The 55,482-nt window shown below is 72.8% G+C and carries 53 protein-coding genes and 2 riboswitches (1 of these 55 only partly in view); of the genes, 22 read left to right on the top strand and 31 right to left on the bottom strand.

The genetic code is table 11. From position 1 onward, the window contains the following. Positions 1–327: 327 nt before the first annotated feature. Positions 328–957, top strand: a complete 630-nt coding sequence (locus ACFVHO_RS11280) for a DUF4126 domain-containing protein (RefSeq protein ID WP_385712434.1) — start codon at positions 328–330, stop codon at positions 955–957. A 48-nt stretch (positions 958–1,005) separates the two neighbouring features. Continuing rightward, a complete protein-coding gene (locus tag ACFVHO_RS11285) occupies positions 1,006–2,541 on the top strand; it encodes a phytoene desaturase family protein (protein ID WP_385712436.1) in 1,536 nt (511 codons plus the stop codon). A 40-nt stretch (positions 2,542–2,581) separates the two neighbouring features. On the opposite strand, the gene ACFVHO_RS11290 is transcribed toward ACFVHO_RS11285, so the two are convergent. The 5 genes from ACFVHO_RS11290 to ACFVHO_RS11310 all read right to left on the bottom strand — a co-directional run bounded on the left by ACFVHO_RS11290 (position 2,582) and on the right by ACFVHO_RS11310 (position 7,229). Beyond that, a complete protein-coding gene (locus ACFVHO_RS11290; RefSeq protein ID WP_385712438.1) occupies positions 2,582–3,499 on the bottom strand; it encodes a hypothetical protein in 918 nt (305 codons plus the stop codon). A gap of 46 nt (positions 3,500–3,545) precedes the next feature. Continuing rightward, positions 3,546–4,466 carry a methylenetetrahydrofolate reductase [NAD(P)H] gene (gene metF, locus ACFVHO_RS11295; RefSeq protein WP_385712440.1) on the bottom strand — a complete coding sequence of 307 codons (921 nt, stop codon included), beginning with the start codon at positions 4,464–4,466 and terminating at the stop codon, positions 3,546–3,548. A gap of 159 nt (positions 4,467–4,625) precedes the next feature. Next, positions 4,626–5,297, bottom strand: a complete 672-nt coding sequence (gene thiE, locus ACFVHO_RS11300; protein WP_385712442.1) for a thiamine phosphate synthase — start codon at positions 5,295–5,297, stop codon at positions 4,626–4,628. A gap of 70 nt (positions 5,298–5,367) precedes the next feature. After that, positions 5,368–5,733, bottom strand: a complete 366-nt coding sequence (locus tag ACFVHO_RS11305) for an Rv2175c family DNA-binding protein (protein WP_030363015.1) — start codon at positions 5,731–5,733, stop codon at positions 5,368–5,370. A 269-nt stretch (positions 5,734–6,002) separates the two neighbouring features. Next, on the bottom strand, positions 6,003–7,229 hold the full coding sequence (locus ACFVHO_RS11310) for an NAD(P)/FAD-dependent oxidoreductase (RefSeq protein WP_385712444.1): 1,227 nt from the start codon (positions 7,227–7,229) through the stop codon (positions 6,003–6,005). Between the two features lie 82 nt (positions 7,230–7,311). Next, a riboswitch (TPP riboswitch) is annotated at positions 7,312–7,425 on the top strand. Here ACFVHO_RS11310 and thiO point away from each other — a divergent pair. The 5 genes from thiO (at position 7,423) to ACFVHO_RS11335 (ending at position 13,439) form a co-directional block, all read left to right on the top strand. Further along, complete coding sequence (gene thiO, locus ACFVHO_RS11315) at positions 7,423–8,775, top strand: glycine oxidase ThiO (RefSeq protein ID WP_385712446.1); 1,353 nt, start codon at positions 7,423–7,425, stop codon at positions 8,773–8,775. It overlaps the preceding riboswitch by 3 nt. Then, positions 8,772–8,993, top strand: coding sequence for a sulfur carrier protein ThiS (gene thiS, locus ACFVHO_RS11320; RefSeq protein ID WP_385712448.1), 222 nt, complete (start codon positions 8,772–8,774; stop codon positions 8,991–8,993). Before thiO ends, thiS begins: the two co-directional genes overlap by 4 nt. 5 nt (positions 8,994–8,998) lie before the next feature. After that, positions 8,999–9,793, top strand: a complete 795-nt coding sequence (locus tag ACFVHO_RS11325) for a thiazole synthase (RefSeq protein ID WP_385712450.1) — start codon at positions 8,999–9,001, stop codon at positions 9,791–9,793. A gap of 508 nt (positions 9,794–10,301) precedes the next feature. After that, positions 10,302–12,335: a Stk1 family PASTA domain-containing Ser/Thr kinase gene (pknB, locus tag ACFVHO_RS11330; protein ID WP_385712452.1), complete on the top strand. Its 2,034-nt coding sequence runs from the start codon at positions 10,302–10,304 to the stop codon at positions 12,333–12,335. 198 nt (positions 12,336–12,533) lie between these two features. Then, complete coding sequence (locus tag ACFVHO_RS11335) at positions 12,534–13,439, top strand: deoxyribonuclease IV (RefSeq protein WP_385712704.1); 906 nt, start codon at positions 12,534–12,536, stop codon at positions 13,437–13,439. 52 nt (positions 13,440–13,491) lie between these two features. On the opposite strand, the gene ACFVHO_RS11340 is transcribed toward ACFVHO_RS11335, so the two are convergent. Further along, positions 13,492–14,124 carry a sulfite oxidase-like oxidoreductase gene (locus ACFVHO_RS11340; RefSeq protein ID WP_385712454.1) on the bottom strand — a complete coding sequence of 211 codons (633 nt, stop codon included), beginning with the start codon at positions 14,122–14,124 and terminating at the stop codon, positions 13,492–13,494. Positions 14,125–14,277: 153 nt separating this feature from the next. Between ACFVHO_RS11340 and bfr the strand changes: the two genes are divergently transcribed. Continuing rightward, complete coding sequence (gene bfr / locus ACFVHO_RS11345) at positions 14,278–14,757, top strand: bacterioferritin (RefSeq protein WP_385712456.1); 480 nt, start codon at positions 14,278–14,280, stop codon at positions 14,755–14,757. Here bfr and ACFVHO_RS11350 read toward each other — a convergent pair. The 3 genes from ACFVHO_RS11350 to ACFVHO_RS11360 form a co-directional block, all read right to left on the bottom strand. Then, the gene (locus tag ACFVHO_RS11350) at positions 14,754–15,068 is read right to left on the bottom strand and encodes a bacterioferritin-associated ferredoxin (RefSeq protein ID WP_385712458.1); all 315 of its coding nucleotides are present in this window, start codon (positions 15,066–15,068) and stop codon (positions 14,754–14,756) included. The genes bfr and ACFVHO_RS11350 overlap by 4 nt on opposite strands. A 171-nt stretch (positions 15,069–15,239) precedes the next feature. Continuing rightward, positions 15,240–16,592, bottom strand: coding sequence for a class II 3-deoxy-7-phosphoheptulonate synthase (locus tag ACFVHO_RS11355; RefSeq protein ID WP_385712460.1), 1,353 nt, complete (start codon positions 16,590–16,592; stop codon positions 15,240–15,242). 61 nt (positions 16,593–16,653) lie between these two features. Further along, the gene (locus tag ACFVHO_RS11360) at positions 16,654–17,547 is read right to left on the bottom strand and encodes a DUF2867 domain-containing protein (RefSeq protein WP_385712462.1); all 894 of its coding nucleotides are present in this window, start codon (positions 17,545–17,547) and stop codon (positions 16,654–16,656) included. A gap of 51 nt (positions 17,548–17,598) precedes the next feature. On the opposite strand from ACFVHO_RS11360, the gene ACFVHO_RS11365 reads away from it, so the two are divergent. From ACFVHO_RS11365 to ACFVHO_RS11375, 3 genes are all read left to right on the top strand, one after another. Further along, on the top strand, positions 17,599–18,210 hold the full coding sequence (locus ACFVHO_RS11365; RefSeq protein WP_385712464.1) for a TetR/AcrR family transcriptional regulator: 612 nt from the start codon (positions 17,599–17,601) through the stop codon (positions 18,208–18,210). 43 nt (positions 18,211–18,253) lie between these two features. Beyond that, positions 18,254–18,310, top strand: coding sequence for a trp operon leader peptide (locus ACFVHO_RS11370; RefSeq protein ID WP_107062014.1), 57 nt, complete (start codon positions 18,254–18,256; stop codon positions 18,308–18,310). A 110-nt stretch (positions 18,311–18,420) separates the two neighbouring features. Next, on the top strand, positions 18,421–20,343 hold the full coding sequence (locus ACFVHO_RS11375; RefSeq protein WP_385712466.1) for an anthranilate synthase family protein: 1,923 nt from the start codon (positions 18,421–18,423) through the stop codon (positions 20,341–20,343). On the opposite strand, the gene ACFVHO_RS11380 is transcribed toward ACFVHO_RS11375, so the two are convergent. The 5 genes from ACFVHO_RS11380 to ACFVHO_RS11400 all read right to left on the bottom strand — a co-directional run bounded on the left by ACFVHO_RS11380 (position 20,289) and on the right by ACFVHO_RS11400 (position 25,485). Continuing rightward, positions 20,289–21,293 carry a 2-hydroxyacid dehydrogenase gene (locus ACFVHO_RS11380; protein WP_385712468.1) on the bottom strand — a complete coding sequence of 335 codons (1,005 nt, stop codon included), beginning with the start codon at positions 21,291–21,293 and terminating at the stop codon, positions 20,289–20,291. The genes ACFVHO_RS11375 and ACFVHO_RS11380 overlap by 55 nt on opposite strands. 138 nt (positions 21,294–21,431) lie before the next feature. Beyond that, positions 21,432–22,460 carry a 6-phosphofructokinase gene (locus ACFVHO_RS11385; RefSeq protein ID WP_385712470.1) on the bottom strand — a complete coding sequence of 343 codons (1,029 nt, stop codon included), beginning with the start codon at positions 22,458–22,460 and terminating at the stop codon, positions 21,432–21,434. A 170-nt stretch (positions 22,461–22,630) separates the two neighbouring features. After that, positions 22,631–23,290, bottom strand: coding sequence for a response regulator (locus tag ACFVHO_RS11390; RefSeq protein WP_385712706.1), 660 nt, complete (start codon positions 23,288–23,290; stop codon positions 22,631–22,633). A 122-nt stretch (positions 23,291–23,412) separates the two neighbouring features. Beyond that, a complete protein-coding gene (gene macS, locus ACFVHO_RS11395; RefSeq protein WP_385712472.1) occupies positions 23,413–24,675 on the bottom strand; it encodes a MacS family sensor histidine kinase in 1,263 nt (420 codons plus the stop codon). Between the two features lie 54 nt (positions 24,676–24,729). Further along, on the bottom strand, positions 24,730–25,485 hold the full coding sequence (locus ACFVHO_RS11400) for a lysophospholipid acyltransferase family protein (RefSeq protein ID WP_385712708.1): 756 nt from the start codon (positions 25,483–25,485) through the stop codon (positions 24,730–24,732). 204 nt (positions 25,486–25,689) lie between these two features. Between ACFVHO_RS11400 and ACFVHO_RS11405 the strand changes: the two genes are divergently transcribed. Then, positions 25,690–26,469, top strand: coding sequence for an alpha/beta hydrolase (locus ACFVHO_RS11405; protein ID WP_385712474.1), 780 nt, complete (start codon positions 25,690–25,692; stop codon positions 26,467–26,469). Further along, a complete protein-coding gene (locus ACFVHO_RS11410; protein WP_385712476.1) occupies positions 26,462–27,088 on the top strand; it encodes a hypothetical protein in 627 nt (208 codons plus the stop codon). Before ACFVHO_RS11405 ends, ACFVHO_RS11410 begins: the two co-directional genes overlap by 8 nt. Before the next feature lie 17 nt (positions 27,089–27,105). Here the strand turns inward: ACFVHO_RS11410 and ACFVHO_RS11415 are convergent, their stop codons facing one another. The 6 genes from ACFVHO_RS11415 to ACFVHO_RS11440 all read right to left on the bottom strand — a co-directional run bounded on the left by ACFVHO_RS11415 (position 27,106) and on the right by ACFVHO_RS11440 (position 32,070). After that, positions 27,106–27,864, bottom strand: a complete 759-nt coding sequence (locus ACFVHO_RS11415) for an endonuclease/exonuclease/phosphatase family protein (protein WP_385712478.1) — start codon at positions 27,862–27,864, stop codon at positions 27,106–27,108. A gap of 85 nt (positions 27,865–27,949) precedes the next feature. After that, positions 27,950–28,903 carry an ROK family glucokinase gene (locus tag ACFVHO_RS11420; protein ID WP_385712480.1) on the bottom strand — a complete coding sequence of 318 codons (954 nt, stop codon included), beginning with the start codon at positions 28,901–28,903 and terminating at the stop codon, positions 27,950–27,952. Positions 28,904–28,955: 52 nt separating this feature from the next. Next, a complete protein-coding gene (locus ACFVHO_RS11425; RefSeq protein WP_385712482.1) occupies positions 28,956–29,462 on the bottom strand; it encodes a DUF5304 domain-containing protein in 507 nt (168 codons plus the stop codon). Between the two features lie 69 nt (positions 29,463–29,531). Next, complete coding sequence (locus tag ACFVHO_RS11430; protein WP_385712484.1) at positions 29,532–30,704, bottom strand: ArsA family ATPase; 1,173 nt, start codon at positions 30,702–30,704, stop codon at positions 29,532–29,534. A gap of 69 nt (positions 30,705–30,773) precedes the next feature. After that, on the bottom strand, positions 30,774–31,211 hold the full coding sequence (locus ACFVHO_RS11435; protein WP_385712486.1) for an SRPBCC family protein: 438 nt from the start codon (positions 31,209–31,211) through the stop codon (positions 30,774–30,776). A gap of 82 nt (positions 31,212–31,293) precedes the next feature. After that, entirely contained in the window at positions 31,294–32,070 is a 777-nt protein-coding gene (locus ACFVHO_RS11440) for a metallophosphoesterase (protein WP_385712488.1), read from the bottom strand. Between the two features lie 338 nt (positions 32,071–32,408). Between ACFVHO_RS11440 and ACFVHO_RS11445 the strand changes: the two genes are divergently transcribed. Continuing rightward, on the top strand, positions 32,409–34,205 hold the full coding sequence (locus tag ACFVHO_RS11445; protein WP_385712490.1) for an AMP-dependent synthetase/ligase: 1,797 nt from the start codon (positions 32,409–32,411) through the stop codon (positions 34,203–34,205). Positions 34,206–34,430: 225 nt separating this feature from the next. Here the strand turns inward: ACFVHO_RS11445 and ACFVHO_RS11450 are convergent, their stop codons facing one another. Next, positions 34,431–35,573 carry a glycosyltransferase family 4 protein gene (locus ACFVHO_RS11450; protein ID WP_385712492.1) on the bottom strand — a complete coding sequence of 381 codons (1,143 nt, stop codon included), beginning with the start codon at positions 35,571–35,573 and terminating at the stop codon, positions 34,431–34,433. Between the two features lie 129 nt (positions 35,574–35,702). On the opposite strand from ACFVHO_RS11450, the gene ACFVHO_RS11455 reads away from it, so the two are divergent. Continuing rightward, positions 35,703–37,091, top strand: coding sequence for a glycosyltransferase 87 family protein (locus tag ACFVHO_RS11455; RefSeq protein ID WP_385712494.1), 1,389 nt, complete (start codon positions 35,703–35,705; stop codon positions 37,089–37,091). 157 nt (positions 37,092–37,248) lie between these two features. On the opposite strand, the gene ACFVHO_RS11460 is transcribed toward ACFVHO_RS11455, so the two are convergent. The 5 genes from ACFVHO_RS11460 to ACFVHO_RS11480 all read right to left on the bottom strand — a co-directional run bounded on the left by ACFVHO_RS11460 (position 37,249) and on the right by ACFVHO_RS11480 (position 42,721). Beyond that, positions 37,249–38,406, bottom strand: coding sequence for a hypothetical protein (locus tag ACFVHO_RS11460; RefSeq protein WP_385712710.1), 1,158 nt, complete (start codon positions 38,404–38,406; stop codon positions 37,249–37,251). A 118-nt stretch (positions 38,407–38,524) separates the two neighbouring features. Further along, complete coding sequence (locus ACFVHO_RS11465) at positions 38,525–39,562, bottom strand: NlpC/P60 family protein (protein WP_385712496.1); 1,038 nt, start codon at positions 39,560–39,562, stop codon at positions 38,525–38,527. A gap of 265 nt (positions 39,563–39,827) precedes the next feature. Continuing rightward, positions 39,828–40,880, bottom strand: coding sequence for an NlpC/P60 family protein (locus ACFVHO_RS11470; protein WP_385712498.1), 1,053 nt, complete (start codon positions 40,878–40,880; stop codon positions 39,828–39,830). Between the two features lie 214 nt (positions 40,881–41,094). Beyond that, positions 41,095–42,444, bottom strand: a complete 1,350-nt coding sequence (locus ACFVHO_RS11475; protein ID WP_385712500.1) for an NYN domain-containing protein — start codon at positions 42,442–42,444, stop codon at positions 41,095–41,097. A gap of 37 nt (positions 42,445–42,481) precedes the next feature. Then, complete coding sequence (locus ACFVHO_RS11480) at positions 42,482–42,721, bottom strand: hypothetical protein (RefSeq protein WP_030360887.1); 240 nt, start codon at positions 42,719–42,721, stop codon at positions 42,482–42,484. 134 nt (positions 42,722–42,855) lie between these two features. Here ACFVHO_RS11480 and ACFVHO_RS11485 point away from each other — a divergent pair, with 134 nt between their 5' ends. The 7 genes from ACFVHO_RS11485 (at position 42,856) to ACFVHO_RS11515 (ending at position 49,323) form a co-directional block, all read left to right on the top strand. After that, positions 42,856–43,587 carry a rhomboid family intramembrane serine protease gene (locus tag ACFVHO_RS11485; protein ID WP_385712502.1) on the top strand — a complete coding sequence of 244 codons (732 nt, stop codon included), beginning with the start codon at positions 42,856–42,858 and terminating at the stop codon, positions 43,585–43,587. Then, complete coding sequence (locus ACFVHO_RS11490) at positions 43,584–43,865, top strand: Lrp/AsnC family transcriptional regulator (RefSeq protein ID WP_030679502.1); 282 nt, start codon at positions 43,584–43,586, stop codon at positions 43,863–43,865. The genes ACFVHO_RS11485 and ACFVHO_RS11490 overlap by 4 nt, the downstream gene beginning before the upstream one ends. A gap of 110 nt (positions 43,866–43,975) precedes the next feature. Further along, a complete protein-coding gene (locus ACFVHO_RS11495) occupies positions 43,976–44,329 on the top strand; it encodes a small secreted hydrophilic protein (RefSeq protein WP_385712504.1) in 354 nt (117 codons plus the stop codon). A 124-nt stretch (positions 44,330–44,453) separates the two neighbouring features. After that, on the top strand, positions 44,454–45,815 hold the full coding sequence (locus tag ACFVHO_RS11500; RefSeq protein ID WP_385712711.1) for a sensor histidine kinase: 1,362 nt from the start codon (positions 44,454–44,456) through the stop codon (positions 45,813–45,815). A 28-nt stretch (positions 45,816–45,843) separates the two neighbouring features. Then, positions 45,844–46,506 (top strand): response regulator transcription factor, encoded by a 663-nt coding sequence (locus ACFVHO_RS11505; RefSeq protein ID WP_385712506.1) that lies wholly within the window; start codon positions 45,844–45,846, stop codon positions 46,504–46,506. 88 nt (positions 46,507–46,594) lie between these two features. Next, positions 46,595–48,010, top strand: a complete 1,416-nt coding sequence (locus tag ACFVHO_RS11510) for an SLC13 family permease (protein WP_385712508.1) — start codon at positions 46,595–46,597, stop codon at positions 48,008–48,010. An 89-nt stretch (positions 48,011–48,099) separates the two neighbouring features. Next, positions 48,100–49,323 (top strand): glycerate kinase, encoded by a 1,224-nt coding sequence (locus ACFVHO_RS11515; RefSeq protein WP_385712510.1) that lies wholly within the window; start codon positions 48,100–48,102, stop codon positions 49,321–49,323. On the opposite strand, the gene ACFVHO_RS11520 is transcribed toward ACFVHO_RS11515, so the two are convergent. From ACFVHO_RS11520 to ACFVHO_RS11540, 5 genes are all read right to left on the bottom strand, one after another. Then, positions 49,251–50,645, bottom strand: coding sequence for an aminotransferase class V-fold PLP-dependent enzyme (locus ACFVHO_RS11520; RefSeq protein WP_385712512.1), 1,395 nt, complete (start codon positions 50,643–50,645; stop codon positions 49,251–49,253). The genes ACFVHO_RS11515 and ACFVHO_RS11520 overlap by 73 nt on opposite strands. A gap of 187 nt (positions 50,646–50,832) precedes the next feature. Next, positions 50,833–50,950, bottom strand: a riboswitch (SAM riboswitch). Between the two features lie 232 nt (positions 50,951–51,182). Then, positions 51,183–52,247 carry an anthranilate phosphoribosyltransferase gene (gene trpD / locus ACFVHO_RS11525; protein ID WP_385712514.1) on the bottom strand — a complete coding sequence of 355 codons (1,065 nt, stop codon included), beginning with the start codon at positions 52,245–52,247 and terminating at the stop codon, positions 51,183–51,185. A 154-nt stretch (positions 52,248–52,401) separates the two neighbouring features. After that, complete coding sequence (locus ACFVHO_RS11530; RefSeq protein ID WP_385712516.1) at positions 52,402–54,054, bottom strand: cytochrome bc complex cytochrome b subunit; 1,653 nt, start codon at positions 54,052–54,054, stop codon at positions 52,402–52,404. After that, the gene (locus ACFVHO_RS11535) at positions 54,051–55,112 is read right to left on the bottom strand and encodes a Rieske 2Fe-2S domain-containing protein (RefSeq protein ID WP_385712518.1); all 1,062 of its coding nucleotides are present in this window, start codon (positions 55,110–55,112) and stop codon (positions 54,051–54,053) included. The genes ACFVHO_RS11530 and ACFVHO_RS11535 overlap by 4 nt, the downstream gene beginning before the upstream one ends. Then, positions 55,109–55,482: the 3' portion of a c-type cytochrome gene (locus ACFVHO_RS11540; protein WP_385712520.1), read on the bottom strand. It continues 436 nt past the right edge of the window; 374 of the gene's 810 nt are visible here — the last part of the coding sequence; the start codon falls outside the window, past its right edge; the stop codon is at positions 55,109–55,111. Before ACFVHO_RS11540 ends, ACFVHO_RS11535 begins: the two co-directional genes overlap by 4 nt.

A 55,482-nucleotide genomic window follows, 5' to 3' on the forward strand; every position in this document is an offset into this window, starting at 1 on the left:
GATGTCCCAGGCTCCACCGGACCGGCGCTTGTCGCATTCCCCCGCGCGACCCCCGTGGTCGTCCCCCGGTCGCCCCCGTGCCTCGCTCCCGCCACGGGCGAGGCGGGAGGAGCGGCCAAGGGCGCCGCCCGATTCCGCCGCCCCGTGTCGGCGGTTCCGGTGCCGCGCCCTTCTCCGTGCCTTCACTCTCCCGTCCCCGCAGGTCGGGGCCCATCCGCGCGCGTACTCATCTCCGTGCCTAGGTACGGATACTCAGACGTGGGTGTCCGTGCCCACGCGGGCGTCCGTGGCCGGGCCGGATCGCGCCCCGCTGGTTACGATCACGCCGTGTCCGTACTCCCCCTGGTGTTCACCAGTGGCTGGGCCAGCGGGATCAACGCCTACGCGGTGGTCCTGCTCCTCGGCGTCTTCGGGGCCACGGGCCTGTCCGACGAGGTCCCGGAGTCGCTGCAGAGCCCCGGCGTCCTCATCACCGCGGGCGTGCTCTTCGCCTGCGAGGCCGTCGCCGACAAGATCCCTTACGTGGACTCGGTGTGGGACGCCGTGCACACCGTCATCCGGCCGGCGTCCGGGGCGGTGGTGGGCGCGCTGCTCGCCGGGCAGAGCGGTTCGCTCTCGGACGTGGCGGCGGGCGCGGTCGGCGGGTCGACGGCCCTCGCGAGCCACGCCGTCAAGGCCGGGACGCGGATGGCGGTCAACACCTCCCCCGAGCCGTTCAGCAACCTCGTCCTGAGCACCGCCGAGGACCTCGGGGTCGGCGGGCTCGTCAGCTTCGCGATGTTCCACCCCGAGGCCGCGGCCATCATCGCGGCCGTGCTGCTCGTCGCGGGGCTCGTGCTGCTGCTGTTCCTCGCGCACCGGATCCGGCGTTTCCTGCGGCGCAGGGCGCAGCGGCGGGAGGAGCGGAGGATGGCGGCGGGGCGGCCGCCGGACCGATCGGGGCGCCCACCGGGCTGAGCCGGGCACCCGGCGGTGCTGTCAGTGGGGGCCGATAAAGTCCCTGGCATGGCACGGATTGTGGTGATCGGCGCCGGGATGGGCGCCATGACGGCCGCCGCCCGGCTCGCCGTGGCGGGCCACCGGGTGGTGGTGCACGAGCGCGCGGGGACGTACGGCGGCGCGCTCGGCCGCGTGGAGCGCGACGGCTTCGGGTTCGACACGGGCCCGGCCCTGCTGCACCTGCCCGCGGTCTACCGCGACCTGTTCGTGAAGACCGGCAAGGAGCCCCTGGAGGACTGCGTCGAGCTGACCCAGGTCGAGCCCGCCGTCCGCCACGTCTTCGCCGACGGCACCACCGCCGACCTGCCGAACGTCTCCCGCGCGGGCGTCGGCGAGGCCCTGGACGACGCGTTCGGCGCGGGCGCGGGCTCCAGCTGGGCGGCGTTCATGAACCGCGCCCGGGAGGCCTGGGACCGCGCCCGCCGCCCCCTCCTGGAAGAGCCCCTGTGGCCGAACTGGCAGGTGCTCGCCGACCGCGAGCCCTACCCCTCGGTCGCCCAAAAGCGCCTGCTGCGCCGCGAGCGGCGCGCGGCCACACTCTCCCAGGTCGCCGAGTTCGAGCTGGGCGGCGAGCCCCGCCTGACCGCGCTCCTGGAGCACTTCGCGCTGGTACGCGGCCTGGATCCGCGCACGGCCCCGGCGAGCGCGGCCGTCCTGCCGTATCTGGAGCAGACCTTCGGCACCTGGTCCGCGCGCGGCGGCATGCGGGCCCTCGCGACCGCCGTGTACGAGCGGTGCCGCGCGCGCAGGGTCGAGTTCGCGTTCGGGTCGGACGTCGTGCGGATCGTGGAGAAGGACGGGCGCGCGACGGGCGTCGAGCTGGCGGACGGAACCGTCGTGGACGCGGACTTCGTGGTGGCCGGGGTGGCGCCCCGCGCGCTGGACGCGATGCTGTCGGGCACGGCCGCCCGCGCCTCCCGGGACGTGCCCCCGCAGTCCGGACTCCCCAGCCGCCTCACGGTCCTGCTCGCCCTGCGCGGCGCCCGCCCCGAGGGCACCCCGCACCGGACGGTGCTGCACACCACGGACCGCGCGGACGAACTGGACCGCGTCTTCGGCCCCCCCGCCGCTCCCGGGAACACCGACGCCTCCCGCCCCGCCACCGGCCTCCCCGCGGCCCCGACCCTCACGGTCCTGCGCCCGGACGACCCGACGGCCACGCCGGACGCGGAGCACGAAGCCGTGACGCTGACGGCCGTGGTCCCGGCGGGCGCCGAGGTCACCGACGCGGACGTGCGGCGGCTGATCGCCCGCGCGGCCGCGGTGGTCCCCGGTCTGGACGACCGCCTCCTGTGGCAGGAGGTCCGCACGCCCGCGCAGGTGGCCGAGGCGACGGGCGCCGACGGCGGCGCGGTCCCTGCCCCGGCCCTCGCCGCCGCGGCCGGACGGCATCTGCACCCGGCCAACGGCACGGCGGTGGCGGGGCTCTACGCGGTCGGCGGCTGGTCGCACCCCGGCGGCGGGCTGCCGCACGCGGGCATGTCGGGCACGCTGACCGCCGGACTCATCGTGGAGGGACCGGAGTTCCGCGGCTCACAATGAGCGAACGCCCGCCCCCGGGAGGGGGCGGGCGGACCCGGACTCAGTACCGGTACTGCTGCTCCCCGTTGACCCCGGGCTCGTAGCCGAACTGGCCCCCGGTCTCCGGCGGCAGTGGCTCGCCCTGGAACGGCGGATAGCCGGGCTGCTCGGGCGTGAGTTCCGCGCCGTAGGGCGGCGCGGGCTCGCTCGTGCGCTGGTGCGGGACCCAGACGCCGCCGGGCGGGGTGTCCTGGTAGCCGCCGCCGTAGGTGTCGCCCCCGTAGGGCGCGTACGGCTGCGGGTCCGCGTAGGTGTCGTAGCCCGGCTGCGCGCCGTAGGTCTGCGGGCCGATGTAGGGGTCGGAGTAGGCGGCGTAGTGCTGCTCGCCGGTCTCTCCGTAGGCGAAGTGCAGGGGGTCCTGCTGCTCGTGCTGGGCCTCGGCGCCCTGCGGGTCGTACGGCGGGTAGGCGTCGAAGGCGTAGCCGTCACCCGCGTTGGCCTGGGCGTACGCCGCGTCGCTGTAGACGCCGTACTGCCCGGTGTCGTCAGGCATGGGCTCGGGCTCGTACACACCGGGTCCGGAGGGCTGCTGCTCCAGGACGTCGGCGGCGGGCGGGCCGGACTCGGCGGCGGCAGCAGCGTCGTACTCGAGGTCGGAGACCTGGAGCGTCGGCTCCGCGGGGGCGCCCCGGGGCACCGTCTTGCGGCGCCTGCTCGCGCCCGGCTGGCCGCCGAGCGCCCAGCCGGTCGAGAAGCCGCGGCGGAACGACAGCGTCACATACGTCTGCCCGGTGGCGAACGCGATCGCGCCGATGGCGATGACCACCACCGACGGCATCAGGACGCCGAGGACGACGCCGAGGAAGCCGACGAACGCGAGCAGGCGCCAGCGCAGCCGCGCCTTGTACTGCAGCAGCACCTCGCCGAGCAGCCACAGCGCGACTCCGCCGAACGCGATGTAGAGGACCGTCCAGCCCATGTACGCCCCTCTCCCCTGGCGGCCGTGGCCCCAGGGGTACGACCGGTCAGGCCTGCTGGTGGTGCAGGCCCAGGTTTTCGTAGATCTCCAGCGTCGCCGTGGAGTTGTTCAAGGTGATGAAGTGCAGCCCCGGCACTCCCTCGGCCAGCAGCCGCGCGCAGAACTCCGTCGCGAACTCGATGCCAATGGAGCGTACAGCCGCGGGATCGTCTTGCGACCTGAGGATCCGCTCTTTCAGCTCCGGCGGGAAATCCGCATTGCTGAGCTGCGGCAATCGTTCCAGTTGGCGCACGTTCGTCACCGGCATGATCTCCGGAATGATCGGCGTCCCGCAGCCGGCCGCCTCGACGCGGTCGCGCAGGCGCAGGTATTCCTCCGGGTGGAAGAACATCTGGGTGATCGCGTAGTCGGCGCCCGCGCGGCACTTGTCGACGAAGTGCGCGACGTCCGTCTCCCAGGTGTCCGAGCGGGGGTGCATCGCGGGGAAGGCGGCGACGCCCACGCAGAAGTCGCCGGACTCCTTGATGAGGCGCACCAGCTCGGCGGCGTAGGTCAGCCCCTCGGGGTGCTTGACCCACTCGCCCATCGGGTCGCCGGGCGGGTCGCCGCGCAGCGCGAGCATGTTGCGGATCCCGGCGTCCGCGTACTGCCCGATGATGTTGCGCAGTTCGGCGACGGAGTGGTCGACGGCGGTGAGGTGGGCGACGGGCGTGAGCGTCGAGTCGGCGACGATCTGCTGGGTCTCGCGCACCGTGCCCGCGCGCGTGGAGCCGCCGGCGCCGTACGTCACGGAGACGAAGCTGGGCGCGACGGCCTCGACCCGGCGCAGCGAGTTCCAGAGGATCCGCTCGCCCTTGGGGGTCTTCGGCGCCGAGAACTCGAACGAGTACGTGGTCTTGCCGGTCGCGAGCATGTCGCGCACGGTGCGTGCGCGGTCAGTCCTGGTGGAAGCAGTACCTAGGGCCATACCGGCAGGTTAGCCAGGCTGGGGCGGTCACCCAACCGCACGTTGGTCATTTGTCCCGTTAGTCGGTTTGTTGTCCACGCATCGGACACCATGGGGGGGTTGCTCAAACAGGCGTACGCATACGAGGCGAGGCGCACAGGAGTGCGGTCCCGGTCGCCGTCAGACCGCACGCAGGCGCTTCGCGAAGTCCGCGGCGGCGGCGCCGGGGTCGTCCGCCTCCGTGATGGCGCGGACCACCACCACCCGGCGCGCGCCCGCCTCGACGACCTCGTCCAGATTGCCCGCGTCGATGCCGCCGATGGCGAACCAGGGGCGGTCGGTGCCGAGCGCGGCCGTGTACCGGACCAGGTCGAGGCCCGGCGCGTGGCGGCCCGGCTTCGTGGGCGTGGGCCAGCACGGGCCCGTGCAGAAGTAGTCCACGCCCTCCTGGACGGCGGCCGCCGCGGCCTCGTGCTCGGCGTGCGTGGAGCGGCCGATCAGGACGTCGTCGCCGGTCGCGCCGAGGATGGCGCGGGCCGCGGGCACGGGCAGGTCGCCCTGGCCCAGGTGCAGCACGTCGGCGCCGGCGGCGTGGGCGACGTCCGCGCGGTCGTTCACCGCGAGGAGCTTGCCGTGGCGGCGGCAGGCGTCCGCGAAGACCTGGAGGTGCTCCAGCTCCTCGGCGGCCTCCATGCCCTTGTCGCGCAGCTGCACGATGTCGACGCCGCCCGCGAGGACGGCGTCCAGGAACTCGGGGAGGTCCCCCTGGCGCTTGCGCGCGTCGACGCACAGGTAGAGCAGGGCGTCGGCGAGCCGGGCGCGCGCGGAGGCGCCCGCCGTGTCGGTGGCCATGAGGAGGTCCCCCCGTGTCGGTGGCGTACGGGCCGCGGCCACGGCCCGTACGCCGGACGGTTGTTTCAGGTCAGACGGCGAGCGCCTGCGCGCGGCGCTTCACCTCCGTCCCGCGATTCTCGCTCAGGGCCTGCGCGGGGGTGCCGGGCAGGGTCGGGTCGGGGGTGAAGAGCCACTCCAGTGCCTCTTCGTCGGTGAAGCCGTCGTCCCGCAGGAGCGTCAGGGTGCCTACGAGGCCCTTGACCACCTTGTCGCCGTCGATGAAGGCGGCGGGCACCTGCAGCGCGCGGTTCTCACCGCGGCGCACGGCGATCAGCTGGCCCTCCTTGACCAGCTGGCGCACGCGCGTCACCTCCACGTCGAGCATCTCTGCGATGTCGGGGAGGTGCAGCCAGGCGGGGACGAGAGCATCGGTCTTTGCGTCAATCTCGGTCACGGATCAAGCGTGCCATTTCTGGCCGGGGGCCGGTAGCGGGGGTGGGGTGCCCTTGCACCCCACAGTGCCCCATGGGGGTATTGAGGCCCGAGTGGCCCTCGAGGTGACCCGGAACCGGGGGCTGTGCCCACCCGTTCCGCCCTCTGGGCGGCCCGGCTGCCGACAGGGTGATGGCCCCCGGACGGGGGGATCCACCACCGAGCGGCGGGCCAGGGCAGGACCGTCAGCCGTTCGACGGCTGAACGAGGCGGTGGTGGGAGAGAGTCCGGTCAGGGGGCGGCGGCGCGCTTCAGGGGGGTCGCCGGGTCCGCCGCCAGGGTCGGGTCCAGGCGGGCGCCGGACTCGATCAGTTTTCGGCCCTGGGCCAGGTCGCGGGGGCGGCCCACCGCCAGGAGGGCGGCGAGGGCGCCGTCCCGGAGCCAGCAGACCGACCAGGCGGAGGTCGTGGGGTCGCCGCGCCAGATCAGCTCGTCGCCGGGGGCGTGCTGCCCCGCGTACTGGACGAAGCGGCCGAACTGCTCGGACCAGAAGTACGGGACGGGGTCGTACGCCGTCGGGCTCTCGCCCACGATGGCGGCGGCGACCGTGCGCGGGCCCTGGACGGCGTTGTCCCAGTGGTGCACGAGCAGCCGCTCGCCGTACCGCCGCGAGGGGAAGGACGCGCAGTCGCCGACCGCGTACACGTCGGGCGCGGACGTGCGCAGGTGGTCGTCGGCCAGCACCTCGTGGTGGGCGCCGAGCGCGATGCCGGAGCCCGCGAGCCACGCCGTCGCGGGCCGCGCGCCGATGCCCACGACGACGGCGCCCGCGGGCAGCCGCGTGCCGTCGTCGAGGAACACCGCGCCGGGCTCGACGCGCTCCACGCGCGCGTTGGTGCGCAGTTCGGCCCCGGCGTCGGCGTACCAGGCCGCCATCGGCGCCGCGACCTCGGCGGGCAGCGCGCCCGCGAGCGGCCGGTCGGCGGCCTCCACCACCGTCACCGAGCAGCCCGCCTCCCGCGCCGCCGTGGCGAACTCGGCGCCGATCCAGCCCGCGCCGACGACCACGACGTCGTGCTGCTCGGCGAGGACCGGCCGCAGCCGCTCGGCGTCGTCGAGGGTGCGCAGCAGATGCACACCGGGGACGCCCTCGGAGCCGGGCAGGCGGATCGGTTCGGCTCCGGTCGCGAGGACCAGGCTGTCGTACGCGACCGGGCCCGCCTCGGTGTCCAGTTCGTGGTCGGCGGGGCGGACGCCGGTGACGTCGACGCCGAGCCGCAGGTCGACGCCGAGGGCCTCGAAGTCGATGTCGAAGGCCGAGCCCTCCGCCTTGCCGAGCAGCACCGCCTTCGACAGCGGCGGCCGGTCGTACGGCTGATGGGGCTCCGCGCCGATCAGCGTGACCGTGCCCGCGAACCCCTGCTCGCGCAGCGCCACGGCGGACTGCACCCCGGCCATCCCGGCGCCGACGATCACCACGCGCCGCCCCGACTCCACCCTCTTCTGGTCCTCGCTCACCCGATCAACTGTAGGGCGGCGCCCCCGCCCACGGACACGACGGGCTTAACCGCCCCCGGGACGACGGGCTACGCTGGCCGTGCAGAGCACTCGCGGGAGCCCGGACGCACCGGGCTGAGAGGGAGGCTGGGACGGCCTCCGACCGTACGAACCTGATCCGGGTCATGCCGGCGAAGGGAGGGGCTGGACGCCCATGCGTTCCCGTACGAATCCAGATCCACGACCGGGCACGAGTCCGGACGCGAGCACACGCACCAGTACGCGGCCGAGCACGAGTCCGGACGCGAGCACACGCACCAGTACACGGTCGAGCACGAGGCCGCCCACGAGCGCGGCCACGAACACCGACGTCCTGGTCATCGGCGGCGGTGTCATCGGGCTCGTCACCGCCTGGCGGGCCGCGCAGCGCGGTCTCGCCGTCACCGTCGTCGACCCCGAGCCGGGCGGCGGCGCGGCGCAGGTCGCGGCGGGCATGCTGGCCGCCGTCACCGAACTCCACCACGGCGAGCAGACCCTGCTCGGCCTCAACCTCGCCTCCGCGCGCCGCTATCCGGACTTCGTGGCCGAGCTGACGGAGGCGACCGGACACGACGTCGGCTATCGCGCGTGCGGCACGCTCGCCGTCGCCCTCGACTCCGACGACCGCGCCCACCTGCGCGAACTGCACGCCCTCCAGCAGCGTTCGGGGCTCACACCGGAGTGGCTGAACGGCCGCGAGTGCCGGCGCCTGGAGCCGATGCTCGCTCCGGGGGTACGGGGCGGGCTGCGCGTCGACGACGACCACCAGGTCGACCCGCGCAGGCTCGCGGCCGCCCTCGTCGTGGCCTGCGAGGAGGCCGGGGTGACGTTCACGCGCGCGTGGGCGCGGGAGCTCTCGGTCGTACGGGAGCGGGCCACCGGCGCCGTCCTCGCCGACGGGACCGCGCTGGCCGCCGGGCAGACGGTGCTCGCCGGGGGCAGCCTCAGCGGGCGGCTCGCGGGGGTGCCTCGCGACGTACTGCCACCGGTGCGGCCCGTGAAGGGGCAGGTGCTGCGGCTTACGGTGCCGGGGCGGTACGCGCCGTTCCTCCACCGCACCGTGCGGGCCGTCGTGCGCGGCAGCCACGTCTACCTGGTGCCGCGCGTCAGCGGTGAGCTGGTCGTCGGCGCGACCAGCGAGGAGCTGGGCTGGGACACCACGGTCACGGCGGGCGGCGTGTACGAACTGCTGCGCGACGCCCACGAACTCGTACCCGGCATCACGGAGCTGCCGCTCACGGAGACCCGCGCCGGACTGCGGCCCGCCTCCCCCGACAACGCGCCCCTCCTCGGCCCCACCGCGCTCCCCGGCCTGCACCTGGCCACCGGCCACTACCGCAACGGCGTCCTCCTGACGCCCGTCACCGGGGACGTCATGGCGCACGCGCTGGCCACGGGCGAACTGCCGGAGGTGGCAAGGGCGTTCACGCCGGACCGCTTCACGACGAGCCCACACCCACCCTTCGCACCCACCCCGCCCCCCACACCCCCTGCATCCCCCAAGGACCTCACGGAGCTGTCCGCATGACCACGCCGTTCGCCGTATTCGCCGTCTCCGTCAACGGAGAAGTACGAGACGTGGCCGCCGGGACCACGCTCGACACCGTCGTCTCCCAACTGTCCACCGCGCACTCCGGTGTCGCCGCCGCGCTCAACGAGACCGTCGTCCCGCGCGCGCAGTGGGCCGCCACCGCGCTCAGCGACGGCGACCGCGTCGAAGTCCTCACCGCCGTCCAGGGAGGCTGACGCACATGGCGGACGATCCCTTCGTCGTCGGCGGCCTCACCCTGTCGTCGCGACTGATCATGGGTACGGGCGGTGCGCCCAGCCTCGACGTCCTGGAGCGGTCCCTCGTCGCCTCCGGGACGGAGCTGACGACCGTCGCGATGCGGCGGCTCGACCCCGGCGTCCAGGGCTCCGTGCTGTCCGTCCTGGACCGGCTCGGCATCCGGGTGCTTCCGAACACGGCGGGCTGCTTCACCGCGGGCGAGGCCGTGCTCACCGCACGGCTCGCGCGGGAGGCCCTCGGCACCGACCTGGTGAAGCTGGAGGTCATCGCGGACGAGCGCACGCTGCTGCCGGACCCGGTGGAACTCCTCGACGCGGCCGAGGTCCTCGTCGACGACGGCTTCACGGTCCTGCCGTACACCAACGACGACCCCGTGCTCGCCCGGAAGCTGGAGGACGTGGGCTGCGCCGCCGTCATGCCCCTCGGCTCCCCCATCGGCTCCGGGCTCGGCATCCGCAACCCGCACAACTTCCAGCTCATCGTGGAGCAGGTGAGTGTCCCGGTGATCCTGGACGCCGGGGCCGGTACGGCGTCGGACGCGGCCCTCGCCATGGAGCTCGGCTGCGCCGGGGTGATGCTCGCGTCGGCCGTGACGCGGGCGCGGGAGCCCGTCCTCATGGCCGAGGCGATGCGCCACGGGGTCCTGGCGGGGCGCCTGGCCCACCTGGGCGGCCGCATCCCCCGACGCCACTTCGCCGAGGCCTCGTCCCCCACGGACGGCCGCGCGACCCTCGACCCGGAACGCCCGGCCTTCTGACCCCTCCCCCGGCAACCGCACCCGCCGCTCCGCGCCGGCCTCTCCCACCCGCCCACCCGTGACTGTTGTCCCCGGGTGCACGCGGGGCTGCCCGGTGCGGGGGCTGGGGTAGAGGCAGGGCCGAGGGCAACGGGAGGGGGCGGGGCCTGGGGCGGCCTAGGGGAAGCCGCACGTCGGGGGCAAGGGCAGCCGCCCGGCAGGGGAGGGCCTCGCCCCGGGGACAACAGTCACGGGTGGGCGGGTGGGAAGGCCGCGCGCAGCGCGGCCGTGCGGTTGCCGCGCCCTGCCCCGGGGGCAGCCCCACACCCGGAGCGCCCCCGCCGGGGCCCACAGCAACGGTTGGGCGGGCGGAAGCCCCCCGCGCACCGCGGCGCGGGGGTTGTCGGGATGGAGGAGAGGTCACCCCCGGGCACGGGGTGGTTCGGCGTCGGTCACAGGTGCGCTGCAGTCTCGCTGGTCCGGCGCCCGCGGGGGCGAGGCCCGAGGCGCCGCCTCGTAGACTCCCCCCGTGGACACGACCCTCAAGGACCCCCTCGTCGGGCAGGTGCTCGACGGCCGTTATCGCGTCGACGGACGGATCGCGGTCGGCGGGATGGCCACGGTCTACCGGGCCGTGGACACCCGCCTCGACCGCGTGCTCGCCCTGAAGGTGATGCACCCGACGCTGGCGGCCGACGCCTCGTTCGTCGACCGCTTCATCCGCGAGGCCAAGTCGGTGGCCCGCCTCGCGCACCCGAACGTGGTCGGGGTCTTCGACCAGGGCACCGACGGCGCGTACGTGTACCTGGCGATGGAGTACATCGCCGGCTGCACGCTCCGCGACGTACTGCGCGAGCGCGGCGCCCTGCGCCCCCGCGCCGCCCTGGACATCCTGGAGCCCGTGCTCGCCGCCCTCGGCGCCGCGCACCGCGCCGGTTTCGTGCACCGCGACATGAAGCCGGAGAACGTCCTCATAGGGGACGACGGCCGGGTGAAGGTCGCCGACTTCGGGCTCGTACGGGCCGTGGACTCCGTCACGAACACCACCGGCACGGTCCTCGGCACGGTCTCCTACCTCGCCCCGGAGCAGATCGAGCACGGCACGGCGGACACCCGCGTGGACGTGTACGCCTCCGGGGTCGTCCTGTACGAGATGCTGACCGGCGCCAAGCCGCACGGCGGCGACTCCCCCGCCCAGGTGCTCTTCCAGCACCTCAACGAGGACGTGCCGCCGCCCTCCGCCGCCGTTCCCGGCCTCGCCTTCGAGCTCGACGAACTGGTCGCGTCGGCGACCGCGCGCAACCCCGACCTGCGCCCCCACGACGCGGTGGCCCTCCTCGGGCAGCTGCGCGAGGCACGCTTCGCCCTCACCGAGGCGCAGTTGGACGCGATACCCCCGCAGGCCCGGGGCTCCGAGGGCCAGAACGGGCACGACGGTTCCGAGGACCGTACGAGCGTCATCCCGCGCGCGGCACGTTCCGTACAGCTGCCCCTGCCCACCACGGACGAGCCGGAGCGCCCCGCGGCGCCCCGCGACCCCCGCGCCTCCCTGCGGGAGGGACCCGACCCCCGGCAGGACGGGCTCAGCCACACCAGCGTGCTGCGCACCCCGCCGCCCGGACCGCCCCCGTCGGCGGCCCCCGCCTCCCCCGCGGCACGGTTCCGGCAGCGCCTGCGTACACGCCGCGGGATAACCGTCGTGGTAGCCGCCGTCCTGCTGGTCCTCGGGCTCGGCGCGGGCGTCTGGTACATCAACTCGGGCCAGTTCACGGAGGTCCCGGCGCTCCTGGCGAAGACGGAGGCCGACGCGCGCAAGCGCCTCGACAGCGCCGGTCTGGACGTGCGCAAGGTCAAGCGCGCCTATAGCGACACCGACAAGCGCGGCACGGTCATGGCGACCGACCCCGGTGTCGGCGAGCGCATCCGCCACAACGGCAAGGTGACGCTGACGGTGTCCCTCGGCCCGGAGACCGTCAAGGTGCCCGACCTCGAAGGCACCCCCCTGGACAAGGCGAAGGACAAGCTCGACGACGCGGGCCTCGGGGCCGGCATGGTCACCAAGGCCTTCAGCGAGGACGTCGAGAAGGGCTCCGTGATCAGCACGGACCCGGGTGCGGGCAAGGTCCGCAAGGCGGGCTCGGCCGTCGCCCTCGTCGTCAGCAAGGGCCGCGCGGTCGAGCTGCCCGACGTCACCGGCGATTCGGAGAGCGACGCCCGCGCGGAGCTGGAGGACGCGGGCCTGAAGGTGCGGATCGCCCCGGAGCGGGTCACCTCCGACGAGGACAAGGGCACGGTCGTCAAGCAGTCCCCGAGCGGGGAGAGGACGATCGCCGAGGGCGACACCGTCGAGCTGACGATCTCCAAGGGCCCGCCGCTGGTCGAGGTCCCGGACGTCGAGGGCATGAGCGTCGACGAGGCCAAGGACGAGCTGGAAGCGGCCGGCTTCGAGGTCGACGAGGACCGCGGCCTGCTCGACATCTTCGCGGACAAGGTGAAGGACCAGTCGGTGGACGGTGGTGACAAGGCCCCCAAGGGGTCGACGATCACCATCAAGATCGGCTGAGCCGGGAGCAGGGGACCGAGGACGACGGTCGGGTTCCCCGGGCACGCACCACGATCGGGTTCCGCCGGGCACGCACACGCCCGGCGGAACCCGATCGTCGTCCACCATGGACCGGCCCCGCGCCCGGCCCCGCCCCCACCCCGTGCCACCCTGGACCGGGTGAGCACCGAGAAGTCCCCCGACTCCCCCAGCACCCCCCTGACCACCCGGAGCGCCCCGACGGCCCAGGCCGTCCCGGCCGCGCAGGCCCGCCGCAACCCCGTCGGCAGCCACGTCCCCGTCGCGGGCGGCCTCGCCTCCGTGGGCCTCGCCTACGCGCGCGACCTCGCCGCCGAGACCGTGCAGGTCTTCGTGGCCAACCCGCGCGGCTGGGCGACCCCGCCGGGGAACCCGAAGCAGGACGAGGAGTTCCGGGCCGTCTGCGCGGCCGAGGGCATCCCCGCCTACGTACACGCGCCCTATCTGATCAACTTCGGCTCGCACACCGAGGCGACGGTGGAGAAGTCCGTGGAGTCGATGCGGCACTCCCTGCGCCGCGGCCGTGAGATCGGCGCGCTCGGGGTGGTCGTGCACACCGGTTCGGCGACGGGCGGCCGGGAGCGGAAGGTGGCGCTGCGCCAGGTGCGGGAGCGGGTGCTGCCGCTCCTCGACGAGCTGACCCACGACGACGACCCGTTCCTGCTCCTTGAGTCGACCGCGGGGCAGGGCGCCTCCCTGTGCTCGCGCACCTGGGACTTCGGGCCGTACTTCGAGGCCCTGGACGCCCACCCGAAGCTCGGCGTCTGCCTGGACACCTGCCACATCTTCGCGGCCGGGCACGACCTGGCCGGGCCCGGCGGCATGAAGCAGACCCTCGACCTGCTCGTGGACACGGTCGGCCCGGGCCGTCTGAAGCTGGTGCACGCCAACGACTCCAAGGACGTCGTCGCCGCCCACAAGGACCGCCACGAGAACATCGGCTCCGGCCACATCGGCGCCGACCCGTTCCGCGAGCTGATGACCCACCCGGCGACCGAGGGCGTGCCCCTGATCATCGAGACGCCGGGCGGCAAGGAAGGGCACGCGGCCGACGTGGCCCGCCTGAAGGAACTGCGGGACGCCTGATCCTTCCCGCCAGCACCACCACTGCCCCCCGCCGGACACCGGCCCGGAGCCGCTACAGCTCCGGGCCGTCGCCCGGTTCCTCCTGGTAGGAGTACCGCTGCTCCCGCCAGGGGTCGCCGATGTTGTGGTAGCCCCGCTCCTCCCAGAAGCCGCGGCGGTCGGCCGTCATGTACTCGACGCCGCGGACCCACTTCGGGCCCTTCCAGGCGTACAGCTGGGGCACCACGAGCCGCAGCGGGAAACCGTGCTCCGCGGTGAGGAGTTCACCGCCCTTGTGGGTGGCGAAAATCGTGCGTTCGGAGGCGAAGTCGGCCATGCGCAGATTGGAGCTGAAGCCGTACTCGGCCCAGACCATGACGTGGGTGGCGTTGGGCGCGGGCGGCGCGAGCGCGAGCAGGTCCCGGGCGAGCACCCCACCCCATTCGGCGCCGAGCATGCTGAACTTCGTGACGCAGTGCAGATCCCCGACCACCGTGGCGTACGGCAGGGCCGAGAACTCCTCGTGGGTCCAGCAGTGCTTGTCACCGTCGGCGGTGGCACCGAAGACCCTGAACTCCCAGCGCTCGGGGCGGAACTTGGGCACGGGGCCGTAGTGCGTGACCGGCCAGCCGCGCTGCAGTCGCTGCCCCGGCGGAAGCTCCGGTTCCGCCACGTCTCGAGATGTGCGACCCACCGGCTGACCCATGGCTCCATCCTGACAGACGGCGAGCGGTGGACGTGACCAGGTATACGTGGATTCGGGCAACTCCTACTAAGCATGCACTTACTGGACGCCCCCGGATACCGGTGCAAGGATGCGCGAACCTGCCCAGTCACCCGCTTGGAAGGAGCCTCTGCGATGCAGGGCGACCCCGAGGTCATCGAATTTCTCAACGAGCAGCTGACCGCCGAGCTGACCGCGATCAATCAGTACTTCCTGCACGCGAAGATGCAGGACAACTTCGGCTGGACCAAGCTCGCCAAGTACACCCGGTCCGAGTCGATCGACGAGATGAAGCACGCGGAGGTGCTGACCGACCGGATCCTCTTCCTCGACGGTCTGCCCAACTACCAGCGGCTGTTCCATGTGCGTGTGGGCCAGACCGTCACCGAGATGTTCAAGGCCGACCGCCAGGTCGAGGTGGAGGCGATCGACCGCCTCAAGCGCGGCATCGAGGTGATGCGCGCCAAGGGCGACATCACGTCCGCGAACATCTTCGAGTCGATCCTCGAGGACGAGGAACACCACATCGACTATCTCGACACCCAGCTCGAACTGGTCGAGAAGCTCGGCGAGCCGCTGTACATCGCGCAGCTCATCGAGCAGCCGGAGGGCTAGGCCGCCTCCGGGAGCTCCCGACCGGGCACCGGCACCCCCGGGATCCCGGGAATCTTCGGCAGCTCCGCCTCGGGGACCAGCGCCACCGCGGGCTCGCCCTGGTCCACCAGCTCCCGCCGCGGGCACGCGCCCCGGCCGAGCAGAGCCTGGATGCGGCGTACGCACGAACCACAGTCCGTGCCCGCCTTGCAGGCCGACGCGATCTGCCGGGGGGTGCAGGCGCCGCCCTCCGCGTGCTTCTTCACCTGCTCTTCGGTCACCCCGAAGCAGTTGCAGACGTACACGCGGTTCACCTCCCGTGCGGGATCCATAGGCCGTGCCATCCCGATTGATCGGTGAGGCTAACCTAACCTTACCCGCGCCTTCGGCTGCGCAAAAGCCCGGGATACGCACGTGGGGCGCGGATCACATGGATCCGCGCCCCACACCCATGACACCGGGAACACCCGGGTCACCAGGGATTACTGGTCGTTCGTCGACGACTACTGGTCCCGGTACATCTCCGCCACCAGGAACGCCAGGTCCAGGGACTGGCTGCGGTTGAGCCGGGGGTCGCACGCCGTCTCGTAGCGCTGGTGGAGGTCGTCGACGAAGATCTCGTCGCCGCCGCCCACGCACTCCGTGACGTCGTCGCCGGTGAGCTCCACGTGGATGCCGCCCGGGTGCGTGCCGAGCGCCTTGTGGACCTCGAAGAAGCCCTTGACCTCGTCGAGCACGTCGTCGAAGCGGCGGGTCTTGTGGCCGGAGGCCGCCTCGTAGGTGTTGCCGTGCATCGGGTCGGTGATCCAGGCCACGGTGGCGCCGGAGGCGGTGACCTTCTCGACCAGCTCGGGGAGCTTGTCGCGGACCTTGTCCGCGCCCATGCGGGCGATGAACGTCAGCCGGCCGGGCTCACGGTCCGGGTCGAGGCGGTCGATGTACCGCAGCGCCTCCTCGGCCGTCGTCGTCGGGCCGAGCTTGATGCCGATCGGGTTGCGGATCTGCGAGGCGAACTCGATGTGCGCGCCGTCCAGTTGACGGGTGCGCTCGCCGATCCAGACCATGTGGCCTGAGACGTCGTACAGGTTGCCCGTGCGCGAGTCCACGCGGGTCAGCGCCGACTCGTAGTCGAGGAGCAGCGCCTCGTGCGAGGCGTAGAACTCGACGGTCTTGAACTCCTCGGGGTCCGTGCCGCAGGCCCGCATGAAGTTGAGCGCGTTGTCGATCTCGCGCGCGAGCTGCTCGTAGCGCTGTCCGGACGGGGACGACTTCACGAAGTCCTGGTTCCAGGCGTGCACCTGGCGCAGGTCGGCGTAGCCGCCGGTGGTGAAGGCGCGCACCAGGTTGAGCGTGGACGCGGAGGCGTTGTACATCCGCTTCAGGCGCTCGGGGTCCGGGACGCGGGCCTTCTCGGTGAAGTCGAAGCCGTTGACGGAGTCGCCGCGGTAGGTCGGCAGGGTGACGCCGTCGCGGGTCTCGGTCGGCTTGGAGCGCGGCTTCGAGTACTGCCCGGCGATCCGGCCGATCTTCACGACCGGCACGGAGGCGGCGTACGTGAGGACGGCGCCCATCTGGAGGAGGGTTTTGAGTTTGTTCCGGATGTGATCAGCCGACACCGCGTCGAAGGCCTCGGCGCAGTCGCCGCCCTGGAGCAGGAACGCCTCTCCCTTGGCGACGGACGCGAGCCGGGCGCGCAGCTGGTCGCACTCACCCGCGAAGACGAGCGGCGGATACGACTCGAGGTCCGCGATCACATCGCGCAGAGCCTCGGCATCGGGGTACTCGGGCTGCTGCGCCGCGGGCAGGTCTCGCCAGGTGTTGCCAGCGCTCGCGCTGGTCTTAGCGTTCACGGTCACGCGTCAACCCTACGGGGTCCGCACCCTCGTCCATCCCCACGCTCACAAAGTGAGACGGGCACTACACCGCCCGCACCGTCTCCCGCTCCCCCGCGCTCGGCGCCGCCAGGGCGAACGCGCGATGGGTGCGGCGCAGCATCAGCTTGGCCATGAAGGGGTGCCCGAGCCGGACGAAGCCCCAGTAGAGGCGGCCGCGCCGGGTGTCGGGGCGGGCGTAGGTGCTGAGGGTGATGTGCTCGTCGTCGACCAGGATCGAGGCGCGTGCGGTCAGGCCCGCGATGTCGACCCGGAGCAGCAGTTCCCCGTCGGCGCACGCGAGCTCGGGGAAGTCCTCGCGCAGCATGGGCGACCAGGCGCGCGGGTCGCGGGGCAGCCCCGGGAGCATCCGCATGCGGTACGCGTCCTGGTAGGCGGGCCGGTCGAGGGCGCCGCGCAGCAGTCGGGCGCCCTCGGGGACGGCGACCGTCTCGGGCCGGTCCCAGTCGAGGGCGTTCAGCAGCCGCACCCACCGTGACCAGCGCGTGGGGTGCGCGCAGTGGCCCACGGCCGCCCGCTCGGCGTTGTCGAGGACCTCCTCGATGATCGTGTCGTGCAGGGGCCGGACGACCGTCGGCCACAGGAGGCGGTCCAGGCCCCGGGGCTCCGTCTCCAGGACGTGCCGGACGCGGCAGCGCCGCTCCCCAAGGGGCTCCACGGAGATCTCGTGGAAGCCGTTGTCGGGCTCGGTGAGGTCGAAGCGGACGCGGCGCCCCGGTTCGTACTCCGCGACCCCGTACCGCACCGGTCCGTGGCCGCCGTTCGCGCCCACCGCGAGCGGCCCGTCGAAGATCATCGCGTCCCAGGCCGGGGTCGGGAAGAGCGGGTCGTCCGCGGCGGAGAGCCGGTCGATCAGCGCCCCCACGGTCGCCGCCGGGGCCTCGATCATCCGCTCGTGTTCATTGCGCACGACACCCATGACGCACCTCCATACGCTGGCGTATGGTCAACCGTACGGTACCGTACGGTCATGGCGCAACGGCAGCGGAAGACGGCGACTCCGGACGAGCGGAAGGCCCCGGCGAAGCCCCGGCTCTCCGCCCAGGACTGGGCCGACGCCGCGCTCACGGCCATCGGTGAAGGCGGGCTCGCCGCGGTCGCCGTCGAGCCCCTCGCGGTCCGGCTCGGCACCACCAAGGGCAGCTTCTACTGGCACTTCGCGAACCGTGACGCCCTGATCGAGGCCGCCCTCGACCGCTGGGCCGAGATCAACACCGAGGGGATCATCAGCGAGGTCGAGGCGGAGCCGGACATCCGCACCCGGGTCCGGCTCCTGTTCGCCGAGGCCATCAGCTCGGCGTCCGCGGACCCCCTGGAGGTCTCGCTGCTCGCCACCGCCTCGCACCCCAAGGTCGCGGCGGCCCTGCGCCGGGTCACCGAGCGCCGGGTCGCCTACGTCGCCGGTCTCTTCGCCGCCCTCGGCTTCCCCGCGGACGAGGCCCGCCGCCGCGGGCTGCTCGCGTACTCGGTCTACCTGGGCCACGCCCAGCTCGGCCACGCGGCGCCTTCGGTGCTGCCCGGCGAGGACGAGTTCGGCGCCTATCTGGACGAGGCGCTCGACGTGCTGATGGCCCGCTCCTGAGACGCGCCGCCGTCCCCGGTCCTCGATGCGCTAGGGTGCGGGCATGTTCGCGCACTCGACCCAGAACTGGTGGTGGCCCGCTTCTCCGGCGGCCCACTGACTGCGCGTACCCAGACATCGCGAAGGCCGCCCGAGGGGCGGCCTTCGGTGTTTTCCGGCAGCGTTCCGGACCGGCCGTTCCTCTCACCGCTCACGGAGAAGGAACAGCCCATGGATCTGCGGAACCTGCTCACCGACGACCGCCCGTTCGCCCTGCTGCGCCGCCGCACCCCCGGCCGCGACCACGACACGGTGGAGGTCCTGCTCGGCCCCGTCACGACCTGCGAACGCCTCGCCGACCTGCCCGAAGGCCTCGCCCTCATCCCCTTCCGGCAGATCAGGGAGCGCGGCTTCGAGGTGACCGACGACGGCACACCGCTCAGCGTCCTCACGCCCGAGGAGACGTACGAGGTGCCGCTCGCCGAGGCCCTGGCGGCACTGCCCGACCACGCGGTGCGCGTGACGGAGGGCGCCTTCGACGTGAGCGACGAGGCGTACGCGCGGACCGTCGGCCGGGTGCTGCGGGAGGAGATCGGCGGCGGCGAGGGCGCGAACTTCGTGATCCGGCGGACGTACGAGGGCGAGATCCCCGGGTTCGGCAGGTCGGACGCGCTGGCGCTGTTCCGCAGGCTGCTCGTGGGTGAGCGCGGGGCGTACTGGACGTTCGTCGTGCACACCGGGGGCCGGGACGGGCGGACGCTGGTCGGGGCGAGCCCGGAGGTGCATGTGCGGATGTCCGGCGGGACGGTCGTCATGAACCCGATCAGCGGGACGTACCGCTATCCGCCCGAGGGCCCCACGGCCGACGACCTGCTGCGTTTCCTCGCCGACGGCAAGGAGGCCGAGGAGCTGTCGATGGTCGTCGACGAGGAGCTGAAGATGATGTGCACCGTCGGCGACCGCGGCGGGGTGGTCGTCGGCCCGCGGCTGAAGGAGATGGCCCACCTCGCGCACACCGAGTACGAGCTGCGGGGCCGTTCGTCGCTGGACGTGCGGGAGGTGCTGCGGGAGACGATGTTCGCGGCGACCGTCACCGGCTCGCCCGTGCAGAACGCCTGCCGGGTGATCCGGCGGCACGAGGCGGGCGGGCGCGGCTACTACGCGGGGGCGCTCGCGCTGATCGGCCGCGATGCGGGCGGCGCGCAGACCCTGGACTCGCCGATCCTGATCCGCACCGCCGACATCGACGCGCGCGGGCGCCTGCGGGTGCCGGTCGGCGCGACGCTGGTGCGCGGCTCGGATCCCGCCGGGGAGGTGGCGGAGACGCACGCGAAGGCGGCCGGGGTGCTCGCCGCGCTCGGCGTGCGTCCGGGGCGGCCCCGGCACGAGAGCGCGCGGCCCGCGCTCGCCGAGGACTCCCGGGTGCGGGCGGCCCTGGACGGGCGGCGGGCCGGGCTCGCCCCGTTCTGGCTGCGGATGCGGGAGCGGTCGGCGGAGCTGACCGGGCACGCGCTCGTGGTCGACGGCGAGGACACGTTCACGGCGATGCTCGCGCACGTGCTGCGCTCGTCGGGCCTGAGGGTGTCGGTGCGCCGCTACGACGAGCCCGGCCTCGCGGACGCGGCCCTCACGCACGCGGGACCCGTCGTCCTCGGCCCCGGTCCTGGCGACCCCGCCGACTCCGGGGACCCGAAGATGCGGTTCCTGCGGGCGCTCACGGCGGAGCTGATCCGCGGCCACCGGCACCCGCTGCTCGGGGTGTGCCTCGGCCATGAGCTGATCGCCGCCGAGCTGGGCCTGGAGATCGTGCGCAAGGAGGTGCCGTACCAGGGCGCGCAGACGACGATCGACCTGTTCGGGCGGGCGGAGACCGTCGGCTTCTACAACAGCTTCGTGGCGCGCTGCGACGAGGAGGCGGCGCTGGAACTGGCGGCGCACGGGATCGAGGTGAGCCGGGACCGGGCGAGCGGGGAGGTGCACGCGCTGCGCGGGTCACGTCGTGCCGGAGGCGCGCCGGGACCAGCGGTCGCGGGGGTGCAGTTCCACCCGGAGTCGGTGCTGACGCTGCGCGGGGAGCGGATCGTGCGGGAACTCCTCGGTCAGCTGCGGGGCACGGCGGGCACGAGGACGTTCTCGGAGCGGCGGCCCGCCTGATAGTCGAGGACGTTCTGGACGGTGGTGTCGATGATCTGGCCCACCGCGTCGACCGTGTAGTACGCCTGGTGGGAGGTCATCACGACGTTCGGGAAGGTGACGAGGCGGGCCAGGGTGTCGTCCTCGACGGCCTCCAGGGACTTGTCGAGGAAGAAGAGCCCGGCCTCGGCCTCGTACACGTCGAGGCCGACGCCGGTGAAGCGGCCCGCGCGCAACTCGTTCACCAGCGCGTCGGTGTCGATCAGGCCGCCGCGGCTGGAGTTCACCAGGATCACGTCGTCCTTCATCGCGCGCAGGGCGCTCGCGTCGATGAGGTGGTGGGTCGCGGGGAGCAGCGGTACGTGCAGGCTGATCAGGTCGGACGCGGCGAACAGCTGCTCCTTGTCCACGTACTTCATGCCGAGCGCGACGCACGCGGGGTTCTCGGCGACGTCCCAGCCGAGGAGGTTCATCCCGAAGCCGTGCGCGATCCGGGTGAAGGCCTCGCCGATCTTGCCGGTGCCGAGCACGCCGACGGTGCGGCCGCGCAGGTCCCGGCCCATCAGACCGTCGAGGCGGAAGTCGAAGTCGCGGGTGCGGTTGCTGGCGCGGACGATGCGGCGGTTGACGGCGGTCGCCAGGGTCCAGGCGAATTCGGCGACGGAGTACGGCGAGTAGTACGAGACGCGGGCGACCGTCAGGCCCAGGCGCTCGGCGACCTGGAGGTCGATGTTGTTGAAGCCGGTGGAGCGCTGGGCGATCATCTGCGTGCCACCGGCGGCGAGGGTCTGCAGGACGCGGTTGTTCAGGGTGGCGTTGACGCTCGTCGAGATGATCTCGTACCCGGCGGCGATGGGGGCGGTGTCCTCGTTCAGGAAGACGTCCAGGCACCGGATGTCGTGGTGCGGTGCGAAGGCCTTCTCGATGAGGGGGCGCTCGTCCGCCTGGACGCCGAAGGCAAGGATCTCCACGGTTGGCTCCCGGTCTCGCGTGCGTTGCCCCCGCGCCGCCGAATATACGGTCCCGCCGCCGCACCCGCCGCCCGACGGCACGGATCGGCGAGGGGGGCGGCAGGCGTCGGCAAGGGGGCCGGTCGCGCGGGTCGGCCGTCAGCCGAAGAAGACGCCCACTTCCTTGTAGAGCGCGGGGTCGACGGTCTTGAGCCTGGCGGTGGCGTCGGCGATGGGGACGCGGACGATGTCCGTGCCCCGCAGGGCGACCATCTTGCCGAAGTCGCCGTCGCGTACGGCGTCGATCGCGTGCAGACCGAAGCGGGTGGCGAGCCACCGGTCGAAGGCGCTCGGCGTGCCGCCCCGCTGGACGTGCCCGAGGACCGTGGTGCGGGCCTCCTTGCCGGTGCGCTTCTCGATCTCCTTGGACAGCCACTCGCCGACGCCGGAGAGCCGCACGTGCCCGAAGGAGTCCAGGGTGCCGTCCTTGAGGACCATGTCGCCGTCCTTCGGCATGGCGCCCTCGGCGACGACGACGATCGGCGCGTACGAGGCCTTGAAGCGCGAGGTCACCCAGGCGCACACCTGGTCGAGGTCGAAGCGCTGCTCGGGGATGAGGATGACGTTGGCGCCGCCGGCGAGCCCGGAGTGCAGGGCGATCCAGCCGGCGTGGCGGCCCATGACCTCGACGACGAGGACGCGCATGTGCGACTCGGCGGTGGTGTGCAGGCGGTCGATGGCCTCGGTGGCGATGCCGACGGCCGTGTCGAACCCGAAGGTGTAGTCCGTGGCGGACAGGTCGTTGTCGATGGTCTTCGGTACGCCGACGACGTTGATGCCGTACTCGTCGGTGAGGCGGGCGGCGACACCGAGGGTGTCCTCGCCGCCGATGGCGATCAGGGCCTCGACCTCGTGCTTGGCGAGGTTCTCCTTGATCCGACGGATGCCGTTCTCGACCTTGAGGGGGTTGGTCCGCGAGGAGCCGAGGATGGTGCCGCCGCGCGGCAGGATGCCGCGCACGGCCGGGATGTCGAGCTGAACGGTGTCGCCTTCGAGCGGTCCGCGCCAGCCGTCGCGGAAGCCCACGAAGTCGTACGCGTACTCCTGCACGCCCTTGCGGACGACGCCCCGGATGACGGCATTGAGTCCGGGGCAGTCGCCGCCTCCGGTCAGAACTCCGACCCGCATGGAAATGTCCCTTCGCCGCGATTGCGCTGACGCGGGCCACGCTAATGGTGATCCGCGTCACTCCGGCATGGGACGAACCGTGAATTCCGGGGCGTAGTCCGGGAGTTGCGGTGGAGAGGGGGGCTCCGGTTCACCCGAAGGAGGTCATGCCCCGGCGTCGGGCCCCGGCGTCAGGACCCGGCGGAGTCGTCGGTGTCGAGGCCGCGCTCGATCGCGTACCGCACCAGCTCCACCCTGTTGTGCAGCTGGAGCTTGCCGAGGGTGTTCTGGACGTGGTTCTGCACGGTGCGGTGCGAGATGACCAGGCGTTCGGCGATCTGCTTGTAGCTGAGGCCCTTGGCGACCAGGCGCAGGACCTCGGTCTCGCGGTCGGTCAGGCGCGGGGCCCCCGGCTCGTCGGGGGTGGCGGGCGCGGGCTCGGAGGCGAGGCGCCGGAACTCGCCGAGGACCAGGCCCGCGAGGCCGGGCGTGAACACGGCGTCGCCGACGGCGGTGCGGCCCACGGCGTCGATCAGCTCGGCGGTGGACGCGGACTTCAGGAGGTAGCCGGTGGCGCCGGACTTGACCGCCTCCAGGACGTCGGCGTGCTCGCCGCTGGCCGACAGGACCAGGACCCGCAGGGCGGGGTTGGCGCCGACGAGTTCCTTGCAGACCTGCACGCCCGGCTTCAGCGGCAGGTTCAGGTCGAGGACGAGGACGTCGGGCGCGGCGGCCTGGGCGCGGCGCACGGCCTGTTCGCCGTCGCCCGCGGTCGCCACCACGTCGAAGCCGGACTCGGCCAGGTCCCGGGCGACGGCGTCACGCCACATCGGGTGGTCGTCGACCACCATGACCTTGACCGGCGCGGCGCCGTCCGGGCCGCTCTCCCCGCTCGTCCCTCTCGCCCCCTTCGCCCCTTTGTCCTGGGCCGCCGCCCCCGCCGCGGACTCCTCGTGCTGCTCGTGCCGACCGCTCATCGTTCCGATTCCGCCTTCCCCCGTGCGTCCCTCGCGGCGCGCGGGACTCTCAGTTCCACTTCCGTGCCCTGGCCCGGCACCGAGATCAGCTCGGCCGTGCCCCCGATGTCCCGCAGCCGCCCCCTGATGGACAGCGCGACACCGAGCCGCCCCTCCCCCTCGGCCTGGGCGAGCCGCCCCTCCGGGATGCCGGGGCCGTCGTCGCGCACCGTCACGACGACGGCGTCGAGCTCGTCCTCGACCAGGATCCAGGCGCGGGCGTCCGCCCCGGCGTGCTTGCGGACATTGTCCAGGGCGGCGCCGACCGCGGCGGTCAGCTCCCTGGCGGCGCGCGGCGCGAGCGGCACCGCGGCGCCCGGCTCCGACAGGGTCACCTTCGACCCGGCGAAGGGCGCGAGCAGCAGGCGCAGGTCGCAGCTGGTCGCGCCGCCGGTCCCGTCGTCGCCGCCGGGCGCTTCGGGGTCGTCGGGCTCCTCGACGAGCCGGACGACGGCGCCCTGGGAGAGGTCCTCGGAGACGTACGAGGTGGGGACCAGGCCCCCGGCCACCAGGGTGCGCAGGGCGACCTCCTGCTCGCCCGCCATCCGGCCGAGCTCGGCCGCCTCGCCGCCGATGGCGGTGCCGCGCCGCTGCACCATGGCGAGGACCTGGAGCACGCTGTCGTGGATGTCGCGGGCGAGGCGCTCGCGCTCGCGGGTCGCGGCCTCGATCTCCAGGGCGCGGGCGAGGGTGCGCTCCGAGGCGCGGGCGACCTCCACGACGTAGCCGATGGCGATGGAGGCGATGCACACGAGCAGGACGTTGTGGACGGTGTCGCGGCTGAACGCGCCGCGCTGCACGACGTTGGCGACGCCCACGAGCAGCGAGGCGAAGGCCGCCCAGCGCCAGCCGCCCTTGATCGCGAAGGCCAGCACGGAACCGGCCGTCCATATGGACGGCAGCGTCGGCCCGCCCTCGACGATCCGCCAGTGCTCGACCGCGACCGGCGTGAGCAGGATGCCGGTGAGCGCGACCCCGAGGTCGACGGCGAGGAAGCGCTTGGTGCAGCTCGCGGCGCCGGAGACCTTGGGGATGGTGGCGAGGGTCCAGGCCGCCAGGAGGGCGTAGTAGCCGATGGCGAGCCAGGGGCGGGCGAACGCGGAGTACGCGGCGACGAAGAGGCCGATGGCGTACAGCATCGTCAGCACGCGGTACGCGGCCAGGGCACGCCACAGCGGCTGCTCGACCGACATTCGCATGACCTTTTCGCGCCTGGTCACAACCCCACCCCACGGGACGCTGTCGTGCGTCCCTCTACACGGACACGGACGCGGCTACGCGCCGGACCGTTCCTTGGCGGCCGCGTCCTTCTTGGCCGCGTCCTTCGCCGCGTCCTTCGCCGCGTCCTTCGCCGCCTTGGCCGCCTCGCTGAGCTGACGCTTCGCGGCGGTCGCGTAGATGTCGACGTACTCCTGGCCGGAGAGCTTCATGATCTCGTACATGACCTCGTCGGTCACGGCCCGCAGGACGAAGCGGTCGTGCTCCATGCCCTGGTAGCGGCTGAAGTCCAGGGGCTTGCCGATGCGGATGCCGGGGCGCATCAGCTTCGGCATCACCTTGCCGGGCGGCTGGATCTTCTCGGTGTCGATCATCGCGACGGGGATCACGGGCGCGCCGGTGGCCAGGGCCACCCGGGCGAGGCCGCCGGGCTTGCCGCGGTAGAGGCGGCCGTCGGGCGACCGGGTGCCCTCCGGGTAGATGCCGAACAGCTCGCCGCTCTCCAGGACCTCGATGCCGCTCTTGATGGCCGCCTCGCCCGCGCCGCGCGCGCCCGAGCGGTCCACCGGCAGCTGGCCGACGCCCTTGAAGAACGCGGCCGTCATCCGGCCCTTGATGCCGGGCGTCGTGAAGTACTCGGCCTTGGCGATGAAGGTGACCTTGCGGTCGAGGACCGCGGGCAGGAAGAAGGAGTCCGAGAAGGACAGGTGGTTGCTTGCCAGAATGGCGGGGCCCTCGGCGGGAATGTTCTCGAGGCCTTCCACCCAGGGCCTGAAGGCGAGCTTCAGGGGCCCTCCGATGGACAGCTTCATTGCGCCGTAGATCAAACCGAGTGCCTCCTGTGTCTGTGGATCAGACCATAACCCGAGTGGGGCCCGCGCTCCTTCCGGAGCGGGGCCGATCGCCCCGGCCGGTGCCGGTGCCGGGCGCGTCCGGTATGCGCGAAGGACCTGGTCGGTGTCAGTCCGGTCGCGTACGGTGAAGTACCCCCCGCTCTCTCGAGAAGGAGACCGAAGGTGCCGGTCCTCCCCGGAGCCGAGCCGTACCGCCACGAGGGCGGCGAGGTCGGCGTCCTGCTGTGTCACGGCTTCACCGGATCCCCGCAGTCGCTGCGCCCCTGGGCGGAGTATCTGGCGGAGCGCGGCCTGACGGTCTCGCTGCCGCTGCTGCCCGGCCACGGCACCCGCTGGCAGGACCTCCAGGTCACGGGCTGGCAGGACTGGTACGCGGAGGTGGACCGCGAGCTGCGCGCGCTGACCGAGCGGTGCGCGGAGGTGTTCGTCCTGGGCCTGTCCATGGGCGGCGCGCTCGCGCTGCGGCTCGCCGCGAAGTACGGCGACGCGGTGCGCGGCGTGGTCGTCGTCAACCCGGGGAACAAGGTGCACGGCCTGGCCGCGCACGCCCTGCCGGTGGTCCGCTTCCTGGTGCCGACGACCAAGGGCATCGCCAGCGACATCGCCAAGCCGGGCTCGGAGGAGATCGGGTACGACCGGGTGCCGCTGCACGCCGCGCACTCGCTGCGCCGCTTCTTCCAGACCGTCGACGCCGAACTGCCGCAGGTCACCCAGCCGTTGCTGCTGCTGCACAGCCCGCAGGACCACGTCGTGCCGCCCGCCGACTCCGCCCGCGTGCTCAGCCGGGTCTCGTCCACGGACGTCACGGAGATCCTGCTGGAACAGAGCTACCACGTCGCGACGTTGGACCACGACGCGGACCGGATCTTCGAGGAGAGCTTCACGTTCATCGGCCGGCTCGCCCCCAGCGCAGGCAAGGAAGGGACGGCCACCGGTGGCTGAGCAGCATGACGCGGAGGAGAGCCGCGAGGACGACAGCCGCGAGCCGCAGGAGCAGGCGGTGCCGATCGACGAGGACGCCGCCTGGCGTGCCATCGTCGCCGGGTACGGCGAGGAGCCCGCGGACCCGCCCGGCGCCAAGCCGTTCAAGTCCGTGGAGGACCTGGCGCTCCTGGAGCCGGAGACCAACGGCCCCGCGGACGGCGACACCGACGGCGCCGGGAGCGGCGGCAAGGGTGCCGCCGACAAGGGCGCCGACGGCGCGGGCAAGGCGCTCGGCAGCTCCATCTCCTTCGCGCCCGGAGTGGGCGGCGCGGGCCCGCGGGACTACAGCGCCGCGGAGGCGTCCGAGGACGACTTCGACCCGGACGACGAGGGCCACTTCGTGCCGCCCGAGCCGCCGCCGCTGCCGGACGCGGAGGTCACCGCCAAGTTCGCCTGGCTCGCCGTCATCGGCGGCCCGCTGCTGCTTCTGCTCGCGGTACTGCTCGGGTGGCAGATGACGTGGTGGCTGACGACGCTCGGCATCGGCGGGTTCCTGGGCGGGTTCGCGACGTTGGTCGTGCGCATGAAGGGGGACGACGAAGAGGACGACGACCCCGGGCGGGGAGCCGTCGTCTGAACCTCCGTCAGACGACGTCAGGCAGGCACCCGTAGCGCCGCCAACACCGGCAGGTGATCCGTCGCCGCACGGAGGTCCGCCTCCGTCACGCCCTCGTGGCCCAGCGGCACGCCGCAGCCCAGGACTTCGATGCCCTTCGTGGTGAAGATGCCGTCGATGCGCTGGTGCGGGTCGGTCGGGGTGGAGGTGTACTCGCCGCCCCAGGGGGCGGTGGCCCAGCAGTCGTGGAGGCCGGTGGCGAGTCTGCGGAAGGAGCGGCCGTCGGGGCGGTCGTTGAGGTCGCCGCCCGCGACGGCGTGCTCCACGCCCATCCCGGCGAGCTGGTCGAGCAGCATCCCGCTCTGCTCGTACCGCTCCTGGCTCTGCAGGCTCAAGTGGCAGCTCAGTACGCCGAGCCGGGTGCCGCCGAAGCGCACCACCGCCGTGGCGAAGCCGCGCCGGTGCAGGCCGGGCGTCAGCGGGAGCAGCACGTCCTCGGTGCGCTCGACGGTGGCCCGCAGGGAGCAGAGGAGGGCGGGACCGGCGGCCGTGCCGCCGCCGGAGAGCGTCACCAGGTCGGCGGCGCGGGCGAGCCGGGCCAGCTTCTTGCGCCACCGGAAGAACCGGGGCGCCTCCTGGATCAGGACGAGGTCGGGCGCGCACGCGCCGATGACGCGGGCGAGCGCGTCGGTGTCGTCGCGCATCGAGCGGATGTTGTAGCTGAGCACCCGGACGACGGCCGAACCGTCCGGTTCGGTGCGGGAGTTGGGCAGCGCGGATGTCGGGCTCGTCGGCATGGCGATCAAGATACGGGAAACACCGGACGGGCCGGAGGATTCCGGCCCGCCCTGGGGTTCTCTGATCGGCGCCGCGCGCCGGGGCTCACATGATGGGGTCGGGCTCCCGGGCCAGGTCGGCCGCGCCGACCATGCCCGCCTTGTTGCCCAGCTGCGCGGCGATCACTTCCGCCTGCGGACGCCACTGCGCCCCGACGAGCCACCGCTTGAAGGACTTGCGGATCGGGTCGAGCACGAGCTCGCCCTCGTCCGAGAGCCCACCGCCGACGATGAACGCCGACGGGTCGAACAGCGAGGCCAGGTCGGCGAGTCCGGCGCCGACCCAGCGGGCCAGCTCGCGGTAGGAGTCCACGGCGACCAGGTCGCCCTGGCGGGCGGCCATGGAGATGTGCTTGCCCTCGATGCTGTCGGGGGTGCCGTCGCCCAGCGAGAGCAGGTACTCGGCGTTCTCCGGGGTGGCGTTGGCGCGCTGCTTGGCGTACCGCACGAGGGCGCGCCCCGAGGCGTACTGCTCCCAGCAGCCCTGGCTGCCGCAGCCGCAGAGCAGGCCGTCGGGGACCATCCGGATGTGGCCGAACTCGGCGGCCACGCCGAAGTGGCCGCGGCGCAGCTTGTTGCCGATGATGATGCCGCCGCCGAGGCCGGTGCCGAGGGTGATGCAGATGGCGTTGCGGTGGCCCTTGCCGCCGCCGAACTTGTACTCGCCCCAGGCCGCCGCGTTCGCGTCGTTCTCGACCACGACCGGCAGGCCGACGCGTCGCTCGACCTCGTCCTTCAGCGGTTCCTGGCGCCAGTCGATGTTCGGTGCGAAGTAGACCGTGGAGCGCTGCCGGTTGACGTATCCGGCGGCGCCGATGCCGACGCCGACGATCTCGTGCCCGGCCCGGGCGCCCTCGACGGCGGAGGCGATCGCGTCGACGATGGCCTCGGAGGTGCCGGGGGTGGGCACCTTGAACGTCGACAGGATGTGACCGTCCTCGTCGACCACTCCGGCCGCGATCTTCGTGCCGCCGATGTCGACGCCGATGGTGAGTCCCATGAATCCCTCAGTTCGATCGAGCCCCGCTACGGCCCACCGTACCCGAGGGGGGTCAGTCCAGATCGATGTGTTCCCCGGGTCCGGGGCCCTCGTCACGGCGATCCGAACCGTCCGAGGCGGCGGATGCGGTGTCGTCGCGCGTCCAGCGGGCCTCCTGCCCTGTGACCGCGCTGCGGTAGGCGGCGAGCAGCTCCGCGCCGGCCGCCGCGAGGTGGTCGAAGACGTCGGGGTTGCGCTCGATGACGGGCTCCACCGCGGCCTTCGCCTGCCGGACGACCTGCTGCACCGTCTCCTGCACGGCGCCCTGGGCGACCGCGCCGAGCAGTGGTGACTGGGCCCCCGACAGACTCGCGAGCTTGTCGGAGACGGCGTCGACGAGCTTGCGCAGCTCCTCGGCGGCCGATCCCGGCGGCGGCCCGTACTGGGCGCGGCGGCGGGCCTTCTCCGCCGCGAGGTCCTCGGCGCAGGCCGTGGCCCACGCGTCGGCGTCGGCGGGGGCGGGCTCGGGGCGCTCCTGCTCGGACGCGTCGCGCGCGCCGTGCTCGATGGGATCGCTCATGAGGGGCTGACTCCTGCGCAGGGCCGACGAATTCGTACTCTCGACGTTACCCGAATGGCGGCAGGCCGTTCACCGGGTCCGGGGCCACAGGTCCGGGTCCGGCGCGAAGCGGATCCGCAGGGTGCCGTCGCGCAGGGCGGCGCCGGTGACGGTGCAGCGGCGCAGCGCGGAGGGCAGCGGAACGATCCGTCGGAACGGTCCCGTGGTGAGGACCAGTTCGTCGCCGCGCCGGACCAGGTCGAGGTCCTCGCGGACGGCGCCGGGCAGCGGGATGGACCAGTGGAGCAGGGATTCGGTGGCGAGCGCGTCGGTGACGGGCCAGTCGACCGGGTCCGGGGCCGGTCCCGGGCCGGGGACGCGCAGGGCGGCGAGGTCGTCGGCGCCGCGGGGGTCGGGGCCGAGGTGGGGGATCTCGTGGGTGCGGTACGTGTGCGTCCACTCGCCGAGCGTCTTGTGCTGCTGGGCGCGCAGGGCGGTGAGCCAGGGTGCCGTGTCGGGGCCCTCGGGCGCGGGCAGGACGCGGTTGGCGAGGAGGCCGTCGAGGGGCAGGCCGTGCAGGGCGAGGCCCGTGGCGGTGCGGGCCACGGCGTCGGCGCCCGCGGGGCCCGGCTCGGCGACCAGGCGGACGCTGGTCCCCGGATCCTCGATCACGGCCTGCGCGGCGGCGAGCGCCGCGTCCCAGCGGTCGGCCGCCTCGTACAGCGATCCGGCGGGCACGGGGACGCCCGCGAGGCGGCCGAGGACGGGGCGCAGGGCGCGGGCCGCCCGTCGCTCGGCGGGCAGCAACCGGCGCAGGTAGCGGCGCAGTTGGCCGGGCAGGGCGAGGAGCGCGAGGGCGCGGGGGGCGGCGGGCAGGTCGACGACGACGGTGTCGTACGACTCCGTGGCCGCGCGCAGGGCGCCCAGGAGGGCGAGGTCCTCGGCGCCGGGCAGCGGGGTCAGCTCCTCGTCGTCGAGGCGGTCGGCGCCGAGCAGGTCCAGGGCCGGGCGGGCGTGCTCCTGGAGGGTGAGCAGGCCCGCGCGGAAGCCGGGGTCCGGGTCCGGGCGCAGGGCGGTGAGGCCCGGCGCGACCTGGACCGGGCGGGGCCCGGTGGGGGTGCCGAGTGCCGCGCCCAGGGTGTCGGCGCGGTCGGTGGACAGGAGCAGGGTGCGGGTGCCCTCGCGGGCGGCGGTGCGGGCTGTGGCGGCCGCGAGGGTGGTGCGGCCGGCTCCGCCGGGGCCGGTGAGGAGGAGGGTGCGCATGGGGTGCGACTCTACGTCGGCGGGGACGCGGGGTGCCCCGCCCCCCACGTCAGGCCTGGCGTCGCGGCACTAGGCCTTGGTCTCCACGCGCTTCTTCAGGCCCGCAAGGGCGCGGTCGATGATGACCTTCTCCGCCTTGCGCTTGATCATGCCGAGCATGGGGATCTTGACGTCGACGGTCAGCTGGTAGGTGACCTCGGTGCCGGTGCCCGCGGGCTTCAGGAGGTAGGAGCCGTCCAGGGAGCGCAGCATCTGGGACTTGACCAGGGTCCAGGACACCTCGTGTGCGCCGCTCCAGGTGTACGCGAGGGTCTGGTCGTCCTTGATCGCCCCGGCGTCCATGACGAGCCGGACCTGCTCGGCGCGGCCGGAGTCGTCGGTCTCCAGGACCTGCGCCTCCTTGACCTCGCCGGTCCACTCCGGATAGCGGGCGAAGTCGGCGATCACGTCCATGACGTCGGCCGGTGCCGCCTCGATCGTGATGCTCGAGCTGGTGTATTCCGCCATCGCGGTGGCTCCTCCAGATGCGGTCCGGTGCGGGCGCTTGTGTCTGCCCGCTGAAGGCTACCGCGCACGCGACCTGCGACGGTCACCCAGCCCACTCCAGCGCCCAGGGCCGACCGGACCCCGCGAAGTGCCCGACGTTCACGCACTCGGTCGACCCGATCCGCATCCGGCTGACGAGCGGCTGGTGCACATGGCCGAAGAGCGCGTACCGCGGCCGGGTGCGCCGGATCGCGTCGAGCAGCGCGCGGCTGCCCCGCTCGAAGCGGCGCGCCACGGTGTCGTACACCAGCTCGGGCACCTCCGGCGGGATGTGGGTGCACAGCACGTCGACCTCGCCTACGGCCTCGATCTTGGCGGCGTACTCCTCGTCGCTGATCTCGTACGGCGTGCGCATCGGGGTCCTGAGGCCGCCGCCGACGAAGCCGAAGACGCGGCCGCCGATCTCCACGCGCTCGCCGTCGAGGACGGTCGTGCCGGGACCGGCGTATTCGCGCCACAGCCGCGGCATGTCGACATTGCCGTACGTGGCGTACGTAGGGGTGGGGAAGGCGGCGAACAGCTCGGCGTACTGCTTGCGGACGGCCCGCTCCACGGCCGGGCCGCGGTCGAGGCCCGCCCACAGTGAGGCGCCGAAGGCGCGGGCCTCCTCGAAGCGGCGGGCGGTGCGCAGCTCGACGAGGCGGGTGGCGTTCTCGGCGCCGAACAGATCGGGGAAGATGCCGCGCGAGTGGTTCGCGTAGTCGAGGAAGAGGACCAGGTCACCCAGGCAGATCAAGGCGTCGGCGCCGTCCCCCGCGCGGGCCAGGTCCTCGGCGTTGCCGTGCACGTCACTGACCACATGGACCCGGAAACCTCGCATGCCGGTCACCTTAGGACGGCGGGGCGGCGGCCGAACAGGGCGGGGTGCCCGGACGGGCCCGGGCGGCGGACCTGCGGTTACTTCCGAGTCAGGAAGAGCGTGGCGTACTGTGCGGTTCAGACCATAACGTCGTGTGACGCACGGAACATCTGGCCCGGCCCCCCTACCGAACCAGCCATACCGGTGGGTAACGTCCGGGCAGTCCAGTAGTGCTCAGCCCCTCAATGAAATCCCGAGGAACCCCCAGAGCCCCCCGACTGAGCACCTGCCCGACCTTGGACCGCACCGTCGCATCGCACAACGTCGTGGCGTCGGCGCCCTATGTAGGAGCAGCAGTCTTGCGCGAGTTCAGCCTTCCGGCCCTGTACGAGGTCCCCGCGGACGGCAATCTGACCGACATCGTCCGCAGAAACGCCGCGCAGCACCCGGATGTGGCGGTCATCGGCCGCAAGGTGAACGGCAGTTGGCAGGACGTCACGGCCACGGCCTTCCGCGCCGAGGTGCGGGCCGCCGCGAAGGGCCTGATCGCGGCGGGCGTGCGGCCCGGCGACCGGGTCGGCCTGATGTCGCGCACGCGCTACGAGTGGACGCTGTTCGACTTCGCGATCTGGAGCGCGGGCGCGGTCTCCGTGCCGGTGTACGAGACCAGCTCGGCCGAGCAGATCCAGTGGATCCTCGGCGACTCGGGCGCGGTGGCCTGCATCGTGGAGACCGACGGGCACGCCGCCGCCGTGGAGTCGGTGCGCGACCGCCTGCCGGCCCTCGTCCACATGTGGCAGATCGACCGGGGCGGCGTCGAGGAGCTGAACCGGGCGGGCGCCGAGGTCTCCGACGAGACCGTCGACGAGCGCGGCGCAGTCGCGGGCGCCGACGACCCCGCGACCATCGTCTACACCTCCGGCACCACCGGCCGCCCCAAGGGCTGCGTGCTCACCCACCGCAGCTTCTTCGCCGAGTGCGGCAACGTGGTGGAGCGCCTGAAACCGCTCTTCCGCACCGGCGAGTGCTCGGTGCTCCTCTTCCTCCCCGTCGCGCACGTCTTCGGCCGCCTGGTGGAGGTGGCCGCCCTGATGGCCCCCATCAAGCTCGGCCACGCGCCCGACATCAAGCATCTGACCGACGAACTCGCCGCGTTCCGGCCCACGTTGATCCTCGGCGTGCCGCGCGTCTTCGAGAAGGTCTACAACGCGGCGCGCGCCAAGGCGCAGGCCGACGGCAAGGGCAAGATCTTCGACAAGGCCGCCGACACGGCCATCGCCTACAGTCGCGCCCTCGACTCCGCCGGCGGGCCCTCCATCGGCCTGCGGATCAAGCACAAGGTCTTCGACAAGCTGGTCTTCAGCAAGCTGCGCGCCGTCCTCGGCGGGCGCGGCGAGTACGCCATCTCCGGCGGCGCCCCGCTCGGCGAGCGCCTCGGCCACTTCTTCCGCGGCATCGGCTTCACCGTCCTCGAGGGCTACGGCCTCACCGAGTCCTGCGCCGCCACCGCCTTCAACCCCTGGGACCGGCAGAAGATCGGCACCGTCGGCCAGCCGCTGCCCGGCTCCGTCGTCCGCATCGCCGACGACGGCGAGGTCCTGCTCCACGGCGAGCACCTGTTCTCCCACTACTGGAACAACGAGGCCGCCACCGAGGAGGCCCTCGCCGACGGCTGGTTCCACACCGGCGACATCGGCACGCTCGACGAGGACGGCTACCTCCGCATCACCGGTCGCAAGAAGGAGATCATCGTGACGGCCGGCGGCAAGAACGTCGCGCCCGCCGTCATCGAGGACCGCATCCGCGCGCACGCGCTCGTCGCCGAGTGCATGGTCGTCGGGGACGGGCGGCCGTTCGTCGGGGCGCTCGTCACCATCGACGAGGAGTTCCTCGGGCGGTGGGCCGCGGAGCACGGCAAGCCCGACGGGGCCACGGCGGCCTCCCTGCGGGAGGACGCCGACCTTCTCGCCGCCGTCCAGCAGGCCGTCGACGACGGCAACGCGGCGGTCTCCAAGGCCGAGTCCGTCCGCAAGTTCCGCGTCCTTCCCGCCCAGTTCACCGAGGAGTCCGGGCACCTCACGCCGTCCCTGAAGCTGAAGCGGAACGTTGTCGCCAAGGACTACGCGGACGAGATCGAGGCGTTGTACCGGGGCTGAGGTTCCTCGCGGGGGCGCCCCAGTCCCGCCCCTTCACCGAAACTGGGGCTCCGCCCCAGACCCCGCTCCTCAAACGCCGGAGGGGCTACATATGTCGCCGGTGCAGCACATTTCTAGCCCGTCCGGCGCTTGAGGACGAGGCGCGAAGCGCCGACAAGCGGGGGTCCAGGGGGCGGCAGCCCCCGGTTTCGGAGAAGGGGCGGGCCTGGGGCGCACCCGCGAGGCCTACAGCAGCTCCCGCAACCGCTCCGCCAGCAAGTCCCACCGCCACCGCTCCTCGACCCAGCTCCGCCCCCGCTCCCCCATCCGCTCCCGCAACTCCGCATCACCGAGCAGAGCCAGAATCCGGTCGGCGGAATCCTCGGCGGAGCCACCCCGCACGACCCACCCGGTCTCCCCGTCGAGCACGGCATCAGGCGCCCCGCCGGAATCCCCGGCGACGACGGGCAGCCCGGTGGCGGAGGCCTCCAGGTAGACGATGCCGAGGCCCTCGACGTCGAGCCCGCCGCGCCGCGTACGGCAGGGCATGGCGAAGACGTCCCCGGCGCCGTAGTGGGCGGGCAGCTCGGCCCAGGGCACGGCTCCGGTGAAGACGACGGAGTCCGCGACCCGCGTCTCGGCGGCGAGGCGCCGCAGGTCCTTCTCGTAGGGCCCCCCGCCCACGATCAGCAGCACCGCGTCCGGCTCCCGGGCCAGGATCCGCGGCATGGCGAGGATGAGCGTGTCCTGCCCCTTGCGCGGCACGAGGCGCGAGACGCACACGACGACCGGCCGGTCGGTGAGCCCGAGCCGGGCCCGCACGGCGGCGCCGCCGGAGCCGGGGTGGAAGGTCTTCTCGTCGACGCCGGGCGGGAGTTGGACCATGCGCCCGGCCGCGGCGGGGCTGAGCGCGGCGGCGATGCGGGAGCGGGTGTACTCGCCGAGGTAGGTGACCGTGTCGGTCGAGTCGCCGATGCGGCGCAGGAGTTGGCGGGACGCGGGCAGCTGCGCCCACCCGGCCTCGTGCCCGTGCGTGGTCGCCACCAGCCGCCGCGCCCCGGCCCGGCGCAGCGCGGGCGCCATCAGGCCGAGCGGCGCGGCCGCCCCGAACCACACGGACGTGCAGTCGTGTTCGCGCAGCAGCGAGACGGCCCTGCGGGTGACGCGGGGCGTGGGCAGCAGCATCGTCGTGGGGTCGCGGACGACTTGGAAGGGCTGTTCGGCGTCGAAGGCCGCGGTGGCCTCTGCGCCCTCGCGGCCGCGCTTCCAGGTGGAGGCGTAGACGACGATCCGGGCGGGGTCCAGGCGCAGCGCCATGTTGTGCAGGAACGCCTGGATGCCGCCGGGCCTGGGCGGGAAGTCGTTCGTGACGATCAGGGTCTTGTGCATCGCCGCCGACAGTACCGGCCGGACGCCCGCCCGCGCCGCACGGCCCCGCCTCGCCCGCCCGCGCCGCCCCGCCCGGCATCATGACTTCCCGAAACCCACCTAAACGCACCAAAAGCGGGCGAGGTAGACATGAAGGGCACGGGACAGACGGACACCGCGGGGGCTCACACAGCGGGGGCCCTCACCACGAAGGCCCTCACCGGACGGGCCGAACCCGGGGAACCCACCCCGGACGGACCCGAAGCACCCACCCCGCCCCGCTCCCCCCTCACCCTCGCCCCCGAACTCCGCCTCCTCGCCCTCTGGGCCCCCACCCGCGCCCTCCTCCTGCTCTGCGTCTTCCGCGTCGTCGTCATCCCCGGCCCGGACGTCACCAGCGACGTCTCGTTCATCTACCAGGGCTGGTACGAGGTGCTCCGCACCGGCACGTTCCCGATCGACGACGTCACCTGGCAGTACCCGCCCGCCGCCGCGCTCGCGATCCTCGGCCCGGCCGTGCTGCCGTTCCTCGGCTACCCCGCCGCGTTCTTCCTCCTCGCGTTCGTGGCCGACGCGGTGGTGACGGGGCTGCTCGTGTACGCGGGCGGGCGGCCCGGCAGGACGCTGCGGGGGGCCTGGGTGTGGACGGCGGGGGTCGCCCTGCTCGGGCCGACCGCGTACGCCCGCTACGACCTGATGGTCACCGCCGTCGCCGTCGCCGCGCTGCTCGCCGGGGCGCGCCGGGCACGGGCGGCGGGGGTGCTCGCCGGGTTCGGCGCGGTGGTGAAGGTGTGGCCGGTGCTGCTGCTCGTCGGCGCGCCGCGGGGGCGGGCGGCCCGGCGGTCGTGGGGCGCCGCGGTCCTCACGGCGGGCGCCGTCACGCTGGCGTTCGTGGTGGCGATGCCGGGGGCGCTCGCGTTCCTGACGTTCCAGCGCGACCGGGGCACGGAGGTCGAGTCGCTCGGCGCCCTCGTCTTCCATGTGGCGCGCCATCTGGGCTGGCCCGGGGCGGTGCGGCTCAACTACGGCTCGGTGGAGTTCCTCGGCCCGTACGTCCCGCTGGTCAGCGGGGTGGCGCAGGCGCTGTCCGTGGCCGCCCTGGGGTGGCTCGTGCTGTGGCGGGTCCGGGCGCGGGTGTGGTCGGCGTCCACGCCTGCGGACGCGGCGTTCGCGGCGGTGCTGCTCTTCACCACGACGAGTCGGGTGATCAGTCCCCAGTACATGCTGTGGCTCGTCGGGATCGCGGCTGTCTGCCTTGCCTCGCGCGGCAGCCGGATGGGGTGGCCCGCCGGGCTCGTCCTCGCCGCCACGTTCGTGACGTTCCTGGAGTTTCCCCTGTGGTTCGGGCATGTGGTGGCCAGCGACGCGTTGGGCGTGACGCTTCTTGTCGTACGCAACGGGCTGCTCGTCGCGGCGACGGTGCTCGCGTGCCGGGGGTTGTGGCGGGGGGCGGTGCCTCGCGGGGGCGCCCCAGTCCCGCCCCTTCCCGATCCTGGGGCTCCGCCCCAGACCCCGCTCCTCAAACGCCGGAGGGGCTGAAAATCACGCCGGTGCGGCACAGTTCCAGCCTGCCCCGGCAACTTTCCAGCCCGTCCGGCGATTGAGGACGAGGCGCGAAGCGCCGATACGGGGTCCGGGGCGGAGCCCCGGGGTCGGAGAAGGGGCGGGACTGGGGCGCCCCCGCGAGGCCCCCGCCTCACCCCAACTCCTCCCGCACATAAGCCCGCCACCGCCCCGTGAAGTCCTCCCCCGACGTGCCGAGCACGTCCCGCAGGGCCCCCTCCACCGCCCCAGCCCGCTCCCGATGCCGCCCCACGGCCTCGTAGAAGGCCCGGAGCTTCTCCTCGCCCCACTCCTCCGCGATCATCCTGCAGGCCAGCCAGGACCCCTCGTAGGCCCGCGCCAGCCCCCCTGCGTCGCCGCTGAAGCCGAAGGCGTCGTCGGCGGGGAGGGCGGCGGGCAGGCGGCCTTCGACGACGGCGCGGCGGAGTTCGGGGGCGGCCTGGTGGGGGGTGCGGTCGGTGCCGCGGTAGCCGACCCAGTCGGCGAAGCCCTCGGAGAGCCAGAGGGGGGTGGCGCGGGAGGTCCGGGAGCGGGTGGCGACGTGGGTGGTCTCGTGGGTGAGGACGACCTGCTTGCCCAACTCGCCGAGGACGCCGTACGCGTCGGGGTTGACGACGATCCGGTCGGCGGGCGTCCGCCCGGAGCCGCCCGCCTCGCCGGTGGTGACGGCGGCGATCCCCTGGTAGCCGGAGGCGGGCGCGCCGAGGAGGTCGGCCATGCCGTCGAGGGACTTGGGCACGAGGACGACGACCTTGCCGGGCCAGTCGCCGCGCCAGGCGTCCCGCACGGCGGGCACCGCGCGGTCGGCGAGCTCCGCGTACCGCCGCAGCTCCGCCCGTTCGCGTCCGACGCCGAGGATGAGGCTGTGGGTGCCGCGCACGGCGTCGACGCGACCCTGGTCCCAGAGTTGCTCGGTGGCCTTCGCCGCGGGGCGCTCGGCGGTGACCTGCCAGCGTCCGTCGCGCCGCTGGAGGGACAGGGTCCGCTCGGCGGTGAGGGAGGCGCGGTCGTAGCCCGCGACGCGGTAGCTGAGGTCGGCGGTGGCGGTGGCGCGGGAGCCGTCGCGTTCGAAGTCCTTGAGGCGGTACGTCCAGGACTTCAGGGGGACGTCCCGCAGCCGGTCGTAGGCGGCGGTGGGGCCGCCCGTCGCCCGGTAGGCCCGGGGGTCGCGCTCCAGGACCGCCTCGGCGCGCCGGTCGAGCAGCCGCCGTACGTCGGCGGGGGCGCCGTCCGCCGTGTCCTCGTGGCCGCAGCCCGCCAGCGCGGCGGGGGCGAGCACCGCGAGGCACACGCCCGCGCCCGCCGCCGCCCGCGCGCTCCGCCCACGCCCCTGCCCTCGACCAGCCACGTTCCCGATCGTACGGGGGCCCGCGGCCGCCGCCCCGGTCCGTGCGGCCGAAGACCGTCGATCAGACCCGTGTCACGGACGACACCGGCATCATCCCCACCGGGTCGTAGCGCACCGCCGCGCCGGGGTAGGGCGCGTGCACGACCTGGCCGTTGCCGACGTACATGCCGATGTGGCTGGCGTCGTCGCGGTAGGCGACGAGGTCGCCGGGCTGCGCCTGGCCGAGCGGCACCCGCCGGCCCGCGCCCGCCTGGGCCTGCGAGGTGCGGGGCAGGCCGACGCCCGCCTGCGCGTAGGACCACTGGGTCAGGCCCGAACAGTCGAACCCGGTGGGGCCGTTGGCGCCCCACACGTACGGCTTGCCGACCGCCGAGCGGGCCGCGGCGATGGCGGCGGCAGCGCGCCCCGACGCCGGGGCTCCGGCGCCCGCGAGGTCGGGCATGTCGGCGCGGCCGGAGCGGGAGGACCGGTCGTCCCGCTCGCGCTCCGCCTGCGGCAGTGAGTTGAGCAGCTGGCGGGCCTTGGCGAGCTTGGTCTCGACGGTGCGCTTGTGGTGGGCGACCGTCTTGCGGCTCTCCTCGAGCTCGGTGAGCTTGCGGGTGGCCTCGGAGCGCTCCTGGGCGAGTTCGCGCTGGGCCCGCTGGAGCTTGGTGAGTTCGCCGCTCTGCCGGGCGCTGATGCGGTCGAGCGCGGCGGCCCGGTCCAGATAGCCGTCGGGGTCGGAGGAGAGCATCAGGGCGAGCGTGGGGTCGATGCCGCCCGAGCGGTACTGGGCACCGGCGAGCGAACCGAGGGCGCCGCGCATCGCGTTGATGCGCTCCTGGCCTCTCGCGACCTTGTCCTTGGCCCGTTCGACCTGGTCGCGCAGCGTGTCCGCGCGCTCGTCCGCCTTGTTGTACGCCTCCGTCGCCTTCTCGGCCTGCTCGTAGAGGCGGTCCACCTTGGCCTTGGTGTCGGACCGCGGGTCCTGCGGGGCGGCGCCCGCGGGTGCCGCGGCCAGGGCCGCCGCGGCGGCCGCGGCGGACAGGACGGTGATGGTGGCGGTGCGTACGCACCGGTCGGGACCGGTGGGTGCTGCGGGACGGCGATGGGATCCCACGGGAAGCCGCTCTCCCTTCCGCTGGAACGGACCCCCGCCGGGCGGGGGACTGTCGGCTCCCCCGCGCGGGGCGGGGGCCGCTCCCCGGGTGTCGGGGAACGCGCGCGACAGTAGCGGCGTGATCAGGTCGCGACCAAAGACCTCGAGCGCCTACGCACAGTGACGCCCCGCCTCTGACGCAGGTCATCGGCGGGGCGCGGGGTCAGCGGAGGTTACCGGAATTCGCCCGATCGGACGGTGCGTCGGGCGCCGTTGGGGGCGGACGTCAGATGCGGACGCCGAACTGGTACGGCATGTTGTTGATCGACTCGTAGCGGACCACGGCGCCGGTGCGCGGCGCGTGCAGGACCTGGCCGTTGCCCGCGTAGAAGCCGACGTGGTGCAGGTCGCCGTAGAAGATGACGAGGTCGCCGACGCGCAGGTCGCTCTGCGAGGCGATGCGCGTGCCGTAGTTGGCCTGGGCCTGCGAGGTGCGCGGGATGTTCATGCCGGCCTGGGCGTAGGCCCAGGAGGTGAGGCCGGAGCAGTCGAAGGAGGAGGGTCCTGTCGCGCCGTAGACGTAGGGCGAGCCGATCTTGCTCTGCGCGGCGGCGTACGCGGACGAGGCGCGGCCCGAACCCTTGGCGGGGGCGCGGCCCTTGGAGTCGGGCTTGTCCATGGCCTGGCGCTCGGAGTCGCGCGAGGCGCGGTCCTCCTTGGCCTTCAGGGCGGCCCGCTCGGCGGCGGACAGGGAGTTCAGGAGGCGCTGCGCCTCACCGAGCTTGCCCTGGACTTCCTTCTTCTTCTTGCCGAGTTCGGTGCGCGTGGTGGCGAGGTCGCCGAGCTTGTCCGCGGCCTCCTTGCGCTGCTGCGCGAGGGTGCGCTGCTTGGCCTGGATCTTCTTCAGGGCCTCGGCCTGCTTGCTGCTGAGCTGGTCGAGCGCGGAGGCCTTGTCCAGGTAGTTGTCCGGGTCGGACGAGAGGAACAGCTGCAGGGAGGGGTCGATGCCGCCGGAGCGGTACTGGGCGCTGGCGAGCGAACCGACGCCGCTGCGCAGGTCGTTGAGGTCGTCCTGACCACGGGCGACCTTGTCCTGCAGGGTGTCGACCTGCTTCTCCAGCTTCTCCTGCTTCTCCTTGGCGCCGTTGTACTTCTCGGTCGCCTTCTCGGCCTCTTCGTAGAGCTTGTCGACCTTGGACTTGACCTCGTCCTTGCTCGGCTTCTCGTTCGGCGCGGCGTTCGCGGCCTGGGAGGTGAGCGCGACGGCCGCGGCGGCGGTCGCGGTCAGCACGGTCACACGGGCGCGGCCCGGCTGCTTGGGTCGACGGTGTGACGCCACGAAGGCGGCTCCTTCGATGAGTGATCAACAGAGCGGAGGTCTGGGCGTGACCCTAGTGACCAGCCGATGATCAGATCAAATCCTGACCATGAAAAAGTCCGGCGCCAAGCGTTTTCTTTACGAAGAATCGACGTTCGGTAGCGGTCATTTGACGCTCCGTCCCGCACACCTATGACCCAATTCGGGCATACGGTACGGGAGTTGCGGATGGGGTTCAGCCCCGCGAAAGCCGCTTCAGAAGCACCGCGGACGCCACCGGGCGCGCCCCCGCCTTGGCGATCCCGTCGGCCACCTCGCGGTCGGTCGACACGACGATGACGGGCCGCCCCGGCGGTTCGGCGCGCACCAGCTGCCGGATCAGCTCGTCCGCCGTCACCCCGGCCTTGGAGAAGAGCACCCTGACCCCGCGCGGCGGCGCGAGCAGCACCGGCGCGGCCAGCTCGGCGCCGTCGAAGACGCAGGTCACCTCGGCCCCGCTCTGCAGCGCGAGCTGGGAGAGGGAGCCGAGCAGGCGCAGTCGCTGCTTCTCCAGGGGCATCGTGGGATAGCCGGTCTTGGTGACGTTGTAGCCGTCGACGACCAGATGCGCCTGCGGCAGGGCGAGCAACTGGTCGAGAATGGCCGGATCGTTCTCCGACAGCGCGCGGGCGGCGATGTCCTTCGGCGTCATCCGGCCGGGCTCGACGGCGTCGACGGTCTCGGCGGGCCGCACCGACACCGGTGGCAGGGCCAGTTCGCGGCGCAGCCCCTGGGCCGCCTCGAGGACCGTGTCGAGCAGCAGCCGCACCCGCATGTCCTCCACGCTGCGGCCCTCGCGCGCGGCCCTGCGGGTGGCCTCCAGGGCCGCCTCGGCCTCACCGAGGCGGGCCTTGAGGCGCCGCGCCTCGCTCTCGGCGGCGGACAGCTGGGCCTGGCCCTCGGCGCGCGCGGCGTCGGCCTCGGCGGCCGCCTTGCGCAGCGCCGCCTCGCCGCGCTTGATGTCGCTGAGCGCGCCGCGCAGTTTGCGGTGGGTGGCGTCGGCCTCGCGCTTGGCCGCGTCCAGCTCGGCGCGCAGGCGCTCGGTCTCGGCCTTGGTGTGGGTGCGGGCGGCGGCCAGCTCGGCGCGAAGGCGCTCCAGTTCGGCCCGGGTCTCCTCGTCGGCCCGTTCGGCGTCCGCGCGCTGGGCCTCCTCGCCCGCGGCGGTGACGAGCTTCACCCAGCCGAGCGGGCGCAGCACATAGGCGGCGGCCGCGACGTCCAGCGGGTCGGCGGCGGGCGGCGGCGTGCCGCTGTCCAGGGCCTCGGCCAGCTCGGGCTGGGCCTCGCGCAGGCGTTCGCCGATGCGCTGGCGGAACAGCGGGTCGCTCTCCAGGGCGGCGGCCATGGCGTTGGCCGCGAACTTCACCCGCCTGCTCGGGGTGAAGCGCGCGTACTGACGCAGCTGAGGTGGCAGTTCGGCGACCGTGAGGCCGCCGAAGCCGTCCGACACGATCTGTACGACCGCCCGCCGCACGCCGTCGGGCAGCGGACGGTCGAGCACCTCAGCGGCGCCGTCCTCCGGCGTTCCGCCCGCGCTCTCCACCATCGGTCACCCCACTAGCTGTGCGGGGCCCGCTCCCGTTTCAGGAGCCGGCCCCGGGCCTGTCCACGAGTTCCACCTGGTCCACCGCGTTGCACCATCGGCAGCGGACCGACTCGATGGTCTCACTGACCACCTCGCGTTCTTCGACCTTCGGCGCTCCGGCCAGGTCGAGGTGCACGTATTCGACGACCTTCGAGGAGCGGGTCACGTCGAAGCGCGTGAGGTTGCCGCAGAGGGCGCAGCGCCATCGGGTGGTTTCGGTCGGCAGGGGAACCGTCATCGTGACGTTCGCTTTCCTTCGGGAACCGTGGTGCGTATTGCCCGTAACCCTAAGGCCTGCGTAAGGGGCTCCGTACGCACATGGGTGGGCGAGGCGATATGACCTGATCGCTGCCGTTACGTCATGCTCTGTTGATGATCACTGCGTGGGTCCCGGCCGTCGGCCGGATGGTCGGGCGACAGACGGCTCCGGTGACGTACGCGCTGATCGTCGCGTGCTGTCTGATCTTCCTGATCTCCCCGGGCTCCGGTCTCAACCCCGCCTACGGCACCGGCGACGAGCTGATCGCCGCGCAGCGGGCCTACTTCGAGCGCTGGGGGGTGGTACCCGTCGAACTCCTCAGCGGGAAACCACGGGCCGCGCTCACCGCCGTGACGGCGCTGTTCGTGCACGGCGGCTGGCTGCATCTGCTCGGCAACATGCTCTTCCTGTACGTGTTCGGGGTGATGGTCGAGGAACGCATGGGCCACCTCCAGTACGCGCTCTTCTACCTCGGCTGCGGGTCCCTCGCCCTGCTCGCCTACGCGATCGCGCACGCGGACTCCGGCCAGACCCTGGTGGGCGCCTCGGGGGCGATCTCCGCCGCGCTCGGCGCCTTTCTCTATCTCTTCCCGAAGGCGCGGGTCACCAGCCTCTTCCCGTTCCTGTTCTTCCTGCCGCTGCGGTTTCCCGCATGGGTGGTGCTGCCGTTCTGGGTGGCGCTGCAGTGGGCGGCCGCGGGGCAGGAGCGGCAGGGGCCGGGGGTGGCGTATCTGGCGCACCTGGTGGGCTTTTCCTTGGGGTTTGTCTACGCCTGGGGGCGGGGTCGGGGGGCAAGTAGAGTGAAAGCCTCTGGAACGGCCACCGAGGGAGACAGTCAGCCGTGATCACCGCGATCGTGCTCATCAAGACCAGCGTGGACCGGATCCCCGAGATCGCCGAGTCGATCGCCGCCCTCGACTGCGTCAGCGAGGTCTTCTCCGTCACCGGCACCTACGACCTGATCGCGATGGTCCGCGTGTCCCGCCACGACGACCTGGCGGACGTCATCCCCGGCCGGATCAGCAAGATCCCCGGCGTGGAGGGCACGGACACGCACGTGGCGTTCCGTACGTACTCGCAGCACGACCTGGAAGCGGCGTTCGCGATCGGCCTGGACTCCTAGCCCCTCCCCCGGTCCGGCGGCGGGGCACGTGTGCCGGGCCGCTCCCGGATGAGGGATTCTTCATCTGCGGCTCATGCTGACGACCCGGTACGCCACGCACCATCGCCGCCATGGTCTTCTCCCATCGCATCGCGGCCCTGGCGGCCGTCGTGGCGATTCCGCTGGGCATCGCCGTGACGAGCTACGCCCTCACCGACAGCCCCACCTCGCCCAAGGTGCCCCCCAAGGTCGAACTGGACAGCGGCTCCCCGTCCACCGCGCCGACGAAGCCGCAGCCGACCCCCAGCGACCAGGTGGTCTCGCCGCCCCCGGTCGGCGAGAACTCCACGGACGGCGGGGGCAACCAGGACGATCAGGGCGACGATGACGACGAAGGCAGCACCGGATCCCACACCCCCGGATCGACCGGCAAGCCCGGCTCCTCCGGGGACGACGACGCGGACGACGGACCCGGCGACGACTGACCCGGCGACCGGCCCGACGCCCGGCCCGGCGGCGACCGACCCGGCCACGACGGCCGAGCCGCCCGGCCCCGCGCAACGCCGCATCTCCGCGCGCGTCCGCATCCTGCTCTGGCTGCTCCTGGTGATGGCGGTCGCGCTCGCCGCGGTGGCCGCGACCACCCGCTCGATCCTGCTGCGCGACGTCGACCACCGCGTCGACCGGCTGCTCACCCAGGAGACCGGCGAGTTCACCAACTTCGTGAACCGGGGCATCGATCCGGACACCGGCAAGGGCTTCACCGACCCGCGCAAGCTGCTCAAGGTCTTCCTGGAGCGGCAGTACGCGGACCCCGACGAGGAACTGATCGGCCTCGTGCGCCGGGAGGGCGCGGGCCCGGCCCAGCTCAGCCAGCCCCGGGAGCTCTCGGTGCGCGACCCGCTGCACCGCGACCCCGCGGCCCGGCGTGCGATCTTCGCGGCGGACGGCTCCACGGGCACCCTGGACCGCGACTCCGGCGAGCTGCGCTGGGCCAAGGTCGAGGTGGCCCGCTACGGCGACGAGCCGGAGGCGGCGTTCGTCGTCGCCTTCCACCCGGCCGCCGAACAGGCCAAGGCGGACGACGTGTTCCGCATCCTGCTCGCCATCTCCGGCGTCGCCCTCGTCCTGACGACGGGCATCGCGTGGGCCGTCGCCGGGCGCATCCTCAAACCCGTACGCCTGGTGCGCACCGCCGCCGCCCAGCTCACCGAGCAGGACCTGACCCGGCGCATCCCCGTGCACGGCAAGGACGACATCGCCGCGCTCGCCGACACCTTCAACGGCATGCTGGACCGCCTGGAGCGCGCGTTCGCCGCGCAGCGCGAGTTCGTCGACGACGCCGGGCACGAGCTGCGCACCCCCATCACCATCGTCCGCGGCCACCTGGAGCTGATGGGGGACGACCCGGCGGAGCGCGAGGAGACGGTCCGCCTGGTCACCGACGAGCTGGACCGGATGAGCCGGATCGTCGAGGACCTGCTGCTCCTCGCCAAGGCCGAGCGCCCGGACTTCATCCGGCCGGAGCCGGTGCAGCTCGCCGAGCTGACCGCCGACGTCTTCGTGAAGGCCCGCGCCCTCGGCGAGCGCGGCTGGGAACTGGCCGAGGTCGCCGACCGCGAGGCCCGGCTCGACCCGCAGCGCATCACCCAGGCGATGGTCCAGCTCGCCCAGAACGCCGTGCAGCACACGGTGCCCGGCGGGCGGATCCGCGTCGGCTCGCGCCTGGTGTCCGGGCGGATCGAGCTGTACGTCGCCGACAGCGGTCCGGGCGTCCAGGCACAGGACGCCGAGGTCATCTTCGAACGCTTCCGGCGCGGCACGTCCCGGCGCGGGGCCAGGACCAGCGGCGCGGGGCTCGGGCTCTCGATCGTCCGCGCGATCGCCCGCGGCCACCGCGGCGAGGTCCGGCTGCGCCCCACCGACGGCGGCGGCGCCACCTTCGTACTCGTACTGGAGGACCAGACATGAGCCGCGCCGCGCGAACCGGAGGCCGTACATGAGCCGGGTGCTGATCGTGGAGGACGAGGAGCGCATCGCCTCCTTCGTCGACAAGGGGCTGCGGGCCAACGGCTTCACGACGACGATCGTGGGCGACGGCGACGCGGCCTACGACTACGCCCTCACCGGCGGCTTCGACCTGATCCTCCTGGATATCGGCCTGCCGGGCCGGGACGGCTTCACCGTGCTCCGGGAGCTGCGCGAGGCGCGGGTGTCGGTTCCGGTGATCGTCCTGACGGCGCGCGACTCCGTGCGCGACACGGTCGCCGGGCTCGAAGGCGGCGCGGACGACTGGATGACGAAGCCGTTCCGGTTCGAGGAGCTGCTCGCGCGGGTGCGCCTGCGGCTGCGCACGGCGGCCCGGGCGCCCGAGGTGACCGTGTTGCGCAGCGGCGAGGTGACACTGGACCTGCGCACGCGCAGGGCCCGTTCGGGCGAGCGCACGGTGGACCTGACGGCGCGTGAGTTCGTGCTCCTGGAGCTGTTCCTGCGCCATCCGGGGCAGGTGCTCTCCCGGGAGCAGATCCTGTCCCACGTGTGGGGCTACGACTTCGACCCGGGGTCGAACATCGTGGACGTGTACGTACGGGCGCTGCGCAAGAAGCTCGGGGCGGAGCGGGTGGAGACGGTGCGGGGCATGGGGTACCGGCTGCCCGGGTGACCGCCGGGGACCTGGTGCGGGCCGCCGGTGAAGTTCCTTTCATCTTCGGCTCATTGGAGGCTCACGGCGCGCCGAGACGCTGAGTGCCGTGACCTTGACCCTGCGGCAAACGATCCTGCTCTGCCTGGCCCTGAGCCTGTGCGCGCTCCTCGTCGTCCCCGGCAACTTCCCCGGCCTGAGCGGTGACGCCCGCCTCACCCTCGCCGTCTTCGCGCTGGCCACCTGCGCCTGGATCGGCACGCCGATCGACGACACGTACATCGCGCTCGGCGCGGGCCTCGCCCTCACCGCCACCGGCGTGATCAGCAGCGACACCCTCTTCGGGACCCTCGGCGACGAGACGGTGTGGCTCCTCATCTGCGCGTTCGTGCTCGCCGCCGCCGTGGCGCGCAGCGGGCTCGCGGGGCGGGCGGCGGCGTTCCTCGTCAGCGGGGCGCGCAGCGTGCGCCAGCTGACGCATCTGACGACCGCCGCCCTGGTCGTCACGGCCTTCGCGGTCCCGGCCACCTCCGGGCGTGCCGCGCTCGCGCTGCCGGTGTTCCTCGCGCTCGCCAAGGTCCTGGCCGACCGCAAACGGCTCGTCGTGATGCTGGCGCTGCTGTTCCCGACCGTGATCCTGCTGTCCGCCGTCGCGACCCTGATCGGCGCGGGCGCGCATCTGATCACCGTGTCGGTCCTGTGGGAGGCCACCGGCGAACGCATCGGCTTCACCCAGTGGTTGCTGCTCGGCCTGCCCCTCGCCATAGCGTCCTCGCACCTGGCGGCCGAGGCCGTGCTGTGGACGACGACCCGCCGCGACGACCGCACGGGCCCCGTCCACATCACCGCCGAGCAGATCCAGGAGCACAGCGAACACCCCGTCACCGGCCCCTGGGAGCCCGCCGAGACGCGCTGCGCCCTGCTCCTGGCCACCGTCGTCGCCCTGTGGTGCAGCGAGCCCCTGCACCAAGTGCCGCCCGCCGTGGTCGCGTTGATCGGCGCAGTCGTCGCGTCCTCGCCCGCGCTCGGCACCGTACGCCTGAAGGACGCCCTGAAGACCGTGCCGTGGGCGCTGCTCCTCTTCATGGCGGCGACGATGGCGATGGGCGTGGCGCTCGCCGACTCGGGCGCGGCGAAGTGGCTGGTGTCGGGGCTTCCCGTGGACCTGCCGCCCGGTCTGTTCCTGGCCGCCGTCATCGCCGTCAGCACGGCGGCCCACCTGGTGCTCCAGTCCCGCTCGGCCCGCTCGTCCGTCCTGGTGCCGCTGGTGGTCGCGGCCGCCGTGGGCGCGGGCGTGAACCCGGTCGCGGCCGCGCTCGCGTCCACGGCGGCCGCCGGCTTCTGCCACACGCTGCCCGCCTCCGCGAAGCCGGTGACGCTCTTCGCCGAGATACCCGGCACGCCCACCTACACCCCGCGCGACCTGCTGCGCCTGTCCGCCGTCCTGGCACCCCTGACGGCCGCGCTCGTCCTGCTGTTCGCCCTCGCGGTGTGGCCGCTGCTCGGCGTGCCCGTCGTGCGCTGAGCCCCGGCCCGGCCGCCCGGGCTTCGCGGGCCGCTCGGAGCCCGCCCCCCCACCCTCCGTCGTTCGTTCACCAGTCAAGGAGTACGTCCATGCCCCTCACCCGTTTCGCCGTCGCGCCCAGCGGCTTCAAGGAGTCCCTGTCCGCCCAGTCCGTCGCGGAGGCCATCGCCGCCGGGGTGCGGCGCGTCGTGCCGGACGCAGAGGTCGACCTCATCCCGCTGGTCGACGGCGGCGAGGGCACCGCGCAGGCGCTTGCGGCGGCGACCGGGGGCCGTCTGGTGGCGCTGCCCGCGACGGGCCCCGTGGGCGAGCGCATCGGCACCCACTTCGCCCTCCTCGGCTCCGGCACCGCCGTGGTCGAGATGGCAGCGGCGGCGGGCCTCGGCCTGGTCCCGCGGGATCTGCGCGACCCGGGCGCCACCACCACGTACGGCGTCGGCGAGCTGATCCGCGCCGCCCTCGACACCGGCGCCCGGCGCATCCTGGTGGGCTGCGGCGACTCGGGCACGTCGGACGGGGGCGCGGGCGCGCTGCAGGCCCTCGGCGCCCGGCTCCTGGACGAGGACGGCTGGGAGCTGCCGTACGGCGGGCGGGAGTTGATGCGGCTGCACCACATCGACACCAGCGGCATCGACCCGCGCCTCGCGGACACCGAGCTGCTCGTCGCCTGCAACCCGCACAACGTCCTGTGCGGCGAGCACGGCGTGGCCCGCGTCTTCGGCCCGCAGAAGGGCGCGACCCCCGCCCAGGTAGAGCAGCTCGCGGCGGGCCTTGAGCACTGGGCGTACGTCCTGACCCGCGACCTGAACGTCACGACCGACCTCTACCGAGGCGTCGGGACCGGCGCGTCCGGAGGCCTCGGCGCGGGCCTCGCCGCGCTCGGCGCCCGGCTGCTGCCCCGCTTCGACGTGCTCCTCGACCATCTGGACCTGGACGCCCGCCTGGCCCGCGCCGACCTGGTCGTCACCGCCGAGGGCGCCCTGGACCACCAGACGCCGCGCGGCAAGGTCCCGGCCGAGGTGGCCCGGCGCGCCAAGCGGTTCGGGCGGCCGGTCCTGGTGCTCGCGGGCACCATCGGGGACGGGGCGCACGCGGTCCGGGAGCTGGGTGTGGACGCCTACAGCGCGATCCTGCCCGCCCCGGTGTCGCTCCCGGAGGCGCTGAGCCGGGGCGGCGAGTTCCTGACGGACGCGACGGAGCGCGCCCTGCGCATGATCGTCCTGGGGTCCCGGCTGCGGCGTCAGGCCGCCGTGGCCTCAGCGGCGGCCTCGGTGCCGGTGTCCGGCACGCAACGCCCGTCCTCCGTGCGGTAGTTCCAGCGCGCCCCGTCGGTCACCAGCTCGCGGACGGCGCGCACGAAGCGCTCCACGTGCTCGTCGGGGGTGCCCGCGCCGAAGCTCACCCGGATCGCGTTCAGGGACCGCTCGCCGGGCGCGGCCTCCGGGGCGCCGCACTCGCCGGGCTCGTCGGGGGCGCCGCCGAGGAGGGTGCGCACGAGCGGGTGGGCGCAGAAGAGGCCGTCGCGCACCCCGATGCCGTACTCGGCGGACAGGGCGGCCGCGAAGTGCGAGCTGTTCCAGCCGTCCACGACGAACGAGATGACGCCCACGCGCGGCGCGTCGTCCCCGAACAGGGAGAGCACCCGCACCTGCGGCACCGCCGCGAGCCCCGCGGTGACCGTCGCGATCAGGTGCCGCTCCCGCTCCACGAGCGCGTCGAACCCGGCCTCGTCCAGGGCCTTGCAGGCGGAGGCGATGGAGTAGGCGCCGATCACGTTGGGCGAACCGGCCTCGTGCCGGGCCGCCGTGTCGTGCCACTCGACGTCCACTCCCCCGTCGGCGCGCCGCGCGACCTTCCGGGAGGCGCCGCCACCGGCGAGGTACGGCTCGGCGCCCTGCAGCCAGTCGGCCCGCCCGGCGAGCACACCGGAGCCGAAGGGCGCGTACAGCTTGTGCCCGGAGAAGGCGACCCAGTCGACGTCCAACTCCGCGATGTCCACGCGGTGGTGGGGCGCCAGCTGGGCGGCGTCGAGGACGATGCGGGCGCCGTGCGCGTGCGCGGCGGCGGCCAGCTCGCGCACGGGCCACAGCTCACCGGTGACGTTCGAGGCGCCGGTGACGCACACCAGGGCGGGGCCGTAGGGGTCGCGGTCGGCGAGGGCGCGCTCCAGGGTGTGGACGGCCTCGTCGTGGGTGCGCGGGGCGTCGAGGTAGGTGACGCGGGCGTCGCGCCAGGGCAGCAGCGAGGCGTGGTGCTCGGTCTCGAACACGAAGACCTGGCAGTCGGCGGGCAGGGCGGCGGCGAGCAGGTTCAGCGAGTCGGTGGTCGACCGCGTGAACACCACCTGGTCGGCATCGCGGCAGCCCAGGAACTCGGCGACGGTCTTCCGCGCGTTCTCGAACAGGTCGGTCGACAGCTGCGACAGGTACCCGGCGCCGCGGTGCACGCTTCCGTAGTACGGCGCGTACGCGGCCACGTCGTCCCAGACCCGCTGCAGGGCCGGGGCGCTGGCGGCGTAGTCGAGCGCGGCGTAGGTCACCTCGCCGCCGGTGACGAGGGGGACGGTGACGTCGCGGCCGAGGACCGGCAGCGGGGCACAGACGGCGGGGTCGGCGGCGACAGTGGTGGCAGACATGGCGAACTCCCGTGAGAGGTGAGCGAATTCGCTGCGCGACGCGCGTACGACGTACGGCGGCGACCGGCTCAGCGATGAAGGAGAAGAGGTGCGAAAAGGTGCGCGGAAGAGGGGCGTCGACGCCCTATCGCATTCGCTTGCTCACGAGACTGCTCCCTTGAGGACCAGGACCCCAGGGTTCAGAAGGGGTCCGCGCTTGCGGCGAACCTTGCTGTCCACCGCCTGGTCTTCACCCGGGGCACCCCGCCACGGACGGAGGGTTGCCGGACAGCGGGCCGGGGCCGTAGTCGCTGTCACTCATGACCTGCCCAGCATCTTGCCACACGATCTTGAACCCGCAACACAGCAGTCCAGAATCCGGACTGCGACGTACACCACACGCCCCGTAAGGGGCGCGGGGAACTGCGCGACCAGCGCACGAAAAGCCGCAGACGCGTCTGCGGAGTACCTGGCAGATGCGTCTGCGGCTTCGCTGTGGCTGGTCGCGCAGTTCCCCGCGCCCCGTACGGGGCGCACCACCCCGCCCCGCTGACGGGGCTAGCTGTTACTCGCCGCCACCCAGCGCGCCAGCGCACCCTTCGCTGCCCCGGAGTCGATGGCGTCGGCCGCCTTGGCCATCCCCGTCCTGATCCGCCCCGCCAGGGACCCTTCGCCCGGCTCCAGGGCGACCAGCGCCGCCGCGGCGTTGAGCAGCACCGCGTCCCGCACGGGCCCCGTCTCACCGTCCAGGAGCCGCCGCGCGACCTCCGCGTTGTAGGAGGCGTCGGCGCCCCGCAGCGCCTCGACCGGCACCAGGTCGATGCCGACGTCCCGGGGGTCGAAGGCCTCCTCGTGGACGCCCCCGTCCCGTACCACCCACACCCGCGACGTGGCCGTCGTCGTCAGCTCGTCGAGCCCGTCGTCACCGCGGAAGACGAGCGCCGACGAGCCGCGCTCGGCGAGGACGCCGGCGAGGATCGGCGCCATCCGCGCGTCGGCGACACCGGTGGCCTGGGCCCGCACCCTGGCCGGGTTGGTGAGCGGGCCGAGGAAGTTGAAGGTGGTCCGGATGCCCAGCTCGCGCCGCGCGGGCGCCACGTGCCGGAGCGCGGGGTGGAACTTCACCGCGAAGCAGAAGGTGATCCCGGCCTCCTCGGCGACCTCCCGCACCCGTCTGGGGGTGAGCTCCAGGTTCACGCCGAGCTTCTCCAGGACGTCGGAGGCGCCGCTCGCGGAGGACGCCGCGCGGTTGCCGTGCTTGACGACCTTCGCGCCGGTCCCGGCGACGACGATCGCCGACATGGTGGAGATGTTCACGGTCTTGGCGCCGTCGCCGCCGGTGCCGACGATGTCGACGCTCGGCCCGGGCACGTCGATGGTGTGGGCGTGCTCGTACATCGTCCGGACCAGGCCGGAGATCTCCTCGACGGTCTCGCCCTTGGCGCGCAGCGCCACCGCGAAGCCCGCGATCTGCGCGTCCGTGGCCTCACCGCTCATGATGCGGTCCATGGCCCAGGCCGTGTCGTCCGCGCTCTGGTCGCGCCCGTCGAGCAGCCCGTTCAGTACGTCGGGCCAGGAACGGGCCGCCGCGGTGTCGCCTCCTGCGGGGGTCACAGCGCTCATGGCCGCTCCTGGGTTCGTAGACGAAGACTTCCCAAGCTTCTTGGGGTGGGTCCACCCTATCCAGCCCCCAGGACGGCAAAGAGCCCCGTCCATGCACTGGACGGGGCTCCTGCCGTGGCGACCTTCGGGTCAGCGCCTGGTGGCGCTCAGGTGATCAGTGGTGGCCGTGGCCGCTCGTGATCTCCTTGTACTCCTCCGCGGTGGGCTTCGGGATCTGGCTGTCCTCGCCGTAGAAGCCCTTGGAGAGCTTCGCCCGCAGCTTCTGCGGACCCTTGACCTTGCGCTCCACGCCGTTCTCGTCGACCGTCGGGCCGATCTCGAGCGGCTGGTACTGCTCGTGCGCGGTCAGGGTGTGCAGCTGCTCCTTGTTGAGCGGCTCGTGCACCTCGATGAACTCACCGTGCGGCAGGCGCTTGATGATGCCGGACTCGCGTCCGTGCAGCACCTTGTCCTTGTCGCGCCGCTGCAGGCCCAGGCAGATCCGCTTGGTGACGATGAACGCGATGACCGGTCCGGCGAAGAAGAAGATCCGGACGAACCAGGTGATCGAGTTGATCGACAGGTGGAAGTGGGTGGCCCACAGGTCGTTTCCACCACCGACGAGCAGGACGAAGTACCACGTCATCCAGGCCACACCGAAGGCGGTGCGGGTCGGGGCGTTGCGCGGGCGGTCCAGGATGTGGTGCTCGCGCTTGTCCCCGGTGACCCAGGCCTCGATGAACGGGTAGACCGCGATGGCCACGAGGACCAGCGGGAAGATGATCAACGGAATGAACACACCCAGGACGAGCGTGTGTCCCCAGAGGTTGATCTCCCAGCCCGGCATGACACGGATCAGGCCTTCGGAGAAGCCCATGTACCAGTCCGGCTGGGCACCCGTGGACACCTGGTCCGGACGGTAGGGCCCGAGAGCCCAGATCGGGTTGATCGTGGCGATCGCCGAGACGGCCGCGATGACACCGAAGACCAGGAAGAAGAAGCCTCCGGCCTTGGCCATGTAGACCGGGAGCAGCGGCATGCCGACGACGTTCTTGTTGGTCTTGCCGGGGCCCGCGAACTGCGTGTGCTTGTGGTAGAAGACCAGGATCAGGTGCGCCACCACGAGGCCGAGCATGATGCCCGGCAGCAGCAGGATGTGGACCGAGTAGAACCGCGCCACGAAGTCGCCGCCGGGGAACTCCCCGCCGAACAGGAACATCGAGAGGTACGTTCCGACGATCGGCACCGACAGGACGGCACCCTGCATGAAGCGGACACCGGTGCCCGACAACAAGTCGTCCGGGAGCGAGTAACCGGTGAAGCCGGTGAACATGCCGAGGACGAACAGCAGGAAGCCGAACAGCCAGTTGACCTCGCGCGGCTTGCGGAAGGCGCCCGTGAAGAAGACGCGCATCATGTGCACGAACATCGCCGCGAGGAAGATCAGCGCCGCCCAGTGGTGGATCTGCCGGATCAGCAGACCACCGCGCACATCGAAGGAGATGTGCATGGTCGAGTTGAACGCCTCGGACATCAGCTGGCCCTGCAGGGGCACGTAGCTGCCGTGGTACTCCACCTCGTTCATCGACGGGTGGAAGAACAGCGTCAGATACACACCCGTGAGGATGATGATGATGAAGCTGTAGAGGCAGATCTCACCGAGCATGAAGGACCAGTGGTCCGGGAAGATCTTGCGCATGTTGGCCTTGGCCAGGGAGTAGATCCCGAGTCGGCCGTCGGCCCAGTCGGCGACCCGCTCACCGGCGGGCGCCTTCTTGCGTGAGTCGGCGGCCGGGGCCTCGGTCGCCGTGGTGTTCTCGGTGCTCATCCGCGCTCCCAGAAGGCAGGACCGACGGGCTCTTCGAAGTCGCCGTGCGCCTCGAGGTAGCCCTCCTCGTTCACGCCGATCTTCAACTGCGGAAGGGCGTGACCGGCGGGGCCGAAGATGACTCGGGCGCCGTCGGAGAGGTCGAAGGTGGACTGGTGGCACGGGCAGAGCGCGTGATGCGTCTGCTGCTCGTACAGGGAGATCGGGCAGCCCACGTGGGTGCAGATCTTGGAGTACGCGACGACACCCTCGTGCGACCACGCCAGCTCGCGCTTGTCCTTGATGTTGTCCGGCTGGATCCGGACGATCATCAGGGCCGCCTTGGCGATCTGGGTCTGGAAGTCGTGGTCGTGCTCCTCCAGGCCCTCGGGCTTGGCGAAGGTGAGCGAACCGACCGGGATGTCCGCGGGGCGCAGCGGCTCGTTCGTGTTCATGTTCACGAGCAGCTTGCCCTTGGACCACAGGGTGTGCCGCAGCTTGTCCTCCGGCAGCGGACCGAGGTCACGCAGCAGGACGACACCCGAGAGCGGTACGAGGGTGAGCGCGCCGAACATCGTGTTGCGGATCAGCTTGCGCCGACCGAGCTGCGACTCCTTGGCGCCCGCCGCGAAGTCCGCCATGACCTTGGCCTTGACCTCGGGCTCGGCCTCGATGGGGTGCCGGTCGTCGGCGACCTCCACGTCGGACATCAGGGTGCGGGCCCAGTGGACCGCGCCCGCGCCGATGCAGAAGAGCGCCACACCGAGGGTCATGCCCAGGGAGAAGTTGAGCGCGCTGATGTGGCCGATGGGCCAGATGTAGACGCTCTTGTCGACCGGGAAGGCCACGTACGAGGCGATGAAGCCGACGGTGGCCAGCATCGAGATGGTGAACAGGAGCGCGACCGTGCGCTCGGAGCGCCGGGCGGCCTGCTCGTCGATGTCCTGGACGCGGTGCTCGTGGGGCGGCAGCCCCGGGTCCGCGAACGGGTCGGCCTCGTCGGCCACGGCTACCGCGCCGTGGGCGGCGGATTCCTGCTCGCTGGGCAGGTTCTCTTCTGGATTCTCTTGGCTACTCATGACTTCTTGGCCTTTGCGGTCCGGGCGGCGACCCACACGGCGACCGCGATCAGCGCGCCGAGGCCGAAGATCCAGGCGAACAGGCCCTCGCTGACCGGTCCGAGACCGCCCAGCTTGAGACCGCCGGGGCTCTCGGTCTTCTCACCGTTGACCGCGTCGAGGTACGCGATGATGTCCTTCTTGGCCTTCTCCGGCATGGTCGTGTCGGGGAAGGACGGCATGTTCTGCGGGCCCGTCTGCATGGCCTCGTAGACGTGCTTGGGGCTGACGCCCTCCAGGCTCGGAGCGAACTTGCCGTGTGTCAGCGCGCCGCCTTCACCGGTGAAGTTGTGGCACTGGGCGCAGTTGGTGCGGAACAGTTCGCCGCCCT

Source organism: Streptomyces sp. NPDC127108, from assembly GCF_042677545.1.
In the GTDB taxonomy this organism is placed as follows: domain Bacteria; phylum Actinomycetota; class Actinomycetes; order Streptomycetales; family Streptomycetaceae; genus Streptomyces.

What these genes read in the sequence shown, in the direction of transcription:
- ACFVHO_RS11285 (WP_385712436.1), top strand. Translation starts at nt 1,006, where the DNA reads ATGGCACGGATTGTGGTGATCGGCGCCGGGATGGGCGCCATGACGGCC.
- ACFVHO_RS11290 (WP_385712438.1), bottom strand. Translation starts at nt 3,499, where the DNA reads ATGGGCTGGACGGTCCTCTACATCGCGTTCGGCGGAGTCGCGCTGTGG.
- metF (WP_385712440.1), bottom strand. Translation starts at nt 4,466, where the DNA reads ATGGCCCTAGGTACTGCTTCCACCAGGACTGACCGCGCACGCACCGTG.
- thiE (WP_385712442.1), bottom strand. Translation starts at nt 5,297, where the DNA reads ATGGCCACCGACACGGCGGGCGCCTCCGCGCGCGCCCGGCTCGCCGAC.
- thiO (WP_385712446.1), top strand. Translation starts at nt 7,423, where the DNA reads ATGCGTTCCCGTACGAATCCAGATCCACGACCGGGCACGAGTCCGGAC.
- thiS (WP_385712448.1), top strand. Translation starts at nt 8,772, where the DNA reads ATGACCACGCCGTTCGCCGTATTCGCCGTCTCCGTCAACGGAGAAGTA.
- ACFVHO_RS11325 (WP_385712450.1), top strand. Translation starts at nt 8,999, where the DNA reads ATGGCGGACGATCCCTTCGTCGTCGGCGGCCTCACCCTGTCGTCGCGA.
- ACFVHO_RS11340 (WP_385712454.1), bottom strand. Translation starts at nt 14,124, where the DNA reads ATGGGTCAGCCGGTGGGTCGCACATCTCGAGACGTGGCGGAACCGGAG.
- bfr (WP_385712456.1), top strand. Translation starts at nt 14,278, where the DNA reads ATGCAGGGCGACCCCGAGGTCATCGAATTTCTCAACGAGCAGCTGACC.
- ACFVHO_RS11350 (WP_385712458.1), bottom strand. Translation starts at nt 15,068, where the DNA reads ATGGATCCCGCACGGGAGGTGAACCGCGTGTACGTCTGCAACTGCTTC.
- ACFVHO_RS11360 (WP_385712462.1), bottom strand. Translation starts at nt 17,547, where the DNA reads ATGGGTGTCGTGCGCAATGAACACGAGCGGATGATCGAGGCCCCGGCG.
- ACFVHO_RS11365 (WP_385712464.1), top strand. Translation starts at nt 17,599, where the DNA reads ATGGCGCAACGGCAGCGGAAGACGGCGACTCCGGACGAGCGGAAGGCC.
- ACFVHO_RS11375 (WP_385712466.1), top strand. Translation starts at nt 18,421, where the DNA reads ATGGATCTGCGGAACCTGCTCACCGACGACCGCCCGTTCGCCCTGCTG.
- ACFVHO_RS11385 (WP_385712470.1), bottom strand. Translation starts at nt 22,460, where the DNA reads ATGCGGGTCGGAGTTCTGACCGGAGGCGGCGACTGCCCCGGACTCAAT.
- ACFVHO_RS11390 (WP_385712706.1), bottom strand. Translation starts at nt 23,290, where the DNA reads ATGGTGGTCGACGACCACCCGATGTGGCGTGACGCCGTCGCCCGGGAC.
- ACFVHO_RS11400 (WP_385712708.1), bottom strand. Translation starts at nt 25,485, where the DNA reads ATGAAGCTGTCCATCGGAGGGCCCCTGAAGCTCGCCTTCAGGCCCTGG.
- ACFVHO_RS11415 (WP_385712478.1), bottom strand. Translation starts at nt 27,864, where the DNA reads ATGCCGACGAGCCCGACATCCGCGCTGCCCAACTCCCGCACCGAACCG.
- ACFVHO_RS11420 (WP_385712480.1), bottom strand. Translation starts at nt 28,903, where the DNA reads ATGGGACTCACCATCGGCGTCGACATCGGCGGCACGAAGATCGCGGCC.
- ACFVHO_RS11425 (WP_385712482.1), bottom strand. Translation starts at nt 29,462, where the DNA reads ATGAGCGATCCCATCGAGCACGGCGCGCGCGACGCGTCCGAGCAGGAG.
- ACFVHO_RS11430 (WP_385712484.1), bottom strand. Translation starts at nt 30,704, where the DNA reads ATGCGCACCCTCCTCCTCACCGGCCCCGGCGGAGCCGGCCGCACCACC.
- ACFVHO_RS11435 (WP_385712486.1), bottom strand. Translation starts at nt 31,211, where the DNA reads ATGGCGGAATACACCAGCTCGAGCATCACGATCGAGGCGGCACCGGCC.
- ACFVHO_RS11440 (WP_385712488.1), bottom strand. Translation starts at nt 32,070, where the DNA reads ATGCGAGGTTTCCGGGTCCATGTGGTCAGTGACGTGCACGGCAACGCC.
- ACFVHO_RS11450 (WP_385712492.1), bottom strand. Translation starts at nt 35,573, where the DNA reads ATGCACAAGACCCTGATCGTCACGAACGACTTCCCGCCCAGGCCCGGC.
- ACFVHO_RS11455 (WP_385712494.1), top strand. Translation starts at nt 35,703, where the DNA reads ATGAAGGGCACGGGACAGACGGACACCGCGGGGGCTCACACAGCGGGG.
- ACFVHO_RS11475 (WP_385712500.1), bottom strand. Translation starts at nt 42,444, where the DNA reads ATGGTGGAGAGCGCGGGCGGAACGCCGGAGGACGGCGCCGCTGAGGTG.
- ACFVHO_RS11480 (WP_030360887.1), bottom strand. Translation starts at nt 42,721, where the DNA reads ATGACGGTTCCCCTGCCGACCGAAACCACCCGATGGCGCTGCGCCCTC.
- ACFVHO_RS11485 (WP_385712502.1), top strand. Translation starts at nt 42,856, where the DNA reads ATGATCACTGCGTGGGTCCCGGCCGTCGGCCGGATGGTCGGGCGACAG.
- ACFVHO_RS11495 (WP_385712504.1), top strand. Translation starts at nt 43,976, where the DNA reads ATGGTCTTCTCCCATCGCATCGCGGCCCTGGCGGCCGTCGTGGCGATT.
- ACFVHO_RS11500 (WP_385712711.1), top strand. Translation starts at nt 44,454, where the DNA reads ATGGCGGTCGCGCTCGCCGCGGTGGCCGCGACCACCCGCTCGATCCTG.
- ACFVHO_RS11505 (WP_385712506.1), top strand. Translation starts at nt 45,844, where the DNA reads ATGAGCCGGGTGCTGATCGTGGAGGACGAGGAGCGCATCGCCTCCTTC.
- ACFVHO_RS11515 (WP_385712510.1), top strand. Translation starts at nt 48,100, where the DNA reads ATGCCCCTCACCCGTTTCGCCGTCGCGCCCAGCGGCTTCAAGGAGTCC.
- ACFVHO_RS11520 (WP_385712512.1), bottom strand. Translation starts at nt 50,645, where the DNA reads ATGTCTGCCACCACTGTCGCCGCCGACCCCGCCGTCTGTGCCCCGCTG.
- trpD (WP_385712514.1), bottom strand. Translation starts at nt 52,247, where the DNA reads ATGAGCGCTGTGACCCCCGCAGGAGGCGACACCGCGGCGGCCCGTTCC.
- ACFVHO_RS11530 (WP_385712516.1), bottom strand. Translation starts at nt 54,054, where the DNA reads ATGAGCACCGAGAACACCACGGCGACCGAGGCCCCGGCCGCCGACTCA.
- ACFVHO_RS11535 (WP_385712518.1), bottom strand. Translation starts at nt 55,112, where the DNA reads ATGAGTAGCCAAGAGAATCCAGAAGAGAACCTGCCCAGCGAGCAGGAA.